The sequence below is a fragment of the uncultured Sphingomonas sp. genome (genome assembly GCF_913778135.1).
In the GTDB taxonomy this organism is placed as follows: Bacteria; Pseudomonadota; Alphaproteobacteria; order Sphingomonadales; family Sphingomonadaceae; genus Sphingomonas.
Map to the genome: position 1 here is coordinate 1 of NZ_CAJYVU010000020.1, position 57671 is coordinate 57671.

50 protein-coding genes, 1 tRNA gene and 2 riboswitches (1 of these 53 running past the window's edge) are annotated in these 57671 nt (G+C 69.1%); of the genes, 9 read left to right on the plus strand and 42 right to left on the minus strand.

Features of this window, described 5'->3' with window-relative positions; genetic code table 11:
* The 10 genes from QZ847_RS01855 to QZ847_RS01900 all read right to left on the minus strand — a co-directional run.
* Positions 1-709: ABC transporter permease (locus tag QZ847_RS01855; protein ID WP_294352566.1), on the minus strand; the 709-nt coding region annotated here is incomplete at its 3' end.
* The gene (locus QZ847_RS01860) at positions 709-1449 is read right to left on the minus strand and encodes an ABC transporter ATP-binding protein (RefSeq protein WP_294352568.1); all 741 of its coding nucleotides are present in this window, start codon (positions 1447-1449) and stop codon (positions 709-711) included. The genes QZ847_RS01860 and QZ847_RS01855, both read right to left, overlap by 1 nt.
* Positions 1439-2836, minus strand: coding sequence for an efflux RND transporter periplasmic adaptor subunit (locus QZ847_RS01865; RefSeq protein ID WP_294352570.1), 1398 nt, complete (start codon positions 2834-2836; stop codon positions 1439-1441). The genes QZ847_RS01860 and QZ847_RS01865 overlap by 11 nt, the downstream gene beginning before the upstream one ends.
* Positions 2836-4332, minus strand: coding sequence for an efflux transporter outer membrane subunit (locus QZ847_RS01870; protein ID WP_294352572.1), 1497 nt, complete (start codon positions 4330-4332; stop codon positions 2836-2838). Before QZ847_RS01870 ends, QZ847_RS01865 begins: the two co-directional genes overlap by 1 nt.
* 185 nt (positions 4333-4517) lie before the next feature.
* Positions 4518-5147: a nucleotidyltransferase family protein gene (locus QZ847_RS01875; protein ID WP_294352574.1), complete on the minus strand. Its 630-nt coding sequence runs from the start codon at positions 5145-5147 to the stop codon at positions 4518-4520.
* Positions 5144-6115 (minus strand): XdhC family protein, encoded by a 972-nt coding sequence (locus QZ847_RS01880; protein WP_294352576.1) that lies wholly within the window; start codon positions 6113-6115, stop codon positions 5144-5146. Before QZ847_RS01880 ends, QZ847_RS01875 begins: the two co-directional genes overlap by 4 nt.
* A gap of 20 nt (positions 6116-6135) precedes the next feature.
* Positions 6136-8340: a xanthine dehydrogenase family protein molybdopterin-binding subunit gene (locus QZ847_RS01885; protein ID WP_294352577.1), complete on the minus strand. Its 2205-nt coding sequence runs from the start codon at positions 8338-8340 to the stop codon at positions 6136-6138.
* An 82-nt stretch (positions 8341-8422) separates the two neighbouring features.
* On the minus strand, positions 8423-10678 hold the full coding sequence (locus QZ847_RS01890) for a xanthine dehydrogenase family protein molybdopterin-binding subunit (protein ID WP_294352579.1): 2256 nt from the start codon (positions 10676-10678) through the stop codon (positions 8423-8425).
* Positions 10675-11640, minus strand: a complete 966-nt coding sequence (locus tag QZ847_RS01895; RefSeq protein WP_294352581.1) for a xanthine dehydrogenase family protein subunit M — start codon at positions 11638-11640, stop codon at positions 10675-10677. Before QZ847_RS01895 ends, QZ847_RS01890 begins: the two co-directional genes overlap by 4 nt.
* The gene (locus tag QZ847_RS01900) at positions 11637-12200 is read right to left on the minus strand and encodes a 2Fe-2S iron-sulfur cluster-binding protein (RefSeq protein ID WP_294352583.1); all 564 of its coding nucleotides are present in this window, start codon (positions 12198-12200) and stop codon (positions 11637-11639) included. Before QZ847_RS01900 ends, QZ847_RS01895 begins: the two co-directional genes overlap by 4 nt.
* Before the next feature lie 118 nt (positions 12201-12318).
* On the opposite strand from QZ847_RS01900, the gene QZ847_RS01905 reads away from it, so the two are divergent.
* Both QZ847_RS01905 and QZ847_RS01910 read left to right on the plus strand, forming a co-directional pair.
* On the plus strand, positions 12319-13317 hold the full coding sequence (locus QZ847_RS01905; RefSeq protein WP_294352684.1) for a glycerophosphodiester phosphodiesterase: 999 nt from the start codon (positions 12319-12321) through the stop codon (positions 13315-13317).
* Complete coding sequence (locus QZ847_RS01910) at positions 13317-13601, plus strand: hypothetical protein (RefSeq protein WP_294352585.1); 285 nt, start codon at positions 13317-13319, stop codon at positions 13599-13601. Before QZ847_RS01905 ends, QZ847_RS01910 begins: the two co-directional genes overlap by 1 nt.
* Positions 13602-13651: 50 nt before the next feature.
* On the opposite strand, the gene QZ847_RS01915 is transcribed toward QZ847_RS01910, so the two are convergent.
* Positions 13652-14038 (minus strand): hypothetical protein, encoded by a 387-nt coding sequence (locus QZ847_RS01915; protein WP_294352587.1) that lies wholly within the window; start codon positions 14036-14038, stop codon positions 13652-13654.
* A gap of 22 nt (positions 14039-14060) precedes the next feature.
* The gene (locus tag QZ847_RS01920) at positions 14061-15608 is read right to left on the minus strand and encodes a L,D-transpeptidase family protein (protein ID WP_294352588.1); all 1548 of its coding nucleotides are present in this window, start codon (positions 15606-15608) and stop codon (positions 14061-14063) included.
* A gap of 284 nt (positions 15609-15892) precedes the next feature.
* Here QZ847_RS01920 and QZ847_RS01925 point away from each other — a divergent pair.
* Positions 15893-15966 (plus strand) — tRNA-Gly (locus QZ847_RS01925).
* A gap of 23 nt (positions 15967-15989) precedes the next feature.
* On the opposite strand, the gene QZ847_RS01930 is transcribed toward QZ847_RS01925, so the two are convergent.
* Entirely contained in the window at positions 15990-16367 is a 378-nt protein-coding gene (locus QZ847_RS01930) for a hypothetical protein (RefSeq protein WP_294352590.1), read from the minus strand.
* Positions 16368-16472: 105 nt separating this feature from the next.
* On the opposite strand from QZ847_RS01930, the gene QZ847_RS01935 reads away from it, so the two are divergent.
* Positions 16473-17240 (plus strand): SDR family oxidoreductase, encoded by a 768-nt coding sequence (locus QZ847_RS01935; RefSeq protein ID WP_294352593.1) that lies wholly within the window; start codon positions 16473-16475, stop codon positions 17238-17240.
* Complete coding sequence (locus QZ847_RS01940; protein ID WP_294352595.1) at positions 17237-18187, plus strand: glycosidase; 951 nt, start codon at positions 17237-17239, stop codon at positions 18185-18187. Before QZ847_RS01935 ends, QZ847_RS01940 begins: the two co-directional genes overlap by 4 nt.
* 4 nt (positions 18188-18191) lie before the next feature.
* On the opposite strand, the gene QZ847_RS01945 is transcribed toward QZ847_RS01940, so the two are convergent.
* Entirely contained in the window at positions 18192-18899 is a 708-nt protein-coding gene (locus QZ847_RS01945) for a CbtA family protein (protein ID WP_294352596.1), read from the minus strand.
* A 16-nt stretch (positions 18900-18915) separates the two neighbouring features.
* Positions 18916-19146 carry a CbtB-domain containing protein gene (locus tag QZ847_RS01950; RefSeq protein ID WP_294352598.1) on the minus strand — a complete coding sequence of 77 codons (231 nt, stop codon included), beginning with the start codon at positions 19144-19146 and terminating at the stop codon, positions 18916-18918.
* Positions 19147-19200: 54 nt separating this feature from the next.
* Positions 19201-19271: riboswitch (cobalamin riboswitch) on the minus strand.
* A gap of 65 nt (positions 19272-19336) precedes the next feature.
* Here QZ847_RS01950 and QZ847_RS01955 point away from each other — a divergent pair.
* Positions 19337-19909, plus strand: coding sequence for a histidine phosphatase family protein (locus tag QZ847_RS01955; RefSeq protein WP_294352599.1), 573 nt, complete (start codon positions 19337-19339; stop codon positions 19907-19909).
* Here the strand turns inward: QZ847_RS01955 and bluB are convergent.
* From bluB to cbiE, 7 genes are read right to left on the minus strand one after another with little or no spacing between them, the layout of a single operon-like run.
* Positions 19906-20541 (minus strand): 5,6-dimethylbenzimidazole synthase, encoded by a 636-nt coding sequence (gene bluB, locus QZ847_RS01960; protein ID WP_294352601.1) that lies wholly within the window; start codon positions 20539-20541, stop codon positions 19906-19908. The two genes, QZ847_RS01955 and bluB, sit on opposite strands and share 4 nt — an antisense overlap.
* Complete coding sequence (cobF, locus tag QZ847_RS01965; protein ID WP_294352603.1) at positions 20538-21293, minus strand: precorrin-6A synthase (deacetylating); 756 nt, start codon at positions 21291-21293, stop codon at positions 20538-20540. Before cobF ends, bluB begins: the two co-directional genes overlap by 4 nt.
* Positions 21290-22009 carry a uroporphyrinogen-III C-methyltransferase gene (cobA, locus tag QZ847_RS01970; protein ID WP_294352605.1) on the minus strand — a complete coding sequence of 240 codons (720 nt, stop codon included), beginning with the start codon at positions 22007-22009 and terminating at the stop codon, positions 21290-21292. Before cobA ends, cobF begins: the two co-directional genes overlap by 4 nt.
* Positions 22006-23316, minus strand: a complete 1311-nt coding sequence (locus QZ847_RS01975) for a cobyrinate a,c-diamide synthase (protein ID WP_294352607.1) — start codon at positions 23314-23316, stop codon at positions 22006-22008. Before QZ847_RS01975 ends, cobA begins: the two co-directional genes overlap by 4 nt.
* Positions 23313-24098, minus strand: a complete 786-nt coding sequence (gene cobM, locus QZ847_RS01980) for a precorrin-4 C(11)-methyltransferase (protein WP_294352610.1) — start codon at positions 24096-24098, stop codon at positions 23313-23315. The genes QZ847_RS01975 and cobM overlap by 4 nt, the downstream gene beginning before the upstream one ends.
* On the minus strand, positions 24095-24457 hold the full coding sequence (locus tag QZ847_RS01985) for a cobalamin biosynthesis protein (protein WP_294352686.1): 363 nt from the start codon (positions 24455-24457) through the stop codon (positions 24095-24097). The genes cobM and QZ847_RS01985 overlap by 4 nt, the downstream gene beginning before the upstream one ends.
* On the minus strand, positions 24454-25656 hold the full coding sequence (gene cbiE, locus QZ847_RS01990; protein ID WP_294352612.1) for a precorrin-6y C5,15-methyltransferase (decarboxylating) subunit CbiE: 1203 nt from the start codon (positions 25654-25656) through the stop codon (positions 24454-24456). The genes QZ847_RS01985 and cbiE overlap by 4 nt, the downstream gene beginning before the upstream one ends.
* Between cbiE and QZ847_RS01995 the strand changes: the two genes are divergently transcribed.
* On the plus strand, positions 25655-26416 hold the full coding sequence (locus tag QZ847_RS01995) for a cobalt-precorrin-6A reductase (RefSeq protein WP_294352614.1): 762 nt from the start codon (positions 25655-25657) through the stop codon (positions 26414-26416). The two genes, cbiE and QZ847_RS01995, sit on opposite strands and share 2 nt — an antisense overlap.
* Here QZ847_RS01995 and cobJ read toward each other — a convergent pair.
* From cobJ to cobW, 6 genes are read right to left on the minus strand one after another with little or no spacing between them, the layout of a single operon-like run.
* Positions 26380-27144, minus strand: a complete 765-nt coding sequence (gene cobJ / locus QZ847_RS02000) for a precorrin-3B C(17)-methyltransferase (RefSeq protein ID WP_294352616.1) — start codon at positions 27142-27144, stop codon at positions 26380-26382. The genes QZ847_RS01995 and cobJ overlap by 37 nt on opposite strands.
* On the minus strand, positions 27141-27875 hold the full coding sequence (gene cobI, locus QZ847_RS02005; protein WP_294352617.1) for a precorrin-2 C(20)-methyltransferase: 735 nt from the start codon (positions 27873-27875) through the stop codon (positions 27141-27143). Before cobI ends, cobJ begins: the two co-directional genes overlap by 4 nt.
* A complete protein-coding gene (locus QZ847_RS02010; protein ID WP_294352619.1) occupies positions 27872-28501 on the minus strand; it encodes a precorrin-8X methylmutase in 630 nt (209 codons plus the stop codon). Before QZ847_RS02010 ends, cobI begins: the two co-directional genes overlap by 4 nt.
* Positions 28491-29642, minus strand: coding sequence for a cobalamin biosynthesis protein CobG (locus tag QZ847_RS02015; RefSeq protein WP_294352621.1), 1152 nt, complete (start codon positions 29640-29642; stop codon positions 28491-28493). Before QZ847_RS02015 ends, QZ847_RS02010 begins: the two co-directional genes overlap by 11 nt.
* The gene (gene cobN, locus QZ847_RS02020) at positions 29591-32851 is read right to left on the minus strand and encodes a cobaltochelatase subunit CobN (protein WP_294352624.1); all 3261 of its coding nucleotides are present in this window, start codon (positions 32849-32851) and stop codon (positions 29591-29593) included. The genes QZ847_RS02015 and cobN overlap by 52 nt, the downstream gene beginning before the upstream one ends.
* 9 nt (positions 32852-32860) lie before the next feature.
* Positions 32861-33931 carry a cobalamin biosynthesis protein CobW gene (gene cobW / locus QZ847_RS02025; protein ID WP_294352626.1) on the minus strand — a complete coding sequence of 357 codons (1071 nt, stop codon included), beginning with the start codon at positions 33929-33931 and terminating at the stop codon, positions 32861-32863.
* A 171-nt stretch (positions 33932-34102) separates the two neighbouring features.
* Positions 34103-34334: riboswitch (cobalamin riboswitch) on the minus strand.
* A gap of 41 nt (positions 34335-34375) precedes the next feature.
* Here cobW and QZ847_RS02030 point away from each other — a divergent pair.
* Positions 34376-34987 carry a hypothetical protein gene (locus QZ847_RS02030; RefSeq protein ID WP_294352628.1) on the plus strand — a complete coding sequence of 204 codons (612 nt, stop codon included), beginning with the start codon at positions 34376-34378 and terminating at the stop codon, positions 34985-34987.
* Between the two features lie 75 nt (positions 34988-35062).
* On the opposite strand, the gene QZ847_RS02035 is transcribed toward QZ847_RS02030, so the two are convergent.
* The 7 genes from QZ847_RS02035 to QZ847_RS02065 form a co-directional block, all read right to left on the minus strand.
* Positions 35063-36670 carry an efflux transporter outer membrane subunit gene (locus QZ847_RS02035; RefSeq protein WP_294352631.1) on the minus strand — a complete coding sequence of 536 codons (1608 nt, stop codon included), beginning with the start codon at positions 36668-36670 and terminating at the stop codon, positions 35063-35065.
* Complete coding sequence (locus QZ847_RS02040; RefSeq protein WP_294352632.1) at positions 36667-38241, minus strand: DHA2 family efflux MFS transporter permease subunit; 1575 nt, start codon at positions 38239-38241, stop codon at positions 36667-36669. The genes QZ847_RS02035 and QZ847_RS02040 overlap by 4 nt, the downstream gene beginning before the upstream one ends.
* Positions 38242-38272: 31 nt before the next feature.
* Entirely contained in the window at positions 38273-39565 is a 1293-nt protein-coding gene (locus QZ847_RS02045; protein WP_294352635.1) for an HlyD family secretion protein, read from the minus strand.
* Between the two features lie 124 nt (positions 39566-39689).
* The gene (locus QZ847_RS02050; protein WP_294352636.1) at positions 39690-41180 is read right to left on the minus strand and encodes a tryptophan halogenase family protein; all 1491 of its coding nucleotides are present in this window, start codon (positions 41178-41180) and stop codon (positions 39690-39692) included.
* On the minus strand, positions 41177-42208 hold the full coding sequence (locus QZ847_RS02055; protein WP_294352639.1) for a cupin-like domain-containing protein: 1032 nt from the start codon (positions 42206-42208) through the stop codon (positions 41177-41179). Before QZ847_RS02055 ends, QZ847_RS02050 begins: the two co-directional genes overlap by 4 nt.
* On the minus strand, positions 42201-42902 hold the full coding sequence (locus tag QZ847_RS02060) for a SapC family protein (protein ID WP_294352641.1): 702 nt from the start codon (positions 42900-42902) through the stop codon (positions 42201-42203). Before QZ847_RS02060 ends, QZ847_RS02055 begins: the two co-directional genes overlap by 8 nt.
* Positions 42903-42993: 91 nt before the next feature.
* Positions 42994-46281 carry a TonB-dependent receptor gene (locus QZ847_RS02065; RefSeq protein WP_294352644.1) on the minus strand — a complete coding sequence of 1096 codons (3288 nt, stop codon included), beginning with the start codon at positions 46279-46281 and terminating at the stop codon, positions 42994-42996.
* A 347-nt stretch (positions 46282-46628) separates the two neighbouring features.
* Between QZ847_RS02065 and QZ847_RS02070 the strand changes: the two genes are divergently transcribed.
* On the plus strand, positions 46629-47648 hold the full coding sequence (locus QZ847_RS02070; RefSeq protein ID WP_294352646.1) for a LacI family DNA-binding transcriptional regulator: 1020 nt from the start codon (positions 46629-46631) through the stop codon (positions 47646-47648).
* Here the strand turns inward: QZ847_RS02070 and QZ847_RS02075 are convergent.
* The 7 genes from QZ847_RS02075 to QZ847_RS02105 all read right to left on the minus strand — a co-directional run.
* Positions 47611-48828, minus strand: a complete 1218-nt coding sequence (locus tag QZ847_RS02075; protein ID WP_294352648.1) for an MFS transporter — start codon at positions 48826-48828, stop codon at positions 47611-47613. The genes QZ847_RS02070 and QZ847_RS02075 overlap by 38 nt on opposite strands.
* The gene (locus QZ847_RS02080) at positions 48818-51163 is read right to left on the minus strand and encodes a hypothetical protein (RefSeq protein ID WP_294352650.1); all 2346 of its coding nucleotides are present in this window, start codon (positions 51161-51163) and stop codon (positions 48818-48820) included. Before QZ847_RS02080 ends, QZ847_RS02075 begins: the two co-directional genes overlap by 11 nt.
* 44 nt (positions 51164-51207) lie before the next feature.
* Complete coding sequence (locus QZ847_RS02085; RefSeq protein ID WP_294352652.1) at positions 51208-52281, minus strand: endonuclease/exonuclease/phosphatase family protein; 1074 nt, start codon at positions 52279-52281, stop codon at positions 51208-51210.
* Positions 52282-52343: 62 nt separating this feature from the next.
* Positions 52344-52970: a nicotinamidase gene (locus QZ847_RS02090; RefSeq protein WP_294352654.1), complete on the minus strand. Its 627-nt coding sequence runs from the start codon at positions 52968-52970 to the stop codon at positions 52344-52346.
* The gene (locus QZ847_RS02095) at positions 52967-53947 is read right to left on the minus strand and encodes an aldo/keto reductase (protein ID WP_294352656.1); all 981 of its coding nucleotides are present in this window, start codon (positions 53945-53947) and stop codon (positions 52967-52969) included. Before QZ847_RS02095 ends, QZ847_RS02090 begins: the two co-directional genes overlap by 4 nt.
* 23 nt (positions 53948-53970) lie before the next feature.
* Complete coding sequence (locus QZ847_RS02100) at positions 53971-55761, minus strand: thiamine pyrophosphate-requiring protein (protein ID WP_294352659.1); 1791 nt, start codon at positions 55759-55761, stop codon at positions 53971-53973.
* A gap of 141 nt (positions 55762-55902) precedes the next feature.
* On the minus strand, positions 55903-57671 hold the 3' portion of the coding sequence (locus tag QZ847_RS02105; protein WP_294352661.1) for a glycoside hydrolase family 3 protein. The gene runs 499 nt beyond the window's last position; the window shows 1769 of its 2268 coding nt (coding positions 500-2268); its start codon lies off the right edge, out of view; its stop codon occupies positions 55903-55905.

A 57671-nucleotide genomic window follows, 5' to 3' on the forward strand; every position in this document is an offset into this window, starting at 1 on the left:
CCTGCACGGTCGCGGTCGAATAGGCCTGATCGACGCCGACCAGCATCAGGCGGATGTCGCGCGTGCCGGTGAAGCGGCGCTGCACCGTCTTGATCGGCATGATGACGACATCGTCCTGATCGCCGCCGAACCCCGCCTGTCCGCGCGTCGACAGTACGCCGATCACGTCGCAGCTGACGTTGCCGATGCGAAAGCGCTGCCCGACCGCGTCGCCGGTCCTGAACAGATTTTGTTTGACGGTATTGCCGATGATGCACACCGCCTTGCCCGCGGATTCCTCCTGGCGCGTCCACATCCGGCCGGCGGCGAGCGGCCACGGCTGTACCTGGAAATAGGCCGCGGTGGTCCCGTTGATCGTCGTCGACCAGTTCGCGCCGTCGTAGATCGCAGTCGCGGTCGATTGCGCTTGCGGCGCGACCGCGGAGACGCCCGCGATCTGGTTGGCGATCGCACTCACGTCTTCGGGCTTGAAGTCGGGCGGGCGCGGACCACCGCCGCCGCGGCCGAAGCCTTGGCCCGGACGCACCTGCAGGATGTTGGTGCCGAGCGAGGAGATATTCTGCTGCACCTGCGCGGTAGTCGCCTTGCCGAGCGTCACCATCGTGACCACCGCGGCGACGCCGATAATGATGCCGAGCGTCGTCAGGAACGAGCGCAGCAGGTGCCGCCGGATCGAGCGCAGTGCGAGAACAAAGGTAGTGCCGAGCATCAGGCCTCCACCGCCTCGCCTTGGTGGTGATTGCGCTCGATGCGTTCCACCAGCCCGTCCTTGAAGTGGATCACCGTGCGCGCGAACGCCGCCATGTCGGGTTCGTGCGTCACCATCAGCACGGTGATGCCGCCGCGATTGAGGTCGGTGAGCAATTCCATGATCTCGACCGAGCGTTCGGAATCAAGGTTGCCGGTCGGCTCGTCGGCGAGCAGCACGTCTGGCTGCGTCACGATCGCGCGCGCGATCGCGACGCGCTGCTGCTGCCCGCCCGATAGTTCGGCCGGCGTGTGGTCCCACCAGCGGTCGAGTCCGACCTTTTCCAGCGCCGCCATCGACAGGTCGCGCCGCGCCTTCTTCTCGTCGCCGCGGTAAAGGAGCGGCAACTCGACATTCTCGAGCGCAGTCGTGCGGCTGAGCAGGTTGAAGCCCTGAAACACGAAACCAAGGTACCGCCGCCGGAGCAGTGCGCGCTGATCGCGGTCGAGTGTCTCGACATGGTGGCCGCGGAACAGGAAGGTGCCGCCCGATGGCACGTCGAGGCAGCCGAGGATGTTCATCGTCGTCGACTTGCCCGATCCCGACGGCCCCATGACCGCGATGAAGTCGCCGGCCGCGATGTCAAGGTCGACGCCCTTCAATGCCTGAAACGCGGTGCCGCCCTCGCCGTAGCTCTTGGTGACACCACGCAACTGGATCAGCGGCGCGGTGTCAGGTGAAGGCACGGCGTTACTGGCCACCACCGCCACCCCCGCGCCGGCCCCCACCGCCGCCGCCACGACGCGATCCGCCGCCGCTGCCCCCATCACCGCCGCCCGCGAGCTGCCCGGTGATGACCTGCATGCCGGGCTTGAGCGGACCCGACAGCACCTCGGTCATCGTGCCGTTGGTGTCACCGGTCGTGACCTGGATCGGCTTGGGTTGGCCGTTCTCGCCCTTGACGTAGAGCGTCTGCGTCGCGCCGCGGCCGACCGTCGCGGTTCGCTCCGGCCGGTCACGACTACGCCGGAAGGTGAGCGAGCCCGCGATGCCGCCGTCGTCCTTCGCACCCGCCGCCTGCGGCTTGAAGCGGAAGGCGGCGTTGGGAACGAGCAAGGCATTGCCCTTGTCCGAGGTGATGATGTCGGCGGTCGCGGTCATGCCGGGGCGCAGTTCGAGCGACGGGTTCTCCACCGTCAGATCGGCGGCATAGGAGACGACTTGTCCGGTCGCGCTGCCGGTCGAGGCGGTCGACGACGAGGACGAGGCGGACGCGTTGCTGACCGTCAGGTTGGAGCCGAGATCGACACGCGTGATCGTCGCGGGGAAGGTCTTGCCCGGGAAAGCATCGACGGTGAAGCTCGCCTTCTGCCCGACCTTGACCGAGCCGACGTCAGCCTCGTCGATCGCGACCTCCAGCTTCATCTTGCTCAGATCCTCCGCAATCACGAACAGCGTCGGCGTGTTGAACGAGGCGGCGACGGTCTGGCCGGGATCGACCTGCCGCGCGAGCACGACGCCCTTGACGGGCGAGCGGATGATCGCGCGCGCGCGCTGCGTCTGGCTCTGCGCCAGCGTCGCCTGCGCCGCGGTGACGTTCGCCTGCGCGACCTTCAGCGCCGCGACCGCGCGCTGGTAATCGGCGCGACCGGTCTGGAGTTCTGTCGCCGACGGCACGCGACCGTTCGACAGCCGGTACACTTCCTCCAGCCGCGCGCGCTGTGCCTGCGATTCCGCGACCGTCGCCTGCGCCTGACGCACCTGCGCCTGATTGGCGGCGATCTGCGCCTGCTGCTGGCGGATCTGATCCTCGATCTGCTCAGGGTCGATGAGCGCGAGCGGCTGCCCGGCGCTGACGCGATCGTTGACGTCGACCACGACCTTGGTGACCAGACCCGACAGCTGCGAGCCGACCGTCACCTGGTTGGTCGGGGCGAGCTTGCCCGTCGCTGACACGCTGACGGTCAGATTGCCGCGCTCAACCGGCGCGGTAGCGTAATCGGCTGCCTTCGCCGATCCGAAGACCAGCCGCTGGACGAGGAGAGCGAGCAGCACGACGCCGAGCGCGACCAAGCCCCATTTCAGCCACTTGCGCCATTTCGGCTGCGGCTTCTGCCCCAGGAATTCGTCGAGGTTCTGGTCGGCCATCAGCGGGTCTCTCGGGTGGTCGCGGGCTGCTGGATTGCGGGATCGGATGCGGTCGGGGTCACGTCGGGGTTCCAGCCGCCGCCGAGTGCGCCGAACAGCTGGATCAACGCGGTCGCCTGGTCGGCGCGCGCCTGCGCCTCGCTGTTGCGCGCCGACAGCAGGCTCGCCTCCTGTTGCGACAGCGTGGTGAAATCGGTCAGCCCGCTACGATATTGCGTGCGCGACAGCAGCGCGGCGTTGCTGGCGGCATCGAATTGCACGGTGAACTCGCGCGCGCGGCGCTGCGCGGTGTCGAGCGCCACAACCGCATTCTCTACATCCTCCAGCGCGACCAGCACGCTGCCCTTGTAGGCGGCGAGCGCGGCATCGGCGGCGGCCTCGTTGCTCCTAACCTGCGCGGACAGGCGCCCGCCGTTGAAGATCGCCTGCGTCAGCCCGGCGAACAACCCGCCGGTGATCGTGCCGAGCAGCCCGCCGACATTGCCCGCGTTGGTGTTGATGTTGCCGCTGATTGCGAGCGCGGGATAGAGTGCGGCCTTGGCGACGCCGATCTGCGCGGTTGCGGCGGCGAGTGTGCGCTCGGCCGCGCGCACGTCGGGACGCTGGCGCAGCACGTCGGCGGGGATGCCGGCACCGACGACGCGCGGGCCGGTCGGGATCGGACGCGGGGTGCCGAGCAGCGGCTTCACCGCGCCCGGCGCCTGCGCAGTCAGTACACCGAGGCGTGAAACGGCGGCGTTATACTGCTGCTCCAACGCCGGGATCGTCGCGGCGGTGGCTGCGCGCTGACTACGTGCCTGCTCCTGATCCAGGCTGGAGACGAGGCCGGCCTGGACGCGGAAGCCCGCGATCTCGAGATTGTCGTCCTGCAGCGCGAGGCTGGCGCGCGCGTTGGCGAGTTGCGCCTGATAGAGCCGCGCGAGCACGTAGTTGCGCGCGACCTCCTGCTGCACCGACAACAGCGTCGTCGCATAGTCGAAACCGGATGCCTCGTATTGCGCGCGCGTTGCCTCAACGGTGCGGCGCACCTCGCCGAACAGCCCGAGCTGATATTGCGCGTCGAGCCCGAGCGAGAAGTTGGAACCGCCGCCACCGCCGACGTTCTGGACGGTGCCGTCGGGCAGCGTCACCGACTGCCCGCCGCCGCGAAACGTCTCCGACCGGCTGTACCCGCCCGACCCGTTCAGCGTGGGCAGCAGATTGGCGCGGCTCTGCACCAGCGACTCGCGCGCCTGCCGCAGCCGCGCGAGGCCTTGCGCCACATCGGTGTTGGCGGCGCTCGCCTGCTCGACCAGCTGGCCGAGCACGGGATCGTCGAAGCGTGTCCACCAGTGCGTCAGGTCTTCGCGCGTCGGGGCCGCAGTGACCGAATAACGATCGGGCACGCCCAGTTCGGCGGCCGAGCGCGGGGCGTAATCGGGCCCCACCGTGCAACCGGCCAGCGCGACGGGAAGGGCAGCGAGCCCGGAGAGGAGCGAGAGGCGCAAACGCGTCATGGTGATGGAGATGGACAACACACCGCGCGGCGTCCAGCGCTTTTATGTCGCGAAGTGTCGCAGCCGGTGCGAGCGTGCCACGCTGGCGCGCGGTGCGAAGCACGCACCGGCTCGGCCGGCAGCACGCCAGTGCTGTTCGACGACGCGGAATTCACTTCCGCGTCGCGCCGCGCCGTCAGTGCGCCTCAGCCCCCGTGCAGTCGCGTGCCGGGCAGCGTCAGCGCCTCGGGCGCATGGACGAGTTCGCGCAGGCGCTCCAGTTCCTCCACCGTGTCGACGTCGATCAGTTCGGCCGCGTTGGTGACGACGTGGCGTCCGGCGCGGATCAGGTCGCGCGCGCCCTGGTCGCCGCTCAGCGCGAGCAAGGTGTCGAAGTGCGCGCGCGCGAACAGTGCGGGCGGCTTGGGCGAGACACCGTCGCTAGAGGCGACCACCGCGTCACTCGCATCCGCGGCGTCGAGCAGGCGGTGGATGTGCGCGGCGGTGACGCGCGGCATGTCGGCGAGCGCCAGCAGCACCGCGCGTGCTCCATGCTCCTGCGCGCAAGCCACGCCCAATCGCACCGACGAGGCCATGTCGCCGACCGGATCGTCGTTGCTCACCACCTGAAAACCGTGCGGTGCGAAGTCGATCGTGCAACGCGGCGAGGTGATCGCAACACGGTGCTGGAACGGCACGGCTTCGAGCGCGACCGCGACGTGGAGGCCGAGCGGGCGAGCGAGAAAGGGCTCGTTCAGCTTGCTGCCGACATCGCCGAAGCGCGCCGACTTGCCCGCGGCGAGCAGGACGAGGACGGTGTCCTCCGCCGCAATCACGCGAGCACGGCTTCGGCGGCGCGATCCGTCGCGGTGTCCGCCGCAGTAGTGGGCAGGTGGAACGCGCGCACCATCGCGGCGGCGATCGACAGCGCGATCTCCGCCGGACCGATCGCGCCGATGTCGACGCCGACAGGTCCGTCGATGCGATCGATCTGCGTTTCGTTCAGTCCTGCCGCCGCCATCCGTTCACGACGCGCGGCGTGGCTCTTGCGGCTGCCGAGCGCGCCGACATAGGCGGCGTTGGTCTTGAGCGCGGCGATCAGCGCGGGATCGTCGATCTTGGTGTCGTGGCTGAGCGTCACCACCGCGGTCGCCGGACCGGGGCGATACGCCTCGACCGCCTCGTCGGGCCAGCGATCGTCGAGCGTGACGTTCGGGAAGCGCTCCTCGGTCAGGAAACGCCCGCGCGGATCGATCACCACCACCTCGATCCCGAGTGTCGCGGCGAGCGCGGCGAGGCTCTGTGCGATCTGCACCGCGCCGACGATCAGCAACCGGCGTGGCGGCGCGTAGCGGTTGGCGAATACCTCACCCGTCTCGACCGGACGCAGGTCGCTGTGCCCGGTTGCGAGGTCGGTCGTGACGGTCACGCCCTGTCCATGATCGCGCGCCTCAGCGATACGGTCGAACAATTCGGGGTCGAACCCTTCGGCGGAGACGGGCTGGACCATGACGCTGATCTGCCCGCCGCACGGCAGTCCGACCTCCCACGCGCTGTCGTCGGCGACGCCGTAGGTCTTCACCTGGAACGGCGCGCCCGCGATCACCTGCGCCGCGGTGTCGAGAATGTCGCCCTCGACGCAGCCACCCGACACCGATCCCTCGAACCGCCCATCGGCGTGGACCAGCATGTGGCTGCCCTTCGGACGCGGTGCGGAGCCCCAGGTTGAGACCACGGTGGCGAGCGCGAGTGGCTCACCCTTCCAGGCGGCGGCGGCGGCGAGGACGGAGTCGTTATCGGCCATGTTCGGTTCTCGTATGAGGCTCAGACCGGCGGCAGGCCGGCGAGCAGGGTGTCGAGCGTCGCGGGCACGTTTCGCACGCGCACGCCGGTCGCATTGTGGATCGCGTTGATGACCGCCGCACCCGCGCCCGAGATGCCGAGCTCGCCGACACCCTTTGCGCCGACCTGGTTGGCGGCGTCGTCAATCTCTTCGATGAAATGGACGTCGATCTGCGGCACGTCGGCGTTCACCGCGACGTGATACTCGCTGAAGTCGGGATTGACGAAGCGGCCGCTGCGCGTGTCGATCACCGCCGCCTCGCCCAGCGCGTAGCTGACGCCCCACACCATGCCGCCGACGATCTGGTTCGCCGCCGTCTTGTGGTTGAGCACGCGGCCGACGTCGAACACACCGAGCATACGGCGCACTCGGACCTCGCCGGTGACTGCGTTGACCGCGACCTCGCAGAAATGCGCGCCATGGCTCGCCTGGCTGGTGCGCTTGGACTGCTCACCCGGTGACGACTTGCCGCGCCCTTCGATCGGCTCACCGCGCGCGAGGTCGGCGAGCGGTACCTCGCGCCCAGCCGCCGCAACGCAGCCGTCGCGCAGGACCAGCTCTTCGGGCGCGGCGTTCATCCTGAGCGCCAGCTCGGCGAGCACGTCCTCGCACGCCAGCACCACCGCCGCGCACGCGCTGCCCGCGCCGAACGACCCGCCCGAGCCCGCGCTTTTGGGGTAATTGGTGTCACCGATGCGTACGTCGACCTGGGAGGCATCGACGCCCAGTACCTCGCCAGCGGTCTGCGCCAGGATGGTGTAGGTGCCCGTCCCGATATCGGTCATGTCGGTCTCGACCGTGACGCGCCCGTTCGGCTCCAGCCGCACGTTGGCCGCGGCGGTGACGGTGAAATTACCGCGCAGCGCCGCCGCCATGCCGATGCCGATCAGCCACTCGCCCTCCTGCGTGGTGCCGGGATCGGGCACGCGCTTGGGCCAGCCGAAGCGGCGCGCACCCTCGGCGTAGCAGTCGAGCAGGCGGCGGGTAGAGAAGGGCTTGGACGAGGTCGGGTCGTACGCCGGCTCGTTGCGGCGGCGCAGCTCGATGGGATCGAGCCCGAGCTGTTCGGCGAGTTCGTCCATCGCGCATTCGATCGCAAAGGTGCCGATCGCCTCGCCCGGCGCGCGCACCGCGCCGGTCGGCGGCAGGTCGACCCGCGCCAGCGCCGTGCGAAACACGCGCGTGTCGCCGCTGTAGAGGGGGATCGACCCGAACGGGATCGGCTCCAGGAACGCGCTGTCGTCGTTCTGGTAGGCAACACCCTCGTGCGCGATCGCGCTGATGTGGCCCTCGTGGTCGCAGGCGATACGGATGCGCTGGCGAGTCTCGCTGCGGTGATGGACGAGATAGGCGGTGTCGCGCCGGGGCAGCGCGACCTTGACCGGACGGCCGAGCTTCTGCGCCGCGATTGCCGCCAGTACCACCTCCGCGCCGACTCCGGTCTTGCCGCCGAACCCGCCGCCGACGAACGGCGCGAGCACGCGCACATGATCCTCGGCGATCCCCAGCGCGGTCGCGATCGTGCTCTTGGCTGCGCCGATCACCTGATTGCTCGAACGAACGGTCAGTTGGTCGCCTTCCCACCAGGCGGTGGTGGCGTGCGGCTCCAGCGCGGCGGGGAAGTGCGCAGGGGTCGAGTAGGTCGCGTCGAAGGTGACGGGCGCGTCGCGCATCGCCGCGTCGAGGTCGCCCTTGGTAACGGGGGGGAGGAAGCCGATCTTGGGCGCGTCATCGACGGCTGCGACGGCGAAATCGTAGCGGCCTGCTTGCTCGTCAACCGTGACGCGCACCAGCGCGGCGGCCTCGCGCGCGATCGCCTGCGTCTCGGCAACGACCGCGGCGACGGGTTGGCCGACGTAAAAAATCCGCCGTGTTCCCTGCTGCGGCATGGCGCGCGAATTGCCTTCGCCCGCCATCATGCGCGGGTCGTCGTGGATCACTGCCAGCACGCCGGGCAGCGCTTCCGCCGCGGTGGTGTTGATTGACGCAATCTCACCTGCGCCGACAGGCGCACCGACGATCGCGAGGTAGGCGGTGCCTTCCGGCGCATCCTCGAACGCGTAGGCCGCGGTGCCGGTGACCTTCAATGGCCCTTCGATCCGCGGCAACGGGGTGCCGAGTAGCCCCTGCACCGCGCGCTTTAGCCCGCCCGGCCGCTCGGCCGTGTCGATCGCCTGTTCGGTCACCGTGGCACTCCCCGCTTGAACAGGTCCAATTTAGGAAGCGCCATGTGCCCGCGCCAGCCGCGGCTGGCGCGGTACGACCAGTTTACGCGTCGAACGGCAGTTGCTCGATGATCTTGTCGCAGGTGATCGGGAAATCGCGCACGCGCACGCCCGTTGCGTTGAAGATCGCGTTGGCCACCGCCGCGCCCGCGCCAGAGATGCCGAGCTCGCCGATCCCCTTGGCGTGGATCGGATTGACGTGCACATCGCGCTCTTCGAGGAAGTGTACCTCCAGGTGCGGCACGTCGGCGTGCGAGGGCACGTGATATTCCGCCATGTCGCGGTTGACGACCTTGCCGTTGCGCTCGTCGTGGATCATCTCCTCGGTCATCGCCGAGCCGATGCCGAAGGTCATGCCGCCCAGACACTGCGACCGTGCCGTCTTCTCGTTCAAAATGCGTCCGGCCGCGAACACGCCCAGCATCCGCTCGACACGCACTTCGCCGGTCACGACATTGACCTTCACCGCGCAGAAATGCGCGCCGTAGCCGGCCTGGTGAAACTTCTTCTCCTGCTTGCCCGGCTCGATCTGCCCGATCACGCCCATATTCTCGTCGATCAGGTCGGTGATCGCGACCGAGCGGTTGTCGCCGATCGCGCGCCCGTCCTTGAGTGTCATGTCGGCGACCGAGACACCCATCGCCTTGGCGAGCTTCTCGCGGATCTTCTCGCAGGCGAGATAGACCGACGATCCGGCTGAGCCCGCGCCCCACGATCCGCCCGACCCTGAAGAGGGTGGTGCCTTGCCGTCGCCCAAGTGGACAACGACCTTGTCGATCGGCAGGCCCAGCGTCTCGGCGGTGATCTGCGCCAGGATGGTGTAGGTGCCAGTGCCGATGTCGGTCATGTCGGTGTCGACGATCGCGCGACCATCGGTGGTGAGCGTCACTTTTGCCGCCGACTTCATCAGCTGGTTTGAGCGTACCGCGGAGGACACGCCCATGCCGTGCAGCCATTCGCCGCGGCGATCGGTGCCCGCCTTCTTGCGCTGCGACCAGCCGAACAGCTGCGCGCCCTTTTCCAGCGCCGGGATCAGGTTGCGGCTGGAGAAGGGAATCTGCTTTTCCGGCTCCTGCGCGGGTTCGTTGCGGCGGCGCAGCTCTATCGGATCGATCCCGAGCTCCTCGGCGAGCTCGTCGATCGCGCATTCGAGCCCCATCATGCCGACCGCCTCGCCCGGCGCGCGCATCGAACCAGCGGCGTTCAGGTTGAGCGGGACGAGGTCATGATTGATCTCACGGTTTTCGCCGCCGTAAAGGAAGTGCGTGCCGACCGCGACCGGCTCCCAATATCGCTCGTACGGCGTGTTGGTGACGAGCGAATTGTGGCTCAGCGCGTCGATCTTTCCGTTTGCGTCGGTGCCGAGCCGGATACGCTGCTCGGTATTCGAACGACGCACCGTCGCGTCATAGACCTGCTGCCGCGCGAGCACGATCTTGACCGGACGCCCGAGCTTCTTCGCCGCGACTGCCGCCGCGACGCTCTCGGGTGCGATGCCCAGCTTGGAGCCGAAACCGCCGCCGACGAAGCGCGCGATGATTCGCACCTTGTCCGCCGAGACGCCGAGTGCCTTGGCGAGCTGCTGCTGGTCGCTCGCCACCATCTGATACGCGCCGTGGAGGATCAGCGTGCCGTCGCGCCATTCCGCGATCGAAGCATGCGGCTCCATCGCGGTCGAGTTCTGGCTCGGCGTCGTATAGGTGACGTCGATCTGGACCGGCGCGGCGTTGAACGCCTTGTCGAAATTGCCTTGGCTACTGTGGCCGGGGATCTGGTCTTCTTTCGGCTCCTTGCCCTGATCCTTGTGCGCGGCGAAGACGTAATTGGCTTCCTTGGCCTCATGCTCAATGCGGACCGCGGCGGCGCCGTCACGCGCGGCCTCGAACGTTTCCGCGACGACGACCGCGACCGGCTCGCCGAAATAATGCACCTCCTGCACACCTTGCGGCGGCGCATCGGTCGCACCGCCCTGTCCGGGGCTGCGGATGAAGGTGTCGTAGTCGGTGATGACGTCGATCACGCCGGGCAGCGCGCGCGCGGCGCTGTCGTCGATCCTGGTGATCTTGCCCGCGCCGAAGGTCGCCCGCACCAGTACGCCGTAGCTCAGCCGCTCGGCCGGATATTCCGCCGCATAGGGCGCGCGGCCGGTTACCTTCAACGGCCCCTCGACACGGTTGATCGGCTTACCGATCACATCCTGCGCGCCGTGGTCGAGGAAGCTGTCGGGACGTGGCTCGTCCATCACCAGCGCGTTGGTTTCCGCGTCGTCGGAGCCGAACAATTTGCCGAGAATGCTCATGCGGTCAAATCCCTGAGGGTCGCGATCAGCGTGCGCCGTGCGAGCGGTATCTTGAAATCGTTGGAGCCGTAGCCTTTGGCATCGGTGAGCAGCGCGTCGGCCGCGGCCTCGAACGCCTCGGTCGACGGCGCCTTGCCGACGATCGCGGCCTCGACCGCGGGGTTGCGCCACGGCATCGGCCCGAGCCCGCCGAACGCGAGCGCGGCGGAGGTGACGACGCCGTCCTTCACCTCGACCACCCCGGCGACCGAGACGAGCGCGAAGGCGTAGGAGGCGCGATCGCGCACCTTGCGATACACCTGCTTACCCGCGGGCGGGGCGGGCAGTTCGACGTGGGTGATGAGTTCACCTGCCTCCAGCACGGTCTCGATCTGCGGCGTGTCACCGGGCAGGCGGTAGAAGTCGTGGATCGAGATGCGGCGCTTATCGCCGTCAGCCTTTTGCGTGACGATCGTCGCGTCGAGCGCGCGCATCGCCACCGCCATATCGCTCGGATGCGTCGCGATGCACTGCTCGCTGGTGCCGAGCACGGCGAGGATGCGGTTGAACCCGCCGATCGCGTCGCAGCCAGAACCGGGCGTGCGCTTGTTGCAGCGCGAGGCGGTGTCGTAGAAATAATAGCAGCGCGTCCGCTGGAGCAGATTGCCCCCGGTTGACGCCTTGTTGCGCAATTGCCCCGACGCGCCCGCCAGCAGCGCGCGACTGAGCACCTCGTACTTCTCGACCACGCGGCGGTCGGCGGCGAGATCGCTGTTCGGGACGAGGGCACCGATCGTCAGCCCGCCGTCATCGCGCTCCTCGATCGCGTTCAGGTCGAGCCGGCTGATATCGACCAGCCGCTCGGGCGTCTCCACCTGCAGCTTCATTAGGTCAAGCAGGTTGGTTCCACCCGCGATGAAGCGGCCGTTCGCGTGCGTCGCCGCCTCGATCGTGTCGGCGCGCTGGTAATCGAAGGTCTTCATGCCGACACCTTCTCTTGTGCGGGTTGCTCGGCGGCCGGGCGCGGCGCGGGCTTGATCGCCTGCTCACCCGACTGGCCCGCGACCTCGCGGATCGCATCGACGATGTTCGGATAAGCGGCGCAGCGGCAGATGTTGCCGCTCATCCGCTCGCTGATCTCCGCATCGGTGAGCGAGACCTGATCGAGGTCACCGGTGACGTGGCTGGCCCAGCCCTTCTTCACCTCGTCGAGCATGCCGACTGCGGAGCAGATTTGCCCGGGCGTGCAATACCCACACTGATAGCCGTCGTGCGACACGAACGCCGCCTGCATTGGGTGGAGGTCCTCGACTGTGCCCAGACCCTCGATGGTCACGATCTCGTCATTCTGATGCATTACCGCGAGCGAGAGGCAGGCGTTGATCCGGCGACCGTTGACCAGCATCGTGCACGCGCCGCACTGACCGTGGTCGCAGCCCTTCTTGCTGCCGGTCAGTCCCAGATGCTCGCGACACAGGTCGAGGAGCGAGGTGCGGACGTCAACATCCGCTTCGTAGGTTTTCTGATTAATGGTGAAGCGCATGGTCCGCCTTTTCGCTGTTCGCTCCATAACGAGCGTTATGCACTTCATATCCCTGCGAATCATTCTCACCGCCGCGGCGCTGCTGGCGCCCACGTTCGCGAACGGGCAGGATGGGCGTATGCCTGCGACTCCTGCCAGCCCGCGCCTGTCCTCGCCGCCGCTCGTCATCGCGCACCGCGGTGCCAGCGGCGAGCGGCCCGAGCACACGCTGGCGAGCTATAAGCTGGCAATCGAGCAAGGCGCCGACGTGATCGAACCCGATCTGGTGCCGACCAAGGACGACGTGCTGGTTGCCCGGCACGAGAACGAGATCTCCGAGACGACCGACGTCGCCGACCATCCCGAGTTCGCCGCGCGACGCGCGACCAAAACGATCGACGGCCAGACGCTGACCGGCTGGTTCACCGAGGATTTCACGCTCGCCGAATTAAAGACGCTGCGCGCGAGGGAGCGATTGCCAAAGCTGCGCCCCGGCAACATCGCGTGGAACGAGCAGGAGACGATCCCGACGCTCGCCGAGATCATCGCGCTAGCGAAGGCCCACGATGTCGCGATCTATCCCGAGACCAAGCACCCGAGCTATTTCGCGCGGATCGACCATCCGACCGACAAACTGCTGGTCGACCATTTACATGCCGCGGGGTGGGACAGCGCTCAGGCGCCCGTGTTCATCCAGTCGTTCGAGGTCGACAATCTGAAGCGGCTGGCGAAAATGACGCGTATCCGCCTGATCCAGCTCGTCGCCGCGAGCGGCGCGCCCGCCGACGCTGCCGGGCCCAGCTACGCCGCGATGATGACGCCGGCGGGGCTGCGCGAGGTCTCGCAATACGCCTGGGGGATCGGGCCCGACAAGGCGATGTTGTGGCAGGGCGATGCGCCGACCCCGCTCGTCGCCGACGCCCACGCCGCGGGCTTGCGCGTTCACCCGTGGACCTATCGCGCCGAGAACGCCTTCGTCCGTGCGCGCTTTCTTGTCGGTGACGCCCCGTCCGCGCACGGCGACCTGTCGGGTGAGATCGCGGCCGCGCTGGGGCAGGGCGTTGACGGGTTCTTCACCGACTTTCCTGCTATCGGGGTCGCGACGCGCGACGCGTACGTCGCCGGGGAGAAGAAGTGATGCGTGCAATCGTGCTGGCACTCGCGGCGGTGCCGCTGCTCGCGACCGGCGGGTGCGTGAAGACGGCGTGGAACGTCGCGACGCTGCCGGTGCGTGCGGTCGGCAAGGGCGTCGACCTCGCCACCACCAGCCCGCGTGAGCGCGACGAGAAATACGTCCGCCAACAGCGCAAGCAGGCCGAGCGCGAGGAGCGCGAGCGGCGCGACCATGAGCGCGACTGCCGCAAGAAGCGCGGCGATTGCCCGCCCTACAACGGTTACGTCGCGGGGCAGCGCGACCGTTAACGCAGGCAGTCGCCGACCGCGCCTGTTTGGGCGTGGTCGGCGGACCAGCTTTACTCGCCGGTGTAGTTGCCGTCGGTCGCGGGCTCGTCCGCGCTCGGCTGGTCGCGCGTCGGCGCGGCCGCGGTATCGCGCGACTGCCCGCGCGTGCTGCGCGCCGTCATCCCGGTCGCGAAGGCGTCGTCGTTCATCTGCTCGTCGACGCTCCGCTCGGCAGGTGGCGGCAATGCCTCAGCGGTCGCGTTCAGGTCGGTCGCGGGCAGTGCCTCGGGCGTCGCGCTCTCCGTCGGCACGGGAACCGGCTCCGGCTCGGACTGGTAATTGTCCGAAATCTCATTGTCGGGCAGCGGCGCCTGCTCGTCCGCCGAGCGCGAGCAGCCGGCGAGCGAGAGCATCAGGACGCCGGCGAGCGCGGCGGCGGTTTTCGTCTTCTTCAACATTCTGTCCGTTCCCTTTTGCCGGTTACAGCGACGCGAGCGTCTGCTTCGCCTGCCGCGCCTCGACCTTGCTCGCCAGATCGCTGTCCCAATTGTACGGATCGTCGCGGAAACCGACCTGACCCGACGGACTGGCGAAGGCGGTCCAGTAGAGCAGGTAGACCGCGACCGGCTGCGCCATCTGTGCGCGCACCGTCTTGCCGGCGGCGACCGTGGCATCGATCGCCTCGGGCTGCCACTGCGGCGTGGTCTTCATCAGCAGCTTGGCGAGCGCCTCAGGCTTCTCCAGCCGGACACAGCCGTGACTGGCGAGCCGGTCGAAGCGCGAGAAGCCGGCCTGCGCGGGCGTGTCGTGCAGGTAGACCGCGAAGTCATTGGGGAAGTCGAACTTGTAGCGGCCGAGCGCGCTCTTCTCCGACGATTGCTGCAACCGCTTGCCGCCGCCGCCGGTGTCGATCACGCGGAAACCGTTGCGCTTCAGGTAACCCGGATTGGCGCGCTCCTTCGGCCACAATTCCTTGTCAGCGATCGATGACGGCACGTTCCACGGCGGGTTGATCACGACCGAGTGGATCGAGGAAACAAGCATCGGCGTCTCGTTGCCCGGCCGCCCGGTCACCGCCTTCATCGACATGACCGGCGCGTCGCCGTCGAACACGGTCAGCACCGCCGCGGCGACGTTCACCTGAACGCGGTTCTGCTCCAATTGCGCGGGCAGCCAGCGCCAGCGCTCCATGTTCGCCGAAATCTGCCGCATCCGCGCCGCGACCGGGACGTTCAGCGCCGCCAGCGTCTGCGCGCCGACGTCGCCCGCGGGGTTGAGGCCGTAGCGACGCTGCGCGCGGCGCACGGCGGCGAGCAGGTCGGCGTCGAACTTGTCGCCGCTCGCCGAGACCTGAGGATCCTCCGCCGCGAGCCGCTTGCGCAGTGTGGCGACCGCGGGCCCCGAGCGCCCGTACTTCAACTCGGCCGCGGCCGGGACAATGCCCCAACCGCCATCGGCCGCGATCTGGCGATAGCGCGTCAGCCCGGCGACCAGTGCATCGTAGCCGGCATAAGGCGGCGGCAGCGAGGCGACCCAGGCGGCGAGCCGATCGCGCTCCACCGCATCGACGAAGCCGGGCAGCGGATCATAGGCCTGCGGGCGGATGCCCCAGTCGCGCTCGAAGTCGCTCGCGTCGAGCCGTCCGGCGTGCACCGCGCGCGCGTGGTCGAGCGCGGCGCGGACCAGCGCGTCACCGGTCTTGTCGCTCAGGTCGCGCGGGCTGCCCTGGCGCAGGCCCTGGCGCACCTCGTCCTGCGCGATCAGCTTGGCCAACTCGCGCGTCTGGGTATCGGACAGGCGCGGCAGCGGCTGCGCGATCATGCGTGCGGCGGGCGACGTTGCCGCAGGAGCCGGCGTTGCGGTTGCGGGCGGCGCGGCCGGCGGGATGATCTGCGCCGAGGCATGGCTCGCCACCAGCGCCAGCACCGCGCTGCTCGCGCCACCGACCACGCGCAGCAGCGCCGCGCCTCGCCCGGCACGTGCGCGCTTGCTGCCCATCTCACCTTCGAACGCGTTCAGCGTCTGCATCACCTTCTATCCTCAACTCGCGGCCGTGCCGCGCCATAGCGTGCGCATCATGCGCCACGATGAACGCCGACGAAATACGCGAACACCGCATTGGATGCACGGACGCAAACAACGCTTCGTCGCAGCCGTGCACTCAGTTCAACGATGGCCGATCAGCTAAGTGTCTATTCCGACCTGAAATTCTGTGCGTAAGCTGATGATGCGTCGTAAGCAACGTCCTGCTTGCACGCGCGCGGGTTCTCGAATAATCCGCATGCCGCAAGACCGCGCAGGAAATGCGCCGGGCGGGTATAGCACAATGGTAGTGCAGCAGCCTTCCAAGCTGAATACACGGGTTCGATTCCCGTTACCCGCTCCACTCCCATCGTCGTATGACGCGCGCTACGGCGCGGATTTCGAGGTCGCTTGCGGCTTGGGCAGCGCCTTGGGCGCGGCGTCGGCCAGGTCCGATACGCTCGATTTCGCCTCCAGCGCCTGAACACGCTGCGTCAGCAGGTCGAGGTCAATCTTCTCCGGCGTGACTTCCAGCGCGCCGACCCTTTTCTCCAGATCCTCGACGCGGCGCGTCAGCGTGTCGCGCGTCACGCGGTCCTCGACCGCCGCGATGTCGTTCTTCATCGCCGCGACATCGTTCGCCGCCGGATTGCTCGGCACCTCCTGCGTCGCGGTGCCCGGCTGCCCGCACGAGGCGAGCAGCAGCGAGAGGACGAGGGCACTTGCCGGGTGCTGCGTTCGTGAAGGCGGCGAGGGGTTGGTCATGGCGTACCGATAAGGCAGCCGCAATCGTTGCGCCACCGTCGTCCGCACGCGTGCAGCCGATCGGGGTTGCCGTGAGTTAAGCGGGCAACATCAGCGGAGGATAATATGGCGGCGCGGACGATTGTCGTGACGGGAGCGGAATCAGGTATCGGCGCCGCCTGTGCCGAGGCGTTCGGCGCTGGCGGCGACCGCGTCTGCGTGATCTATCATTCGGATGCGGCCGCGGCGGAGAAGACGGTCGCGGCGGTCACCGCACGCGGTGGCGAGGCGATCGCGGTGCAGGCCGATGTCGCGGACGAACAATCGATCGAGGCCGCCTTTGCCGCGGTGGAGGCGAAATGGGGCGCGGCCGACGTGCTGGTCAACTCCGCCGGGCTAAATATGAGTGGCGTCACCGTGCGCGACATGACGCTGGCGCAGTGGCAGCGCTTGCTGAACACTGACCTGACCGGCGCGTTCATCGTCTCGCGCCGCTTCCTGTCGGGGCGTGGTGAGGCGAAGGCGGATGCCTCGATCATCCACATCTCCTCGATCCACGCCTACGCCGTGCGCGCGGGTGGGGCGGATTATTGCTCGGCGAAGGGCGGGCTCTCGAACCTGGTCGAGACGCTGGCGATCGAGGAAGCGCCGCGCGGCATCCGCGTCAACGCGATCGAGCCGGGCATGATCCTGACGCCGATGAATGCGCGGGCGCAGGCCGATCCGGTCTATCGCCGCACGCTGGAGCAGAACATTCCGATGGGACGCGCGGGCGATCCGGCGGAGGTCGCCGACCTCGCGGTGTTCCTTGCCTCTGACAAGGCGCGCTACATCACCGGCGCGCGAATCGTCATCGATGGCGGGCTGTCGCTGATGCAGGCGCTGGGCGCATGAGCGATGCGTCTGTCGCTGATCCGCACCGCAAGGACGCGGTCGCGCCCGCCGACATCGCGCTCGACTTCAACGTGAAACGGATCGAAGTCGTGCAGGTCGACGGCCCGCCCGCGTTGATGGCGCGTGACCTGATGAGCCCGTACGTCTGGCAGGAGCCGGACGGCCGCTTCGGCATGATGGTGCGCGCGGTCTGCCGCCCGGGCGAGGTGATGACCGACACGGGCCAGATCTGGAGCGGGTGGAGCGACGACGGCGTCCGCTTCACAATGCTGCCCGAACCGTCGATCGTGCCCGGTCCCGACGCGCACGACGCGGGCGGGGTCGAGGACCCTACGGTCGTTCGCACCGACGACGGCTATCTGGTTTACTACTCGGGCGTGCTCGCCGACCACGCGCACGGCGAATTATCCTACGCCAGCGGGCCGTCGCTCGACCGGCTGACCAAGAGCGGCGTCGCGCTCGCCTCGTCGAAGTCGGAAGGGAACACCAAGGAAGCCACCGTCAACCGGACCAAGGACGGGCGCTGGCGGCTGTTCTACGAATATGCCGCGGACGAGGCATCGCGGGTCGGGCTGGCGGTCGGCACCGATGCAGCGGGGCCGTGGGACGAGCAGCCGACCCCGTTCATGCCGCGCGAGAACAGCTGGGATGACTGGCATCTGTCGACCGGCCCGCTGCTGATCGACGATCCCGATGTGCCGGTGATGTTCTACAACGGCGCTACACGCGACGCGCGCTGGCGGATCGGCTGGATCGCGTTCGACGCCGACCTGACCCGCATCGTCGCGCGCGGGATCGAGCCGCTCATCACCCCGCCGCCGGTCGACGATCGCACGGCGACCGACATCGCTTTTGCGGCCTCGGTCGTGGTCGATGGCGATGCGATCTGGCTCTATTACTCGCTCGAGGATCGCCGGCTGTCGCGCGCGCTGATCCGCCGCAGCTGATCGCTCAGGCGGAGGATGCCAACTCGCGCTCCGCCGCGCGGCCGAACAGGTCGGCGGTGGCGAGCCAGAACACCGCTTGCGTGCCGATCGAGGCGAGGCGGAACTGCCACAACAGGCTGGCGGGGAAGTCCGCCGGCACCTCGTCGATCACCGGCAGCAGCATCTGCCCGATCGCGACGACCCCGACGAACACGCCAGCTGCGATCAGCAGGCGATCGACGCCGGCGAACTTGTGTGCACGCCGGGCCGTCCACCCCGCCGCGACCGCCGCCAGTACCGACAGCGCCAGCATCGCGAAATAGGCCGCGGTACGGATGCGCACGGTCTCGTGCAGCCCGACAGCGGGCGGCGTCGGCGGATATTTGATCGCGGGCACCAGTACCACGACGACGAAGGCGGCGAGTGCCAGCAGCAGCGACAGCGCGCGCGGGCTCAGGCGTGATACGCGGCCGTGAAGCGCGGCGAACAGGATCGCGAACAATCCGCCCAGCGCCGTGCCGTACAGGCCCATCGCAGTGAACAGCCCCCACGTCTTCTGCGTCGCGCGCGACACGAGCTCGGGCTCCGCCGCCATGCCGGGCATGACATGGCGCGCCTCGAGCGCGATCGCGGCGTCGATCTGCGGCTCGGCGAATAGTAGCGCAAAGGTGGCGGCGATGAACGCACCGACGAGTCCGGCGAGCAACCCTCGCCAGAGCAACGACCTGGTCATGACGGCGTCCGCCGGATCAGTGGCAGGGGAAGCCGAGCAGGTGACGCCCGTCATGGACGTATTCATGGACGTACATGCCGTCGAACAGCGCGAAGGCGCCCTGTTCGGTGCTGACGAAGTACAACAGGATCAGTGCGACGACGAATGCGAATACCGCCCAGGGCGCGATGTCGGCGAGCGGGATCGGCCGCACGACGGGAGCAGCAGCGGCGAAGGGGCCGGGATGGGTGGCGGTGCGGGTCGTCATCGTGTCGCTCCTGTCCGGGTGAACGCGCCCGGCGTGGGTGAAGGTGCCGGGCGGGGTCTGGCTTCCGGTCGGGCAAGCCCGCCGATCACAGTGGCGCGACCGCGCCGGTTTCGCACCGGCTTCCCGCCCGGCTCCGGTCCGATCGGTGTGGCGGCTGGACGCCCGCGCGTCAACCGGCCAGAGCAGCCGCGTGACTGCCCGCCTCCCGACCACTCGCCTGACCCTGCTATGTGCCGGGGCGACGCGCGGCGTGCGCGATGGGCGCTTTCCCGATCCGGCCGAGCCGCTCGACGACGGCGGCCGCGCCAAGGTGCGCGCGTCGGGGTTAGACCGGGCAGGCGTCGATCACTGCTTCGTCAGCCCGGCTGCCTCTGCGATCGAGACTGCTGCGCTTCTCGGCATTGACGCGGCACAGCAACCGGCCCTCCGCGACGTCGATGCTGGTGACTGGGCGGGGTGCAGCATGGCCGAGATCGGTGAGGAGGCGTTCGCGCGGTGGCTCGCCGCGCCCGAGCAGGGCGCTCCGGGTGGTGAGCCGATGACGGCGGTGCGCGAACGAGTCGGTGGATGGCTCGACGAGCTGGAAGAGGGGCGCGTGCTCGCGGTGACGCACGCGGCAGTGATCCGCGCCGCGCTGGCGCATGCGCTGGCGCTGGCCGACGCGAGCGTGCTGGCGATCGACGTCGCGCCGCTCACCCGCGTGATCCTGTCGCGACACGGCCGCTGGCGCTTGCAGGCGCTCGTCCCGCCGCGCGAGGGCTAGCGCGTCAGGATGGTCAGCGGCTGGCGCGCTTGCCAGCCGCGGCGCTCCAGTTCCGGCAGATCGGTTTCCTGCTCGGGATAGCCGAGGCACAGCAATGCGACGAGCGACCAGCCCGCCGGTACGTCGAGCAACGCGGTGACGTAGGCAGGATCGAGGATCGACACCCAACCGACCGCCACGCCGCGCACGCGTGCGACGAGCCACAGATGATCGATCGCGAGCACGGTGGAATAACGCAACGTTTCCGGCATCGTCGCACGCCCAAGGCCGTGTCCGGCGGGGGGATCGTCGTCGGTGAACACCGCGACGATCTCGGGTGCCTCGCGCAGGCCATGCAGCTTCAATCGTGCGTAGGATGCCGCGCGATCTTGATCGGAGATCGCGGCCGCTGCGGCGGTGCTCTGTTGGTCGACGTGTGCCGCCAGTTGCTCGCGCAGATCGTCCGAGCGGCATCGCACGAACCGCCACGGCTGGCTGTTGCCGACCGACGGGGCGAGGCGTGCGGCGTCGAGGATCGTGTCGAGCTCGCCTGCGGGCAGCGCATCGCGCCGGAAATGGCGCACGTCGCGGCGCCAGCGCAGCAGCGCGTCGAACTGCTCGCGGAATGTGGCGTCGAACACCGGAGCCGTCACGATCGTGCGCGACGCAGCAGATAGATGTCCATGATCCAGCCGTGTTCTTCGCGAAGCGCCGCGCGGCGCATGCGAACCTCGGCGGCAATCTCGCCGAGCGGACCTGCGGCGAGCGCCTGCTGCGGCATGCCGAGATACGCGCCCCACCACATCGTCACGCCCGCCGGGTCGACCGTCTCGAACGCACATTGCCCGTCGAGCATCACCGCCAGCGTGTCTGTGTCCGCCGGCCATCCGCCATCCGCCAAGCGTCGCCCGGTGGTGATCGTCACCGAACTGCCAAGCGTGTTGAGCGGGATCGCATGCGCCGCGGTCAGCGCCTGCAGGCTGGTGATGCCGGGCGTGACCGTCACGCTCAGCGCCATCCCGCGCGCGCGCAGCCGGTCGGTGATGCGCAGGGTCGAGTCGTAGAGCGACGGATCGCCCCAGACGAGCAGCGCGAGCCGCCCGCCTGACGGCAGGTGCGTGGCGATCGCCTGCGCCCAGGCATCCGCGATCGCGTCGTGCCACGTCTCGACTGCCTTCAGATACGACGCATCGGCGTCGCGCGTGGGCAGATCGAAGATCGCGACGCGCGTCCGTTCACCCAGCACCGCGTCGCACAGCGTCAGCCGCACGTCGAGCAGGTCGGCAGTGTCGGCGCGCTTGCGTGGCAGCAGGATCACGTCGGCCGCGCGCATCGCCGCCTCGCCCGCGCGGGTCAGGTGATCGGGGCTGCCGCTGCCGATGCCGATCAGGTGCAGGTCGATCATGCCTCCGCCGCCAGCGGACCGTATAGGATCAGCGCGGTCGCGTCCGACACGCCCGCGCGCAGTTGCTCGGCCAGTGCCGCGATCGTGGTGCGCGTCAGCCGCTGCTCGGGATGGCCGATCGCCTCGGCGAGCAGCGCCGGCGTGGTGCCGGAAAGCCCATGCGCGGCGAGATCGTCGGCGAGCGCGGGAAAGGTACGCTTGGGCATGAACACGACGGTGGTCGCGTTCGGGTCGGCGAGCGCCGCCATGTTGCGCTGCTCGGGCAGGCCGCCGGTCGCGTCGTGGCCGGTGACGAACTGAACGCGGCGCGCCTCGGCCCGGCGTGTCAGGGGGATGGCGGCGGCGGCAGCAGCGGCTTGCGCGGCGCTGATGCCGGGCACGATCTCGAACGCGACGCCGGCGGTGCGCAGCGCGGTGATCTCTTCTTCCAGCCGGCCGAAGATGCCGGGATCGCCCGCCTTCAACCGCACCACGCGCGCGCCGCTCAGCGCATGTTCGACCAGCAGCGCGGAGACGTGCGACTGGCTGGGCGAGGGGCGCCCGGCGCGCTTGCCGACCGCGACCAGATCAGCGCCCGCCCGCACGTGACGCAGCACCGGACCGGCGGACAGATCGTCGAACAGCACCACGTCGGCGCGCGCCAGCCGGTCGACCGCCTTGAGCGTCAACAGTTCGGGATCACCCGGCCCTGCGCCAACGAAGCTGACCCGTGTCACGCAGCACTTTCCGCGATCAGGTGAAAGAAGGTGCCCGACACGCGCCCGCGGTATGATCCGGTGTCGGCGACCGCGTTGCTGTCGGCGTCGCTAACCCGCGCCAGCGCGGCATCGGGCTGCTCGAGAATGGTCGAATAATGGAATTCGTGCCCGGCGAGCGCACTACCCGTCGCGATCGCACCGATCGGCGCCTCCAGCACGGCGCGTCGGTAACCCAGGTGCATCCGCCGCTGTGCATAGCTGGTGACGAGGCCGAGCAGCCCCGCCATGCGGTGACTGATTCCGTCCGCATCAATCAACGCCTCGCCTAAGGCCATATAGCCGCCGCACTCGCCGTGGACGGGGCGCGTCGCGGCGTGCGCGTGCAATCCGGCGCGGAAGCGATCGGCGGCGGCGAGGCGTCCGGCGTGCAGTTCGGGATAGCCGCCCGGCAGCCAGATGAGGTCGGCGGACGGATCGGGCGCTTCGTCGGCGAGCGGGGAGAAGGGGATGATCTCCGCCCCCGCCGCGTGCCATGCGTCGAGAATGTGCGGGTAGGTGAACGAGAAGGCGGCATCGCGCGCGAGCGCGATCCGCTGCGCCGGTGGCGTGACCGGCTGCGCCTGTGCCGGGGCGAGCGGACCGGCGCTGGCCGCGGCGCGCAACGCGTCGAGGTCGACGTGCTCGGCGAGGAACGCGGCATAGGCGGCGACCGCGGCGTCGAGGTCGGGGTGCTCGACCGCCTGCACCAGCCCCAGGTGCCGCTCGGGCAGCCTCAGGTCGCCGCGCCGGGGCAGGCTGCCGAATACGGGCAGGCCGACCGCCGCCATGCCTGCGCGTGCCAGCCGGTCGTGGCGCGGGCTGGCGACGCGGTTGAGGATCACGCCGGCGACGCGGACGTCCGGATCGTAGCGCGCGAAGCCGAGCGCGGTCGCCGCGGCGGACTGCGCCTGTCCCGACACATCGATGACGAGCACCACCGGCCAACCGCGACGGGCAGCGATGTCGGCGCTGGCACCGTTGCCGGTCGCCCCCGCTTTCGCCACGCCGTCGAACAAGCCCATCGACCCTTCCGCCAGGATCAGGTCGGCGTCGTGGCCGTGCGCAGAAAGCGAGTCGAGCAGCGCCGGCGGCATCGACCAGCTGTCGAGATTGAACGACGCGCGCCCGCTCGCCGCGCGGTGAAAGGCGGGGTCGATATAATCGGGGCCGCACTTGAACGGCTGCACTGCGACACCGCGATCTGCGAGAGCGCGAAGCAGGCCGAGCATGACGGTGGTCTTGCCGGTGCCCGACGCGGGCGCGGCGATCATCAGCCCGGCGGTCATTCGCTCTCTCCGGCGAAGCGCGAAGTCGCGGATTGCGGACGGAAGCGGCGATCGTAGCCGGGCGCGTAGAGACTGCTCTCGGCGAAGTCTTCGCTGGCGAGCACGCGTCCGACGAGGATCAGCGCGGTGCGCTCTGGCCCGCCCGCGGCGGCCGCCTCGATCGTTGCAAGCGTACCGCGCACGATGCGCTGGTCGGGCCAGCTCGCGCGCCACACGATCGCGACCGGGCAATCGGCGCCGTGGCTCGGTGTCAGCGCGGCGACGATCTCGGGCAAGCGGTGGATCGACAAATGAATTGCGAGCGTCGCGCCGGTGGCGGCGAACGCCTCCAGCGTCTCGGCCGCGGGCATCGCGCTGGCGCGGCCCGGCGTGCGCGTCAGGACGAGCGACTGCGCGATGCCCGGCAGCGTCAGCTCGGCCTCCAGCGCGGCGGCGGCAGCAGCGAAGGCGGGCACGCCCGGCGTCACCTCGAACGGAATGCCGAGCGCGCGCAGCCGACGCAGCTGCTCGCCCATCGCCGACCAGATCGACAGGTCGCCCGAATGCAACCGCGCGACATCGTGGCCAGCCGCGTGTGCCTGCACGATCTCGTCGATGATCTCGTCGAGCGACAGCGGTGCGGTGTTGATGATCCGCGCGCCGGGCGGGCAATGGTCGAGCAGCGCGGCGGGGACGAGCGATCCGGCGTAGAGGCACACCGGCGCGGCGGCGATCAGGTCGCGCGCGCGCAGCGTGATCAGGTCGGCGGCACCGGGGCCTGCGCCGATGAAGTGGACGGTCATGCGTGGCTTCCTGAAACGGCGATCGCGCAGGTGACGCTGCGATCGGGCGAGATGCGCCGCGTTACGGTGACGCGCGCGCCTGCGCCGGCGGCGACCAGCGCGGTTGCCTCCGCGACGCTGCCGGTGCCGCGCGCGGCGAGGCTGGTGGGGGATTGTGTCGGCGTGGCGATGCCGCTCAGCTTGTCGGGTGAGATCACCATGAGTGGCACGCCGTATTCGTGCGCGAAGGCATCGAGCAACGCTGCCCGGTCTACCGGCACGGCTAAGCGATCGACGTAGGATACGCCGGTCGCCGCCAGCGCCGCGGCAAAGGCGTCGGTCGTCGCACCCGCACGACAGCCGAATCCCGCGACGATCACCACGTCACACTCCACTGCACCAGCGGATAGGCACTGCGCCACCCACGTCGCGAACCGATCGGCGCGGCCTCGGCAAGGTCGATGCGCAGGAGCGAGCCGCCGCGTCGCGCGTGCCATTGGCCGAGCAAAGCCTCTGACTCCAGCGTGACCGCATTGGCGACGACGCGCGTGCCCGCGGGCAGATGCGTGGCGAACCAGTCGAGCAGCGCGCTCGACAACCCGCCACCGACGAAGACCGCTGCCGGTGCGGGCTGGTCGGCGAGGATTGTGGGTGCGGCGCCCTCGACGACCGCGAGCCGATCGACGCCGAGTGCGGCGGCGTTGGCGCGCGCGCGCGCGGCGCGGGTCGGATCGCGCTCGAACGCGAACGCGCGGGTCGATGGGTGCGCGAGTAGCCACTCGATCGCGATCGAGCCCGAGCCCGCGCCAATGTCCCACAACAACTCGCCCGCGCGCGGGGCGAGCGCGGACAGCGTCAACGCGCGCGCCGGTCGCTTGGTGATCTGCCCGTCATGGTCGAACCACGTGTCGGGGCGTCCGGTGGCGAGCGGCAGCGTCTCGCCGCTGCCTGCAACCTCGATTGCGACCGCGACAGGGTGTGCGATATCGTTGAACGGCGCGGCGTGGGCAGTGGTCGCGCGCACGCGTTCGCGCGGACCACCTAGCGCCTCCAGCACCGTCACCGACGACGCGCCGAAGCCCTGCTCAGCGACATAGTCGATCAACGCGCGCGCGCCCGCGCCGTCACGCACCAGTGCGATGATGCGTACGCCGGGCGCGAGGTGCGGGCGCAGGCGCGTGACCGGCGCGGCATGGAGGCCAAGGCAGGCCATCTCCTCGACCCGCCAGCCGAGCCGTGCCGCCGCGAGCGCGAAGGTGGAAGGTGCAGGGTGAGCGATCCACTCGGCAGGCGACAGGTGGCGCGACAGCGTCGCGCCCGCGCCGAACCAGAACGGATCGCCCGAAGCGAGCATCACCACGCGGCGCCCCCGCTCGACGAGCAGGTCGGCGATGCCGGCGTCGAACGGCACCGGCCAGGTGCGCAGTTCCGCGGTAAGATCGGGCAGCAGCGACAGGTGACGCGCTGCACCGAACACCAGTTCGGCTCGATCTAGCGCGGCGCGGCTTGCCGCCGACAGCCCGTCCGGTCCATCCTCGCCGATCCCGACAATCGTCAGCCAAGGCCCGCGCTCATCCATGACCAAGCTCCTGATCCTGGGCGGCACGACCGAGGCGAGCGCACTCGCCGGCGCGTGTGCGGTGCGCGGGGTGGAGGCGGTGCTGAGCTATGCCGGGCGCACCGCGGCGCCGGCGAAGCAGGCGGTGCCGGTCCGCGTCGGCGGGTTCGGCGGGGTGGCGGGTCTCGCCGCATACTTGCGGGGCGAGCGCATCACGCAGCTGGTCGACGCGACGCATCCTTTCGCCGCACAGATGAGCGCGCACGCGGTCGCTGCCGCCGAGCGCGCGAGTGTGCCGCTGATCGCGCTGACGCGTCCCGCGTGGACGCCGGTTGCGGGCGATCGCTGGATGCACGTTCCGGATGTAGTCGCGGCGGTGGCGGCGCTCGCCGGTCCGGCGCGCCGCGTCATGCTCGCGCTCGGGCGAATGCACGTCGCGGCCTTCGCCGCGCAGCCGCAACATCATTACCTGCTGCGCTTCGTCGACCGACCGGATACGGTTCCGCCGCTGCCCGACCACGATCTTGTGATCGACCGCGGACCGTTCGACGTCGACAGCGACCGACGGCTGATGGCCGATCACCGCATCGACCTGGTCGTCGCGAAGAACGCCGGCGGCAGCGGCGCATCGGCGAAGATCGCGGCGGCACGCGCGCTCGGTCTGGCCGTGCTGATGATCGACCGGCCCGCGCTGCCGCCGCGCGCAGAGGTGCACGACGTGGCGGCGGTATTCGACTGGATCGCTCACGACGTCCCCTCAGGCATCCAGCGCGGCGTGTAGAGGATCGGCGCGCCCGCCCGCTCGATCACGCGGGTGCGGCTCGATCCGACGATCACCATCGTGCGCATGTCCGCCATCTCGCCGCGCGCGTCGGGCAGCGGCACGATGCGCAGGGTCTCGTCAGCCGTCGTAACCGCGCGCGCGAACAGTACTGGTCGCTCGTCGCCGCACGCCGCACGCAGTACCGCGAAGGCGCGGTCGAGCCCATCCGGCCGCGCGCGTGATCGCGGATTGTAGAAAGCAATCGCGAAATCCGCCTCGGCCGCCAGCGCGACGCGACGCTCGACCACGCTCCAGGGTTTGAGATTGTCCGACAGGTTGATCGCGCAGAAATCGTGTCCCAGCGGCGCGCCGGCACGTGCCGCCGCTGCCAGCATCGCGGTGATGCCGGGCAGCACGCGGATGTCGAGGTCGCGCCACGCCGCCTCGCCCGTCTCCAGCGCCTCGAACACCGCCGCCGCCATCGCGAACACGCCGGGATCGCCCGACGACACGACGACGACGCGGCGCCCGCGTGCCGCCAGCTCGAGCGCCAGCGTCGCGCGGTCGAGCTCGACGCGGTTGTCCGACGCGTGCAGCACCAGACCATCGCGCGGCGCCACGCGTGCGACATAGGGGATGTAGCCGATCACGTCGGTCGCCTGCGCCAGCGCGTCGCTGACCTCGGGCGTGACCAGCGCCTCATCACCCGGCCCCAGTCCCGCGATCGCGAGCCAGCCCGCGCTCACGGCCGACGCCCCTGGCCGTGAATCAGCAGGATCGAAAAGTAAGGTGCTTCGTCGCCGACCTCCGCCAACCGACGCACGCGCTGCTCGGGCATGGCGGCGTACTCGACCAGCCAAGCGTCCGTGAGCCGGCCGGCGACCTCAACCGCGCGGCGCAGCTTCGGCAGGTGACGCCCGATCTTCATCACGACTAGTGCGTCGGTGTCGACGATGCGGCGGGTCAGCTCTTCCTCGGGCAGCGTCGCGGTTGCGACCGTCAGCACGTCCTCGCCCCAGGTGATCGGCACGCCGCTCGCGGTCCACGCACCCGACATGCCGGTAATGCCGGGCACGACCGCGACGGGCACCTGCCCCAGCAGTCGCGCGTGCAGATGCATGAACGAGCCGTAAAAGAACGGGTCGCCCTCGCACAACACCACCACGTCCTCGCCCGCCAGCGCCAGCCGCGCGAGGTGGTCGGTGCAGCGAGCGTAGAAGCGCGACAGGCAATCGTTATAGGCCGGCCCGACCGGGATCTCGGTGGTAACCGGATAGTCCATCGCGAACTCGACCGCGTCGGCGTGCAGCATACCGTCGACCAGCCGGCGTGCGCGTCCCGCGCGTCCCGCCTTGCGGAAGTAGGCGACGTGGCGTGCCGCGCGCACCAGCCGATCGGCGCGCACGCTCATCAGGTCGGCGGCGCCGGGTCCCAGGCCGACGCCGTGGATCGTCCCGGCGGGGAGCGGCAGGCTCACTCGGCGCGGCTCGCCAGCGCGTTGATCGCGGCGACGGTGATCGCGCTGCCGCCCAGCCGCCCCTCGACGATCGCGCACGGCACCGGCTGCGCGGCCCACAGCGCTGCCTTCGACTCCATCGCGCCGACGAAGCCGACCGGGCAGCCGATGATCGCGGCCGGGCGCGGGCAGGCGGGGTCCTCCAGCATGTCGAGCAGGTGGAACAAGGCAGTCGGCGCGTTGCCGATCGCGACCAGCGCGCCGGCCAGGTGCGGCCGCCACAACTCCAGCGCCGCGGCCGAGCGCGTCGTGCCCATCCGCGTGGCGAGCGCGGGGACGCTCGCGTCGTGCAAGGGGCAGATCACCTGATTATCGGCCGGTAGCCGCGCGCGCGTGATCCCCTCGCTGACCATCCGCGCGTCGCACAGGATCGGCGCGCCTGCCGCCAGCGCGGCGCGCGCGACCTGCGCGAAGGTGGCTGAGAAGCGGATAAACGGCGCGAGTTCCACCAGCCCGGCGGCGTGGATCATCCGCACCGCGACCGGCTCCTCCTCGGCGGAGAAGCGCTGGAGTTCGGCCTCGGCGCGGATGATCGCGAACGATTGCCGGTAAATCGCGGCGCCGTCGGTTTCGTAGCTATGCGGCACGAGGAAGGCCTTTGAAATGAGCGAGCACCTGCTCGTAAGTGAGGCCGCGCAAGGCAGGCATCGTGTCGGCGCGCGCGTCCAGCGCGAGGTCGAACCGGCCGTCGCGGCCGGTCAGCACGACATCGGACTGGGTACGGCGCGCGCAGCCCTTGTCGCAGCCCGACACGTGAAGCGTGCCCGCGATCAGCGGCGCCAGTTCGGTGGCGAGCGGGCGCGTCGCGACGCTCGCCTGCGGGCAGGCGGGTGCGCCGACGCAGGCGTCGACGTGGCGCAGGTCGCCTACGTCGGACTTCGGCGCGCGCACTCCTTCGAGGAGCAGCGCGCGCCACGGTGTCAGCCGCAGCGCGGTAAGTCCGTCTCGGTCGGTGAGCGCCGCCAATGCCTCGGCATCGATCCGGCCGAACGGAAGCGGGTAGCTGCGAGGGTCGTCCACGAGCGCGCCTGTCGACCGGCGTGGGCGCAGTCCGCCCGTTGCCCAAGCGGGCAGGGCGGCATCGTGACGCGCCATCCGCCCAGCCGCCGTACCGCCGCTGGCGACAAACCAGTCCGCCAGCGCGCGGATCAAGTCGACTTCTTCGCCGGCCGAGATCGCCACTCCGGTCGGACGCCCGTCCGCGCGCAGCATCAGCGCGCCGGTGTCCGCACGCTCGACCCGCAGGTCGGCCGAAGCATTGCCTAGGACGCAGCCTGCGCCGGCATCGAGCGCGATCCCGAACTTGGCCGGAAGCGGCGGCAACTCAGCCAGCCGCGCCGACAATGCGGTCGCGATCCGGTGCGTGTCGTCGCCGTCGCGCCAATCGGGCGCGACCAATAGCGGCAGCGTCTCACGCGCAGGATCGGCGTCGACCAGTTCGGCGGCGACGAGCGTGTCGAGTGCAGCACGCCACCCCGCCTCGTCCAGCCCGCGCAATTGCAGCGCAGCGCGGTTGGTAAGGTCGATCGCGCCGTTGCCGTGGCGCGCAGCGACACGGGCGATCAGCCGCGCCTGTTCCGCCGTGATCCGCCCCATCGACGGGCGTACGCGCAGCAGCAGACCGTCGCCTGCCGCCATCGGCCGCCACGCGGTCGGGCACCAGCCGCGCCGCACGCTCACGCGCCCGACCTCAACGTTGCCAGGATCGAATTGCGCCTGGTCGGCCACAGCCCCGACCGATGCAGCGCCGCGAAGCGCGCCTCCATCGCGGCGAGCGCGGCCGGGTTGGCGGTGCCCATGAACGCGCGCACCTCGTCGCGCCCGATCGTGGCGTCATGGTACAGGTCGATCAGCTCAGGCGTCACCACGTTCGCCAGATGCGCGAAGCTGCCGAGATGGTCCAGCGTCGCTGCGATCTCCGCTGCACCGCGGTAGCCGTGGCGCATCATGCCGGCGATCCATTTCGGGTCGGCAGCACGCCCGCGCACGACGCGCGCTACCTCTTCGCGCAAGGGTCGCGCGCGCGGACGATCGGGATCGCGCGCGTCGAGGTGGTAGAGCGCCGCGCGCCCGCCGACCACGCCCTGCGCCGCGGCAAAGCCCGCCTCGTGCCCGGCGTAATCGGCGGCGATCAGCAGGTCGGTATCGGGCAAATCCTGTACGTGGACGAAGGCATCGGCGGCGGCGACGCGCGCGGCGATGCCGGCGGGATCGGCAACGTCGCCGGCATCGAAACTGTACGACGACGCGGCGAGCCACGCCTCGCCAGCCGCGGCGCGTGCTGCGTCGGTGTAGGTGTCGGCCGCGTCGCCGATGCCCAAGCCGTAACTGCCGGGTGCCGGACCGTAGACGCGCGCGCCCGCCCTTTCAGCGCCGCTCTGACCGACGAACGGGTTCCACTCGGGCGACTCGTCGCGCGTGGCGAGCGCGCGCACCGCCTGCCCGAACAGCACGCACAACTGCGCGAACGTGTCGCGGAACAGGCCCGAGACGCGCAACGTCACATCGACGCGCGGACGGTCGAGCATGGCGAGCGGCAGGATCTCGACGCCGGTCACGCGGTCCGATCCGGTATCCCACACCGGCTGCGCGCCGAGCAGGTGGAGCGCCATTGCGAACTCCTCGCCCGCGGTGCGCATCGTCGCCGATCCCCATAGGTCGACCACCAAGGCGCGTGGGTAATCGCCTTCGTCCTGCAGATGGCGGCGGACCAGTTCGTCGGCGAGCCGCTTGCCCTGCGCGTGCGCCGAGCGCGAGGGCACGCCGCGCGGATCGACCGCGTAGAGGTTGCGCCCGGTCGGCAGCACGTCCTTGCGTCCACGATAGGGCGAGCCGGCGGGGCCGGGCGCCACGCGCCGTCCCGACAACGCGGCGTGCAGCCCCTCGACCTCCGCCGCGCCGCATGCGCCTTCCCCGAAGACGTGGAGACCGTCACCGAAGCGTGTATCCTTCACATCGCACACGAAGGTGTCGATCCGCGTGATCGCCTCTGCCGCATTGGCCGCGTCGGCGAGCCCTAGTTCGGCCGACAGCCCGATCGCGTCGGCCTCTTCGGCGATGTCGCGCTGCAACCGGTCGCGGCGTGCGGGATCAAGCCCGTCGGCGTTGGAGAATTCGTCGAGCAGCGCTTCAAGCCGCCCCAGGTGCGCACCGACGCCATCCCCCGAAACAAGCGGCGGCGGCAAGTGGCCGAGCGTCACCGCGCCCAGCCGGCGTTTCGCCTGCGCCGCCTCGCCGGGATCGTTGACGATGAACGGGTAGATGACCGGCAGCGCGCCGGTCAGCGCCTCGGGCCAGCAATCGTCCGACAGCGCGACCGCCTTGCCCGGCAGCCACTCGAGCGTGCCGTGCGCGCCGACGTGGACGAGCGCGTCGATCGCCTGTTCGCGCAGCCACAGGTAGAAGGCGACATAGCCGTGCCGCGGCACGCGCGAGAGGTCGTGATACTCGCCCGTGCGATCGCGCGACTCGCCGCGTTCGGGCTGCAACGCCACCAGCGTGTTGCCGCGGTGGACGGCGGGGAAGGCGAAGTCGCCATCCTTCACTGCCGGATCGTCACCCGCGTCCCCCCACGCGGCGGACAGATCGTCGCGCAGGCGCTGCGGCAGGTGTGCAAGTGCGGCATGGTACGCAGCGATCGGCCAACGCAGTGTCTCGCTATCCAGCGCATCGGCGAGCGGCCGGCCCGCCGGTGCATGCAATTTATCGAGGATCACTTCGGCCGAGGCGAGTGCGTCGAGCCCAACCGCGTGCGCCATTTGGTGCATCTTGCCGGGGTAGGTCGACAGCACCAGCGCGACGCAGCGATCGCGCGGGGGCGTGTGGCGCAAGCGGACCCATGCCGCGACGCGGTCGGCGATCGCCTTGATGCGCTCGGGCGCGGCGCGGTGCGCGCGGCGCGCGTGCTGCAACGCGGGGTCGCGCACCGCTGCTTCCTTGAAGCTTGCCACCCCGGCGAAGACGCGACCGTCGACCTCGGGCAACACGACGTGCATGGCTAGGTCGGCAGGCGAGAGGCCGCGTGTCGCCTCCGCCCACGCGCGCTGCCCGGAGGTGGCGAGTGCGACCTGGAACACCGGCGCGTCGCTGGCGTCGAGCGGCGAGCTGTCTTCATCGCCGCCGCGCGCGGAGAAGGCAGTCGCGTTGACGATGGCGACGGGCGCGAGTGCCGCCACCCAGCGCGCCAGCCAGCCGCGCGCGTCGCCGTCCTTCAGCGAGGGCACGAACAGCGGCACCACGTCGAACCCGCGTGCCGACAGCGCGGCATGGAGCGAAGCGACGGGATCGAGATCAGCGGCGGCGAGGTAGGAGCGGTAAAAGGTCAGCAGCAGGCGCGGCCGTGGGTCGGGCGAAAACAGCATTGCAGCCGGGCAGGTCGGAGAGCTCGCCGGCAACCACGCGCCGACCTGTCCCAGCGCCGCCGCCCCTCGCACCGGTGCCGCGCGCAAACCCGCGGCGAGCGCCAGTTGCGCGAGTGCCGCCTGCGCCGCCACCGCACCGCCGCTGTCGCACAACGCCGCGAGCCGATCGAGCGTCGAGGCCGGCAGCGTCGAGGCCGCGCGCAGCCGATCGTCCTCGCGTCCGTCGGCGGCGAGTACGGCGAGCGCGATCCCGTTCGCGCGCGCCAAGCTCTCGACCTGGGCGAGGCCGTAGCTCCAGTACGACCGTCCGCCGATCAACCGGATCAGGATGCCGCGCGCGCCCGACAAGGTGCGCTCGAGATAGGTGTCGACCGACAGCGGGTGCGTCAGGTCGGCGAGGTTGGCGAGCCTGAGCGTCGGCAGCGCACCGGGCGCGGCTGCATGCCACCCGGCCGCGAATGCGCCCAGGTCGCTGTCGGAGAACGACAGCACCACCAGATCGGCCGGGTCCTGCGCGAGGTCACGCGGGGCGTCGGCTTCCTCCAGCCCGTGCTGCTCGCGAAAGACGACGTGCATTCGCGCGCCTCAGCCGTTCAATGCGGCCTCGATGCGCGCCTGGTCGATGCGGTCATGCTCGGCGATGACGACCAGTCGCGTCTGGCGCTGCTCGTCCGCGCCCCACGGGCGATCATATTGCGTCCGCACGCGCGCGCCGACCGCCTGGACCAGCAAGCGCATCGGCTTGCCCTTCACTGCGGCATAACCCTTGACGCGTAGCACGTCCTGCTCGCGCGCTAGCGCCTCGATCCGCGCCACCAGCGTTGCGGGGTCGTCGACCTCCGCGCCGTCGAACACCATGCTGTCGAAATCGTCGTGCTCGTGGTCGTCCTCGCCGTCATGGTGCGACGGCCGCGCGGCGAGGTCGTCCTCCGCCTTCGCGTCCAGCCCCAGGATCACCGCAGGGTCGATTACGCCGTCGACCAGCTCGACCACCGGTGTGGGCCGCGGCGCCTCGGTCGCGATCACCGCGCGCGCGGCGGCGACGCCGTCCGCGCCCGCCAGATCGGCCTTGGTCAGCAGCACAATGTCAGCGCAGGCGAGCTGGTCCTCGAACACCTCGGACAAGGGCGTCTCGTGGTCGATGCCGGGATCGGCAGCGCGCTGCGCGTCGAGCGCGGCGACGTCGGGGGCGAAGCGGCCGGCGGCGACCGCCTCCGCGTCGGCGAGCGCCACGACGCCGTCGACCGTGATGCGCGAGCGGATCGCAGGCCAGTCGAACGCCTTCAACAGCGGCTTGGGAAGGGCAAGCCCCGAGGTCTCGATCAGGATGTGGTCGGGGCGCGGGTCGAGCGACAGCAATTGCTCGACCGTGGGGATGAAATCGTCGGCGACGGTGCAGCAGATGCAGCCGTTGGCGAGCTCCACAACGTTCTCCGCCGGGCAGTCGGGGATGGCGCAGCTCTTCAGAATGTCCCCATCGACACCCAGCGTGCCGAATTCGTTGACCACGACCGCCAGCCGGCGGCCGTTCGCGTTGCGGATCAGATGGCTGATCAGCGTCGTCTTGCCCGCACCCAGAAAGCCGGTGACGATGGTCACGGGCACCTTGGCGAGATCGCGCGTGGCGGTGTTGGTGGGCGAGGCAAGGGTGGTCACGGGCAGTTCCTTCGCGAGCGCAAACGGCGACGACGCGGGTGGGGGCGGGTCGATACCGATGCGCGTGACGGACGGCTCGCGTGTCCGTGGCGCATCGGTGCGGCCCCACGCCGCGCATTGCTTCGTCGCTCAGACGGAACACCGTGCCCCGGCCATCCCCTGGACCAAAGCAAGAGCGACCAGAACGCTGGCAGGTTTCCTGGCTCGCGGGTCGTCGCTTCGGATCACAGCCTTCCCGGCGCGGTGCATGAACCCGCCTCCAGTGGCCGCCTTTCATCAAAGAAAGGCCCGTGCCCGTCGCTCGCCGCTCACAGTTGCAGGGACAGCCGCGGATTGGAGCCTAAGCCCTTCACCGCATTCCCGTTTACGCCCCTTTCGAGGCACCAGCGCGATCTGCGAACCGCACCGCGATCCGCCGCGCCGCTGTAGCGTGACGCGGGCTTGTTGCCAACGTTCGTGTGGGCGGCAGGAACCGGTGCGTGGGCAGGCGCCTTTACGCTGAAAGATGGCAGCAGGCAGTGCGGTAATGATCGGCTCGACAATGGTGCTGGCGTGATTGCGGCGGTGGTGATCGCCCTGATGTTGCAGGCGGGTGCGTCGGCCGGAGCCTCGGGTGCGTCCGGTGGGGCGAGCGCGTCGAGCAGTGCGAGCGCCGGCGGCTCGGGTGCAAGCGGGCGCGTGTCGCAGCCGCCGATGAATTCCGCGATGCGTCGCGCAATGGGCACGAGCAGCCGCGGCGGCATGACGCGGCCCTCGTCGAGCGGCGTCACCACCCCGACGAACGCCATGACGCTTACCAGCGGCCAGCGTGGCGGTGCGAGCGGAACAAGCGGATCGATGGCGGGCATGCAGCAGTCGGGCATGGGCGGACGGGATGGCATGATCGGGCAGGGTGGTGCGACGACGGGGAACATGAACGGCGCCGGCGTGATGGGCAGCGGCATGGGGGCTGCAAGCACGAACGGCAGCCCCGGCTCCGGCACCGGGACGTCGTCGGGATCGCGCACCAGCTACGACGCGACCGGGATCAGGCAGCAGGGTAGCGGCCCACGTTAATCGGTACGCGATTCAATCGCTGGTCTAACCCAGCCCGGTCCGCGATCATCGAACCGGCAGCGGGCGAGAAGACTCCTATTCCTTCGACTTCGCCCGCGTGTAGGCCGACGCTGCATTGCCCGGTGTGGGCACAGTCAGCGGCAGGTCTTCCCACCCGCCACCCAGCGCCTTGTAGAGCGACAGCAGGTCGCGGCGCAGGTTGCCGTTGCTCTCCGCCACCTGATCCTCCGCCGACAGCACCGACTGCCGCGCGGCGAGCACGTCACCGAAATCGGTCAAGCCGCTGCGCCAGCGCGCCTCGACCGAACCGACCGCGCGCCGCGCATCGGTCAGCCCGGCAACCAACACGGTGCGCCGGTCCTGTTCGGTGCGGATGCGGATCAGCGCGTCCTCGGTATCGCGCAGCGCCATCAACACCGTGCGGCGATATTGCGCATAGGCCTCGTCGGCAGCGGCCTGCCGGATCGCGACCTGTCCCTTGCGCCGCCCGAAATCCAGCACGGGGAAGGTCGCATTCGCCGCGCCGGTCAGCTGCAAACTGTCCCCAGTGAACAGGTTGGACAGCGCGGTGGAGATGAGCTGCGCCATCCCGGTCAGGCTGAACTTCGGGTATAGATCGGCGACCGCGACGCCGATGTCGGCGGTCGCGGCGGCCAGGTTGCGCTCGGCCGCGCGAACGTCGGGGCGGCGGCGCAGCAGCTCGCTCGGCAACCCCGGCGGTACCGCGGGCGGCACCGATAGTGCCGGGCGGGGACGCGACAGCTCGACGATCAGTGCGTCGGGCGTCTGCCCGGTCAGCACCGCGATCGCGTGCATCTGCGCCTTGCCCTCCGCGACGATCGGGCCGATCGCAGCCTGCGCGCTGGCGAGCTCGGCGCGCTGTCGCACATAGTCTCCTTGCGCGATCAACCCGGCGCGGCTTGTGTCGGCGGCGATCTTCAGATTGCCTTCCTGCCGCGCGACCTCGTTCCGCGCAATCGCCTCGCGCTCCTGCAGGCTGCGCAGTTGCAGGTACGCGTCCGCGGTTTCGGCGACGAGCGACAGTTGCGCGTCGCGTGCGTTCCACACCGCGGCTTCCGTGCGCGCGCGCGACCCCTCGACCTGACGCGTCACGCCGCCGAACAGGTCGAGTTCCCAGCTGGCGTCGAAGCCGGCCGAATAGGTCTGGATCGAGCTGCCGGGTGAGCTGATCCCGCCACCTGACCCGCCGCTGCCGGAACCACCACCGCCAGCACCACCGCCAGAACCGCCACCACTCGCACCGCCGCCGCCGGCACCGCCGCCCGAGCCACCGCCGAACAGGCTGGCGAGCGAAGCCAATCCTGCGTTCTTGCTGAACCGCTGATAGGTGGTGCCTGCCTGCGCGTTGACCTGCGGCAGATAGGCGGCGCGGGCGACGCGTTCCTGCGCGCGCGCCTGCTGGATGCGCGCTACCGCGACCGCGATATCGGGGCTCTGCGCCAGCGCGGTGTCGATCAGCCGGTCGAGTTCGGGATCGCGGTACTGGTGCCACCATCCCGACAGAACCGGCGCGGGCTGCGTGTCGGTCACCGCCTCGCCGAAGCGGGCAGGGGCGCTCGCTTCGGGCGGGCGATAGTTCGGGCCGACGGTACATCCGGCCAGCGTAATCCCGGCCATCGCCGCCAACAGCGCCAGCGATCTCATCCTCGTTGCGCGCGTCACGCGGCGCCCTCCTTTGCCTTGCCCTGCCGCAGGAAGATGGCGAGCGGCGTCACCAGCAGCACGAAGATCATGAAGCCGTGGAACACGTCGATGTACGACAGCACCTGCGCCTGCTCGCGCACCTGTTGCATCAATGCCGACAGCGTCGTCATGCTCTGGTCCCCACCCGTTCCCCCCACGGTGCGCGACAGCTGGTTGACGCCCTCGACATAACTGGGGTTGAGCGGGTTCAGCCCCTCGACGATGCGATCCTGGTGGTATTGCCCGCGCGAGATCAGGATCGCCTGCGCGACGCCGATTCCGATGCTGCCGCCCAGATTGCGCGCGACATTGAGCAGCGCGGAGGCGTCGCTGGTCTGGTCGGGCTTCAAGCCCACATAGGCGGCGGTGTTGATCGGTACGAACAGGAACGGCAGCCCGACCGCGGAAATCAGCCGCGCGGTCGATGCTTGTCCGAACGTCAGCTCGCTGTTCCAGCCCGACATGTACCAGAGCGATGCCGCTTGGAGCAGCAATGCGGGCATCAGCAGGAACCGCGTATCGACCTTGCCCGTCAGCGTGCCGACGACCGGCATCGCGACCAGCGTCGCGATCCCGCCGACCGTCAGCGCGAGCCCGGCGCTGGTCGCGTTATAGTTGAAGACCTCCTGCAGCATTTGCGGGATCAGCGTGGTGGTGCCGAACAGCACCGCGCCCGTCGTCGTCATGAAGAGCAAGGTGATCGAGAAGTTACGATTGGCGAGCAGCTTCAGATTGACGATCGGATCCTTGCGCGCGAGCTCCCACCAGACGAGGAACGCGAGCGAGACGGCGACCGTGACTGCCAGGCCAAGGATGAAGGTGCTCTCCAGCCACGCATCGCGCTCACCGCGATCGAGGATCAGCTCGAGCCCGCCCAGCCCCAGCACCACAAGGGCGAAGCCGATATAATCGACCCGCAGGCCGCGCCGCAGCCGCTGGCGCCGCTCCTTCTGCAGAATTTCGGGCTCGATCACGAACGTGTTGACGAGCAGCAGCGAGATGATGCCGATCGGCACGTTGATCAGGAAGATCCAGTGCCATGAAATGTTGTCGGTGATGAAACCGCCCAGCGTCGGACCGAGCACGGGTCCGCAGACGACCACGACGCCGTAGGCGGCGAACGCGGCGCCGCGCTTCTCCGGCGGGAAGCTGTCGGCGAGGAAGCTCTGCTCCGACGGCGCAAGCCCGCCGCCGCCGATCCCTTGCAGAATGCGCGCGAAGATTAGGAACGGAAGGTTGGGCGCGAACCCGCACATCAGCGACGACAGCGTGAACAACGCCACCGAGATCATGTAATAACGCTTGCGACCAATCACGTCGGACAGCCAGCCCGAGATCGGAATTACGATCGCGTTTGACACGAGATAGCTCGTCAGCACCCAAGTCGCCTCGTCGCGGCTGGCGGCGAGCCCGCCCGCGATATGATCGAGGCTGACGTTCGCGATCGAGGTATCGAGCACCTCCATGAACGTCGCCAGGCTGATGACGCCGACGATCAGCCACGGGTTGCGATCACCCGCCGCCGAGCGTTCGTTGGTCCACCCGCTCACGCCGCGCCCGCGCCGCTTGGCCGAGGTGCGATCACGGCCGCACGGTGACGCGCGGCACGACCGACATGCCCGGCCCGATCGCGTAATGCTGCCAATCGTTGTTGTTGAAGCGGATACGCACCGGCACGCGCTGCACGACCTTGACGTAATTGCCCGTCGCATTTTGCGGCGGCAGCAGTGCGAAGGCCTGTCCCGCGCCACGCTGGATCGATTCAACATGGCCGGCGAAATCGCGCCCCGGGAATGCGTCGATCTCGATCCGCACGGGCAATCCGGCGCGCATCAGCGTCAGCTGCGTTTCCTTGAAATTGGCGGTGATCCACAGATCGTCGGGGACGATCGCCATCAACTGCTGCCCCGGCGCGACATAGCTGCCGAGATTGACCGAGCGGTTGACGACCTGTCCACTGATCGGCGCGCGAATGACGAGGTGGCGCACGGTGACGTCACTCTGCGCGACGCGCGCTTCGGCCGCACGGCGTTGCGCGCGCGCCGCCTCGACCCGCTTGCGCGCGGTCAGCACGTCGGCTTGCGCAGAGCCGATCTGCTGCCGCGCGGCGCTGACCTGTGCCTGCGCACTCTGTGCCTGCGCGCGCGCCTGGTCGATCTGCGTCGGCGCGGCGGCAAGCGGGTCGAGCTGGCGCAGGGTCGCGTAGCGCCGATAATCGTCGGTTGCGCGGCGTGCCTCGGCGAGCGGTACCGCCGCCTGAGCGCGTGCCTGACGTACGCTGGCGAGCGCAGCGAGCACGCCGGCCTCGGCCTGCCTGATCTGCGCGTCGGCCTCGGAGATGCCCGCGACGGCCTCTGCTCGGGTCGCCTGCGCGGTGCCGGGTTCGATCACTGCGAGCAACTGACCGGCACGAACATGGCTGTTGTCGCCGCGGTAGACCTGCGTCAGCTGCCCGCTTTCCTGCGCCGCGATCCGCACGATATGCGCGTCGATAAAGGCGTCGTCAGTTGATTCGAACCGGCGCGCGTGGAGCCAGTAGAGCACCCCGCCGATGATGAGCACTGCGGCGACGATCGCAACGACAATCCAGAAGATCGGACGCTTGTAGAGCGGCGGCTTGCCGTCATCCTCGTCTTCGTCGTCGCTGTCGTCATCGTCGTCGGATGAGTCATCATCGTCCGACTGCTCGTCGTCCTGCTTCTTTTTGCTGTCCTCGTCGGCGTCCGGATCGCGCTTTTTCTGATCGCCGTCGTCACCGCCGTCGTTCTTGGACGCTTTGTCCGACTGGTCGTCGTGCGTCTGCCCGCCGCGCTGTTCGTCCTTGCCCTCGTTCGTCGCGCCACCGTTGGCCGCGTCGTTGTCGTCCCCGCTCAAGCAAGCCCCCTGGATGCGCACCAACAAGCCTGCGCGACGGGATGACGGGCAGAACCTGATCTGTGTTGGTCGCTGAACGTCCGTATGTCGCGGACGTTCCTCCCCTGTAACAATCCGTTGCGGGTCAGGCGGGGCAGTAATGTTGCAGGAACTGCTGATGCGGCGGCAGCGTCTGCACGGTCGCCGCGATCGAGCGGGTGAGGTCACCGAGCGACCCCTTCAACGCCTCCGCGCCGAGCAGGCTGGCGACGCGGTGGTGCGCGCGCGGACTGATGCCTTGACCCAGCATCACCGCGGCCCAGGAATCGATCCGGAACAGGTCGTCCTGCCCCTGCCACGCACCCGCACTCTCAGCGAACAGCGCGATCCGTTCCGCCAGCGTGTCGGGGATCGGCATCGCGCGCCGCTCGCGCCAGAACGGCGTGTCGTCACGCTCGGTCACGACATAGTGGAGGATGATGAAGTCGCGCACATGCTCCCACTCGTGTCGCGACTGCGCGTTGAAGCGCGTGGCGAGCGCGTCCCGGTCGTCACCGCGGAAAGGGAACAGCTGGATCAGCCGGATCGCCGCGTTCATGATCAGGTGGATGCTGGTCGATTCCAGCGGCTCGATGAACCCGCCGGCGAGGCCCAGCGCGACGCAGTTGCGGTTCCAGCTGCGGCGCCGCATGCCCGCGGTGAAGCGCAGTGGGCGCGGCTCGAACAAGGGCGCACCGTCCAGCCCGGCGAGCAGCGTCGCACGCGCCTCGTCGTCGCTCATGTGCGCGCTTGAATAAACGATGCCGTTGCCGACGCGCGATTGCAGCGGGATCTGCCAGCGCCAGCCCGCGCCGTGCGCGATCGCGCGGGTGTAGGGAACGGGCGCACTCACCGTCTCGGTCTGCACCGCCAGCGCGCGATCGGTGGCGAGCCATTCGCTCCAGTCGTCGTAGCCGGTCTTGAGCGCGCCTTCGATCAACAAAGCCCGAAAGCCGGTGCAGTCAATGAACAGGTCGCCCGCGATCCGCGCGCCGGATGCCAGCACCAGCGCGGCGATGTCGCCGTTCTCACCAAGTTCGACGTGCTCGATTCGACCCTCGACGCGGGTCGCGCCCGCGCCCTCCGCCACCCCGCGCAGGAAGCGCGCATAGTCGGTCGCGTTCAGGTGATAGGCGTAGGCGAGCGATCCTTGCGCATCGAGCCCGAAGCGGCCCGCGGCGGCGGCCTGCTGTTCGAGCGAATAGTCGCCGTACGCGCCAGCGACGCCGTGCGCGCGCGCCTGGAGCCAGAAATGCTGAAAATCGGCGATCGCGACCGAACGGCCGACCTGCCCGAACGGGTGGAAATAGGCGTCACCTTGCCGGCACCAGTTCTCAAACGAGATGCCGAGTTTGAACGTCGCCTGCGTTTGGCGCATGAACGCGGCCTCGTCCACGCCGATAAAGGCATGGAAACCGCGCGCGGTCGGGATCGTCGACTCGCCGACGCCGACGGTGCCGATCTCGTCCGATTCGACCAGCGTCACCTCGATCAGCTTGCCCAGTTGCCGGGTGAGGGCGGCAGCGGCGATCCACCCCGCGGTGCCGCCGCCGGCGATGACGACGCGGGTGGGCTGCGGCAGGTCGGTGTGGGTCATCGGTTCAAGCGTCCAAGCAGATAGGCGCGCAGCTGTCGCGCCATGCCTTCGTCGATCGGCGCGAGCGGCCCGCGTGCGCCCGCGGGCAGGTGCGCCGCGACGCTTTCCGCATCACCGAAGACGTAATGGTCGAACATCGCGCGCCACGCCGCCTTTTCCTGCGCCGGCCGTTCGCGCAGCGAGAGAAAGGCGTGGAGCATCGTGTCCATCGGCGTGTCCATGAATGCAGGCGCGGCGTTCCACCAATAGTTCACCAGCACGTTGAACGCGTCGAGCGCCTCGACATGGTGCCACCAGAGCGCCGGGTAGACGAGCACGTCGCCCGGGTTCAGCTCCGCCACCTGACCCGCCGAGATTGCATCGGCGAAGCGCGGATAACGCGTCAGGTCGGGGGCGGCGAAATCGACCATGCTGACGACCTGACCGCCCGGCGTCGGAGCGAGCGGGCCGGGGTAGAGGTTGGCGACCTGCTCGGGCGGGAACAGGGTGAAGCGCCGGTGTCCGACCGCACAGACGGCGGCGTTGTTCGACTGATCGTAATGCGCCGAGGCGATCGTGCGATTGCCGATCCAGATGCTGGCGAGCGGGGGATGGTGCGCGAAGGTGTCGCCTTCGGTCGCCAGCTCATTCTCACGTCGGAAGCCGGGTAGATAAGTGTCGAGGTCGGTCGAGCCGAGATACAGCGATGACGCGTCCGTGCCAGCATCGGCGAGCACGCGATCTAGGAACGCGCCGAGCGTCATCTGCTCGGCCGCGAAGTTCATCGCGGTGGCGGTGTCGTCGTAATGAAACCGACCGCGGATCGCAGGGGAGCCAACATAGCCGGTCACGCGGTGCCCGGCGTCGAAGCGTCGCAGATAGTCGGCCGCTTGTTCCGCCGACGCGAGCCCCGCCCGTACGAGTGGCCAGTCGGCGGCGTACCCGCGTAGGATCACAGGTTCGTTCAGCGCGATCAGCGCACCCGGATCGACGCGATCGCGCACCGCGACCTCACGCACGGCACGCGTCACGCGCGGCGTGTCAGCCATGCAGCTCCGCCTTGAGCTTGCGGTCGATCAGATGCCGCACGTTGCCGAGCGACGAGGCGATCCAGATCGCGGCACGCAGGTGGTCGGCGCGGTGCAGTCGCGCCAGCATGTCGCCGCCGAGCGCCGCGAGCCGCTCTGCATCGACCGTCCAGTGGTCGGGCAGATTGTAGCGGCGTCCCTCCGCCAGTTCGAGTTGCAGCGTCGCGGGGGTGAGCAGTCCGGCATCGGACAGCGCGGCGTAGAGCGCCTGCTCGTCCTGCAGCCCGGTGTAGATCCGCTGCAGCATCGCGGACACGTGATCGAGCAGCGGGGCGTTGCCACCATGTTCGCGAAACACTGGCGCGCCATCTGAGTCGATGCGAAGGTGATCGTCCTCTACGTGGATCATCGGTTCGCCGTCGGCGTCGACACCGATTGAGAAGGGGCCGCGCGCGCGCGTCGCGGGCACGTAGCGCGCATCCCACTGTTCGCCCGATAGAAACACGTTCTCGTCCGGGTCGAGCCCGAGCAGCACGACGGCCAGGAATTGTCCGGCATCATCGCGGCGCAGCAGGATTGCGTATTCGCGCTGCGCTTCCTCGAACTCGGCGGGGAAGATGCGGGTTTGGTTGATCGCGTCGCCGTAGCGCGCGTGATGACCGACCGCGACGCGCAGGTCGCGGTGGTCGACGTTGTTGAGCAGGACGGCAGGCATGTGCGCTTCCTACCCCAACGCGATTTGGGTGAACAACGTGATTTGAGAGAACGAGGCCGCCGGTGTCGGCGGCCTCGTCGGTTTCGTCAGGTCAGAAGCGGTAGCGCGCGCCGACCAGGTACCGCGCGGAGCCTTCCGCCAGATACCAGACGTTGCTCTTGTCGCGCCCGTAGGTGCGGACACCCTCCTCGGTCAGGTTGATCGCCTCGAAACCGAGCGAGAAGCGCGGCGTCAGGTCGAAGTTCATCGACAGGTCGAGCTGGCCGTACGGTGCCACGAACACCGGGTTGCGATCGTTGCCGCCGCGGTTGATGTCGGCGAGGAACTTCGCGCGCCAGTTGTACGACAGGCGGATCGAGGTTCCGTTCTTGTCGTAGATCAGCGTTCCGTTCGCGGTGTCGGACAGGCCGACCAGCGCGAAGGTGTTCGCCGTCGGTGCTGCCGCCACGTCGATCCCGACGTTGCCGCGCACCAAAGTGTAGCTCGCCGCGATGCCGAAGCCGGTGTTGCCCAGGAAGTACTGGCCTGCGAACTCACCGCCGTAGATGTGCGCATCGCGGTTGTTGATCGGCGTGTTGACCGCAAAGTTGAACAGCGGATCCTGCGCATTCGCGGTGATGTCGTACTGGCCCAGGATCTGGTCAACGAAGCCCTGGTTCAGCGACCGCGAGGCGGCATTGTAGTTCGCCGCGAACTGCGCGTTGGCAGCGGCGATGTTGCCGTTATTCGCCTGCAGCAGCGCGGTGTAGGTGAACAGGTTCACGTCGGTGATGTCGGCGCGGAACGTGTTCGCCAGCTGGTCGCGCGCGGTGCCCGAACGCGTCCCTGCCGCACCCGAGGTTGGGTCGCGCAGGCCGAACAGGTTGCGGTTGACCACCGTGTTGCCGATGAAGTCGTGGACGCGCTTGTCGAAGAAGCCCGCTGACAGGAACACGTCCTTGCGCGGATACCATTCGAGCGACACGTCGATGTTGTCCGACGACAGCGGCAGCAGGTTGGTGTTGTTGGCGCTGCCGGTCGCGACGCCGCCGATCGCGGTCGGACGACCCGGCGCGCCGACATTCGTCGTAGCGAACAGGTTGCCGTAAGGCGCACGGGCGATCGTCTTGCTGTACGATGCGCGGGCGACGAGGTTGTCGATCACCTCGATCTTCGCATCCACCGCGGGCAGCCAATTGTCGTAGCTGCCGCGATCGGAGATCGCCTGCTGGTCGGTCGAGTAGCTGATGCGGAAGTCGTTGTCCGAGGTCCAGATGATCGCCTGCGGCACGGCCTGCAGCGAGGTCGCGCGCACCTTGGTGTTCTCGTAACGCACGCCCGCAACGACGTTGGCGTTGCGCCCGAACACCTGGCCGCTCCACGAACCCTGGACGTAACCTGCCCAGATGCTCTCGCGGACGCGATTGTCGCTGTTCGCCTCGATGTTGTTGGTGTGGTTCACCCCGTCGTTGGTGATCCCGCTGTAATAGTTGAACAGCGAATTGTAGAGCTTGGTCGCGTCCTCGGTGCGGAAGGCGACGAGCGAGCTGCCCGTCACGCCGGGGTTGTTGTTCTCGAACTTGCACACGGCGCAGAACTGGAACACCTGACCCGGCGCCAGGCGCTGGATGTCGGGCGGCAGCGAGTTGCCCCAGTCGCCGAGCGTCTGGTTGGTGTTGAACTGCGTCTGGCGCGTCTTGGTCTGGCGATAGTCGCCGCCCGCGTCGAAGCGGAACTGATCGTTCAGCTCCCACCCGGCATCGGCGCGCAACTCCTTGATCCGCTGCGTCTGCGCGGACCGGAACTGGCGCTGCACCGCGCTCGACAGGTCGCCAACGTCGATCACGCCATTGCCGTTACCCTTGATGAAGGGAACGTTAAGCGGCGTCCTGCTCGGATAGGCGTCGTTGATCGTGATCGACTGGGTCGGGAAACCCTTGTCGCTGAGCGTCAGCGACTGCGCGGCGACGACCGGTGCGTTGAACGCGACGGTGGTCGAGGTCTGGCCGTTGGGATTGTCCGGAAGGCTGTCGGCCTTGCCGATGTGACCGTCGATTGCGAACGAGAAGCGGTCGCTCGGCTTCCACTCGATGTTGCCGCCGAAATCGTACAGCTTGTTCTTCTGCGCACGGTACGCCTGCTCGAACGCGGCGTCCTTCACGCCGTTGATCGTCTCTGCCAGGAAGGTCGTGGTGGCGACGCCGTTGCTGGCGTCGTCGAACGTCACTTCGCTGAACGGGCGGTTGAACCAGTTCGACTGGGTCGAGCGGCGCTCGGACTGCTTCAGCTGCGCGTACAGGCCGTCGGCGGTGAAGGTCAGCGTGTCGGTCGGGCGGAATTGCAGGATCGCCTGACCGTTGATGCGCTCACGGCTCGCCTCGGAGAAGTGGTAGCGCGAGTCGTTCGGCACCGACACCAGCGGGTTGCCGGTCGGACGGTTGTTGATCTTGGTCGCCGAATTGATGAAGCCATTCGACGGATTGAGGAAGTCGCTCAGCGAGCGGATGTTCCAATTGTCGGGCGCGACGCTGGGGAAGCTGAAGTTGCGCTTCTGGTAGCTGCCGAACAGCGATACGCCGAAGCGCTGGTTGGGGTCGGACCACGATGCGGTGCCCGACACTTCGGGGGTCACGCGCGCGCCGCAGTCGAGGCAGTCGGACGAGCTGTTGTCGTAGCTGCCCTTGGCGCCGATCGAGCCGAGGAAGCCCGCGTCGTTGGCGTCGAGCGGACGGCGGCTGACGACGTTGATCGTGGCGCCGATGCCGCCCGAGGGAATTGCGGCGCGGCCGGTCTTGTAGACCTCCAGCGTCTTCACACCTTCGGACGCCAGGTTGGAGAAGTCGAACGAGCGTCCGAAGCCGCCCGCGCCATCGCCGCCCTGGTCGCCGCCGACCGCGACGATGTTCGAGGTCGCGAGCTGGCGGCCGTTCAGCGTGACGAGGTTGTACTGCGCGCCGAAGCCGCGAACCGTGACGGTCGAGCCTTCGCCGTTGCGGCGGTCGATCGACACGCCGGTGATGCGCTGAAGCGATTCGGCGAGGTTGGTGTTGGCGAACTTGCCGATATCCTCGGCGCTGATCGCGTCGACGACGCCGTTCGAATCGCGCTTGATCGCGATCGAGCGCTCGAGCGAGGCGCGCACGCCCGTGACGACGATGTCGCCGTCGGCCGACGTGTCGGGGACTGCGTTGGTCGGGCTCGTTTCACCCGGGGTCGCTGCCTGACTGGTGGTGTCGGCCTGCGGCGTGCCCTGCTGCGGGTCGGCGGGAGCGGCGGGGTTCGTCGCCTGCGCGTCCGTCGGCGCCTGAGCGTTCGCGGCGCTGGCCATCATCAGGCCGGCGGCGAGGCCGATCATCGAGGTTGAGCGCACCAGTGCGCACGACAACTTCATCGCTTTCATCATCCTTCCCCTTTGAACCCGGCGGCCATCCCTCAGCCGTCAACCCGGGCGCAATCTTCTGTTACGTACTGTGTCGCCTCGTATCGAAGCCGACATCGATGTCAACATACGACCATGCGCCAGCTTGTTTTGTGTGCGAATGTGGCAAGAATACACCGCGGAGCTTTCTTCAACAGCGTCTTTATACAGGATTGATGCCGCGCCAGACCGCCGCGGTAATGGCTTGACCTGATCCGAGCTTTGTTCGACATCGATGTCAACGAACGTAGGGCAGCTGATGCGCGACCGGATAGGACGCGGCGCAGGCGATAAGCAACGGCGTTCGTTCCGTCGTTGAGCTGCCAGTCATGAAGCCGATCACGATCAAGGATGTCGCCGAACGCGCGGGTGTGTCGCCCAAGACGGTGTCGCGCGTCATCAATGGCGAGGCGCACGTCCGCCCGGAAATACGCGAGAGCGTCGCGCGCGTCGTCGCGGAGATGAACTATCGCCCGAACGCCTTCGCGCGCGGGTTGTCGAGCTCGCGCTCGTTCCTGGTCGGGCTGTTCTTCGACGATCCGGCATCGGGCTACGCCGCGACGATCCAGCGCGGCGCGATCGAGCAGGCGCGCGCGCTCGGCCAGCATATCGTCATCGAAGCGATTACCTTTAAACGCTCCGACTGGCGTGAGCGGCTGGTCGACAGCCTTCACGCGCTGCGGCTCGGCGGGGCGATCCTCACCTCGCCGATCTGCGACCGCGCCGCCCTGCTCGACATCTTCGAGCAGCACGACGTGCCGGTCGTGCGGATCGCGCCGGGTGCCGAGCTCGATCGCACGCCGCAGGTCAGGATGGACGACCGCGACGCGGCGCGCGTCGTGACCGAGCATCTGTTGGCGCTCGGCCACCGCGACATCGCCTTCGTGCGCGGCAATCCCACGCATAGCGCAACCGAGCGGCGCTGGCAGGGGTTTGCCGACGCGATGAGCGCGGCCGGGCTGACGCCCCCGCCGGAGCGGATCGTGCAGGGAGACTTTCGCTTCCGCTCCGGGTTCGACGTGGCGGAGGCGTTGTTCGATCGCGGCTCGCGGCCGAGCGCGGTGTTCGCCAGCAACGACGAGATGGCGCTGGGCGTCATGGTCGCGGCGATGAGCCGGCAGATCGCGGTGCCGCGCGCGGTGTCGATCGTCGGGTTCGACGACGCCGAGATCGCGCGCATGGCGTGGCCGCAACTAACCACGATCCGCCAGCCCAATCACGCGATGGGTGCGCAGGCGGTCGACCTCGTCAATCAGCAGCAGGCGGCGGGCGGCGCGGGCGATCCTTGCCGCATTCTTCCCTACGAACTCGTCATCCGCGGCAGCTCGGCACCCTACGCCGCCGCGTGATTGCGCCCAATAATGTCGGCAGCAAGGCGGCAGCGAGGGGCAGGGTAGCGAACAGCGCGAACAGCGTGGTGAAATCGTCCGTGGTGACCGACAGTGCCAGCAAGGGTGCAACCACCTGCGGCAGCGTGTTGGCGAGATTGAGCACGCCCAGATTGCGCCCCGGCCCCGCGCCAGGCGGCAGCAGCAGCATCGCGTGGCCCGTGTTGAGCGCCTGAAAGACCGAAACGCCGCTCGCGAACACGACGTAGCACAGCCCTGCCGCCTGCCATCCACCGGACAGCAGCATGCCAAATAGACCGGCGCAGGCGATCAGCGCGCTGGTGGCGAGGAAGCGCTCACGTTGTCCGACCCGGTCCGACCATCGGCCGAGCACAAGGGCGAGCGGCACCGGCACCAGCGTCGCGACGACGAGCAATTGCGCGACGATCGCGGCCGCGTCGCCGCTTGGCCCGATCGTACGGGCCAGGAAGAAGAACAGGTACAGGCTGACCCCGCTATTCGCGATCTGCACCAGCAGCCGGGTCGTCCACGCAACCGCGAGCGCGCGGCGCACGGGCAACGGCTCCGCCTCCGCCGACGTGACGGGTGCGCCGATTGGCGCAGCGTGCAGCAACAGCGGCGCGACGCAGACCGCCATCATGGCGGCAACGAGGGAGAGCCGCGCGCCCTCGTGGCTCGCGAGCGCAACCACCAGCGCCGATGCTGCCGCGGCGAGCGGAGCGCCGATCGTCAGCAGCGCGGCGGCAGTGTTCTTCTGCGCGGCAGGGACTTCCTCAGCGATCAGCGCCGACACCTGCGCGAGCAGCGCGTTGACCGCGACCTGGAACGCGACCATCGCAACAACGATCGCCACGCCGCTCCGCGCACTCGCGATCCCCACGAAAGACGCTGCGGTTGCGAGCAGCCCGGCGAGCATCCACCCCCGCCGCCGGCTGCCGCGCGCGACCGAACGGTCGCCGAGCCAGCCGAACGCGATGTTGGCGAACCCCGCCGCCAATGCACCCGCGACGCTGCACCAGACCAATAGCGCATAGCGATCGGTGGCTGCGAATGCCTGCAGCTTGATCGGCAGCAACAGCGTGAGCAGTGGCGTGTAGCCGATGATGCCGCCGGTCGATGCCGCGGCGTAGCGCAGCAGCGCGGGGGTGCCGAGCCGTGGACCGCTCGGCTCAGCGTGCATTGGCGAGGTCGATCGACGCATTCGCATCCGGCGCGTCGCGCAGCACCAGCGTGGCGCTCGGCGCGCGCGGCACGGTGATCGATGCGCCGGTAAAGCCGTCGGGTACGTTGGTGCCGCCGACCGACTGTAACAGGAACAGCTCGTTGCCCGCGATCGTGCAGGTCGCGCCCGCACCCGGACCGGCGCACGACACGCCGGCCAGCGTCGGCAACCGCACCAGCGTGCCGAGCGGCCGCCAGTCGCCCGCTACCTCGCCCTGAACGATGCGGTAGCGAAGTGGCCCATGCGCGCCGGCACCAAGTGCGGCGGGGTCGAGCGATGCGACGGCGACGTGGTTGTCCTGCAATTGCGCCGGCAGCCGGGTCGCGCCGCCGTCCGCCGCGACTTCGATCACGTCGCCGCTACGAAAGCTCGTGCCCGCGTCGGCGCGGAGCGAAAAGGTGAGGCGGCTGTCCGACGCGATCACCGCGTCGTCGGAGAGGCGGATCGGCACCGTGCGCGGCCGTAGGGGGCTGCTTGATCGGCTGAGCAATGTCGCGCCCGGCCGCGGCGGCAGGACCTTGACGGCGACTACGACGCTTCGCCCATCGCTCAGTGTCGCGCGTGCCGATGGCGTCTGTCCGGCGGTGAACGCCGCCGCGGGTGCCGCCAGCTCCAGTCGGTCGCTCGTCCCCGATCGGGTCAGTGCACCAGGCAGGAACACCGCGTTCCCGACCGCCAGGCTCGCGATCTGGTCGAGCCGGGCTCCCGTCATCACGCCCGCTGCGTCGCCGGCGTGCAGCGTGAATCCGTCGATCCGGCTCGCCTCGGCATAGCCGCGCAGCCGCAGTCGCTGCGGCTCGGTGCTACCGTAACGCTCGATCTCTAGCGTCAGCATGCCGGGCCTCACGTCCCCAAGCGGTACCTTCAGCCGCAGTGCGTCGTTCGCCACCTCGAACGGCACCGAACGGTCCAGCCCTTCGCGTGTCACGCGGATCGCCGACACGCACGCGGCGGCACCGCCGGTCAGCGTCAGCGGCGCGTCGCGCCCGACCACCAGCGTCGCGTCACCCGCGCTCCACGCCGCGGCGGTGGGTGACACCAGCTTGAACGTAGGACCCTCGAACGGGGCGAAGCCCCAGGCGCCGTGCAGCTGCGCGGTCATTGCCGCGTCGGGCACCAGCGCGCTGCGGTTTCCGACCACGAAGCCGCCGCGGGCGGCGTTGGCGGTAACCGGCACGTCGACGCTGCCCGCGCGGGTCGCCACGCGCATCCGCATGTCGTGCGCGTAATCGGTCGAGAAGACGAGCGGCGCTCCGCTGACCGGCAGCACGAGGTCGGGGCGGGCGAGGCACAGGGCATCGCTCGCACCCGCCGCCAGCGGCGGACGCGCGGGTGGCGCCACCGTCGGTAGCGCGGCGACGAGCACCGACTGCGGCTTGCGGAACGACGGCACCGTGTTGAGCAGCAGGTTGGTGCGCGCACCCTGCTGCACGTTCAGCGCCGGGATGAATTGCAGCTGCGCCGACTGAAACGCGCCCAGCATCCGCGCCAGATCGCGGAAGACGCCGATATAGGCGCTGTAGTAACCGTAACCCGCCTGCGGCGTGGCGGCGAGCTGCAGCGCGATGTTGGCGGGCGCGCCCGCGAGCGTCTGCGCGATCGAGCTGGTCTGCCCGTCGGCCAGCACCGCCGCGCTCTGTCCCGGCGTCAGGCAGGCAGCACGCGGGTCCTCGCCCGGTTGCAGGCACGCGGGGTCGAGCTTCACCGCCAGGCTCTTCGCTAAAACGGGCGACAGCCCCGCAACCTCGTCGGCTGACTTTCCGCGCAGGTGCGCAACGAAGCTCTCGAGTCGGGTACGGTCGAGCATCGCCTGATTGAGGTCCTGCGACGCGCGCACGAAGGCGCCGGGACGCTGGCGCACCGCTGAGCGGACCGCGGCGAACGCACCGCCGGTGTCGGGGACGAGGAAGACCAGGACCTGCTGCGCGCCCGCGGGCACGCGCGCGTCGATCACCGCGTCCTTCGGCTTCCACGTCCGCGCTTCGCTGAGCCATTCCTCGGGCGGCGGATTGGTTGCGCCGCGCAGAAAGGCGAGCACCATCCGGTAATGCGCGCCCTGGTCGCTCGGCAGCACCGCCGCGATCCGCAGCCGGTCGCCCGCACTCAGGTTGGGCACTTGCGACAGCGGCAGCGTGCGCTCGCCCGCGTCGCCGCGGTGCGTCACGCTGACCTGCAATGCCGGGCCGGTCAGGTCGAAGGCGTTACCCTGCGCGCGGGCGGAGATTGTGCCGAAGAGCAGCGCGAGCGCAGCGGCGGCAGTTGCGACACGAAAGCGGGAGGGGAAGGGCGCCACCCGCCCGCTTTACCGCGCCGCGCCGCCCGCGCAATCGCGCACGGTCACCGGACAGCGCCCCAATCCAGCCGGTAAGTGACGCGAAAGCCGTCGTGATCGGACAGGTGCGGCGAGGCTTCCGCGCCGTCGAACATCGCCTCGACCCGAGTTGGCGTGATCCTGATCGCGCGGCCGCTGGCGAAGAGTTGCAGGTCTTCGGTGTCCATCCACGGTTCGTCGCCGTCCCACGACACGCGCACGTCGCATCCGTTGCGCGCGACAACGCAGTAGCGCTGCACCAGCGTCAGTTGCCCAAGGGCCGCGTCGAAGCGCGCCAGCCGCCCCGCGTCACCGCGCATGTTGAAGTCGCCGCCGAGGATCACCGGGCCTACGGAAGCGGCAGAACCGATCAACGCTGCCACGTCGCCGACCTGCATCGCGTGCGCGGCGGCGCTGCGCTCTGCCGGCACGCGCGCGGCCGAGCGGGAGTTCAGGTGCGCGTTGAAGATCTCGACCGGTTCGGGCACGCCGGGCACGCGGATGCGGACGTGCTGCACGCCCTTGTTGCTCAAACAGTCGAGCCCGGCGCAGTGTCGACTGCCGAACGGTTCCGACCCTGCCGCGACGATCGGATAGCGGCTCAGCACCGCCAGCCCCGATCCGACCAGATGCATGCCGATCTCGCCCTTCTTCCAGCGGAACGGACCCGGCATCCGCGTTTCGGACCGCCGCCGTCGCCGTTGCGTGCGCGACGGCCCCCATGCGCGGTAGCGATAGCCCGCGGCATCGATCGCGCGCACCGCGGCGGGACTGAACATCTCCTGCACCAGCACCACGTCGGGCGCCTGTCCTCGCGCGTTCAGCGCAGCGAGTGTCGCGCCGATCTGCTGCAACTGCGCCGCACGGCCCTTTCGCGCAGGCCAGCCGAGCCCCTCGATGTTGAAGGTCAGCACGTCGATCGTCGCACTACCGGCATCGCGCGCAATCACGGCGCTAGCAGGCTGGGTTCGTTCCGTTTCCAGCCGCATCGGGGGCAGGCGGGTGCAGCCACCGAGCACCAGCAGGGCGAACATGGCGGCGGCCGTAATGCGCGGGAGAAATGGGAAGGAAGCGGACGTGCAGGTCATTCGATCGATCATGAACCTGCGCGATTAGCCGTTCGCATGCCGGCCAAACAACCAGCGCGGTCGCGGAAGCAGCGTCAGAGCGTGTCGCTTACCCCCGCTGCGGCAAAGCGCGCTTCCGCCGCGTCGACGCTGGTTCCGTGCGCCAGTGGCATCGCGATCGCGCGGGTGAGTTCGCGCGGCACCACCGCCTCGAACCCCTCCGCCCGCGCGTCGAGCGCGGACCAGGCGACGCAGAAATCATAGGCGAGGCCGACGAACACGCAGCGCTTCACCCCGCGGTCGCGCAGTGCGCCGGCAAGTCCGGTGCGGGTGGCGTGATCGTTGTCGAAGAAGGCGGAATAGCTGTCGACCGCCGGGTTGCTGCCCTTGCGCACGATCAGGTCGGCACGCGCCACCGCCGGTTGGATGGCGGGGTGAAAGTCTGCGCCGGGTGTGCCCTGGATGCAATGATCTGGCCACAGCACCTGCTCGCCGTAGGGCATCGCGATCACGTCGAAGGGCTGTGCGCCGGGATGACTGCTCGCGAACGAGGAATGGCCCGCCGGGTGCCAGTCCTGCGTGACGACGACGTGCGCGAACTGATCGACCAGCGCGGCGATCGGCGCCATCACCGCGTCGCCGTCCGCGACCGCCAGCCGCCCGCCCGGGCAGAAGTCGATCTGCGGATCGACGATCACCAGCGCGTCGGTGGCCGCGATCACTTGAAGCCGACCACCGCGTGCGGCACGTACGGCGCTTCCAGTCGGGCGATCTCTCCCTCCGTCAGCCCCAGCTCCAATGCGGCGATCGCATCGTCGAGATGCGCGGCCTTCGATGCGCCGACGATCGGGGCGGACACCTCGGGCTTGGCGAGCACCCAGGCGAGCGCGACCTGCGCACGCGGCACGCCGCGCTCGGTCGCGATCGTCGCGACTTCCTCCACCACGCGCCGGTCGGCGTCGGCGGTGTGCGCGTAGAGCGTCTTGCCGAATTCGTCGGTCTGCGACCGCTCGGTCGCCTCATCCCAGTCGCGCGTCAGCCGCCCGCGCGCCAGCGGACTCCACGGGATCACGCCCACGCCCTCCGCCTCGCACAAGGGCAGCATCTCGCGCTCCTCTTCGCGGTAGAGCAGGTTGAGGTAGTTCTGCATCGTCGAAAAGCGCGTCCAGCCGTTCGCTTCCGCCACATGGAGCATCGTCGCGAATTGCCACGCGTACATCGACGACGCGCCGATGTACCGCGCCTTGCCTACCTTCACGACATCGTGCAGCGCCTCCAGCGTCTCCTCGATCGGCACGTCGTAGTCGAAGCGGTGGATCTGGTAGAGGTCGACGTAATCGGTGCCGAGCCGCGACAAGCTCGCGTCGATCTCGGTCATGATCGCCTTGCGACTGAGCCCGGCGCCGTTCGGACCCGGCCGCATCCGCCCGTGGACCTTGGTCGCGATCACCACCTCCTCGCGCCGCGTGAACTCCTTCAGGGCGCGCCCGACGATTTCTTCCGAGGTCCCGTCGGAATAAACGTTGGCGGTGTCGAAGAAGTTGATTCCGGCCTCGACCGCCTGGCGCAGGATCGGGCGGCTCGCCTCCTCATCCAGCGTCCACGCGTGGTTGCCGCGATCGGAGACACCGAAGGTCATGCAGCCGAGGCACAGCCGCGACACGTCGAGGCCGGTGGTGCCGAGCTTGGTATATTCCATAATTCTTCTCGCTTGGTGAAAGTTCAGAGCCGCTCGCGCACGCCGCCGATGATCTGGCGCGCGGTTTCCATGACGACGCTGGCGCCGCCGCGATCACCGCCCGCGAGCGAGGACAGGAAGCCTTTCGCCTGCTCGAGCGTCACGTGCGGCGGCAAAGGTGCCACGTCGGGATCGGTCTTGACCTCGAGCACCACTGGCCGATCGGCGGCGAGCGCCCGGTCCCACGCGTCGCCCAGCTGTGCCGGGTCATCGACGTAGATGCCGGTCAGCCCCAGCAGCTCGGCGAAGCGCGCGTAGGGAACGTTGGGCAGCGACTGCGACGCGTCAAAGCGCGGATTGCCCTCGTTGATCCGCTGTTCCCAGGTGACCTCGTTCAGATCCTCGTTGTTGAAGACGCACACGACCAGCCGCGGGTCGGCCCAGCGCTGCCAGTATTTCTGGATCGTGATCAGCTCCGCCATGTTGTTCATCTGCATCGCGCCGTCACCGACCAGCGCCACGACCGGACGGGCGGAATGCGCGAACTTCGCCGCGATGGCGTAGGGCACTGCCGCCCCCATCGAGGCGAGCCCGCCCGACAGCGACCCGCGCTGCCCGCGCTTCACCTGCCAGTCGCGCGCGTACCAGTTGCAGCACGAACCCGAGTCGGAGGTGACGATCGCGTCCTCGGGCAGCCGCGGCGACATCTCGTACACGACGCGCTGCGGGTTGACCGTCTTGGCATCCGCCAGCGCGCGGCCTTTCAGCGTTTCACGCCATTTGTCGATGTTCGACACGATGCCGTGCTGCCAATCGCGATCGCTCTTATGCTCGACCAGCGGCAGGAGCGCGCGCAGTGTCTCGGCCGCGTCGCCGTGCAGGTTGACGTCGACGGGATAGCGCAGCCCCAGCATCTCGGGCGCGAGATCGATCTGCACCGCGCGCGCCTTGCCGTCGGCGGGCAGGAACTCGGCCCAGGGAAAGCCGGTGCCGATCATCAGCAGCGTGTCGCACCCCTGGATCATGTCGGACGACGGCTGCGTTCCCAGCAGCCCGATCGCTCCGGTGACGAAGCGCAGATCGTCGGGCAGTACGTCCTTGCCCAGCAGCGCCTTGGCGACGCCCGCGCCCAGTTTCTCGGCGATCTGCTCGACCTGGGCCGCGGCACCGCGCGCGCCCGCGCCGATCAGGATCGCGACCTTCTCGCCGTCGTTCAGGATCGCGGCGGCGCGAGCGAGGTCGGCGTCGTGCGGCACGACGCGCGGGGCCGAGTAGCCGGGACCGGAGCGGGTGAAGCCGTGCGCCTGTTTCGGCTCCTCATACGGCATGTCCTGCACGTCCTTGGGCAGGATCACCACGCCGACGCCGCGATTGGCGGTGGCGACGCGGATCGCGCGGTCGGTGACGTGGCGGACCTGCGCGGGCGCGCCTACCTCCTGCACGTAATCCGCCACGTCGGCGAACATGCGGTCGAGGTTCAGTTCCTGCTGATAGCTGGCACCACGCACCGTCACCTCGGCCTGACCCGCGATCGCGAGCACGGGGACGTGGTCGCTCTTCGCGTCGTACAGCCCCGTGATCAGGTGCGTCGCACCGGGACCGCCGGTTGATAGGCACACGCCTAGTTCGCCGGTGAACTTCGCGTGCGCGGCGGCCATGAACGCCGCCATCTCCTCGTGGCGGACCTGGACGAACTCGATCGCGTCGGCGCTGCCCTCGTCACGCTGCAGCGCGCCGAGCACGCCGTTGATGCCGTCGCCCGAATAGCCGTAGATGCGCTTGACGCCCCACGCCTTGAGCCGTTCGACGAAGAAGTCGCTGGTCTGCCGCGCCATTACCGTTGGTCCGCTACGTTGTTGAGCAGCCCCAACGTGCGGCAGGCTGACTGGTTCGCCGGTGCGGCCGATTGGCGAACGTCCCGGCCGATCGCGGCACCGGCTCACCGGCGGGCGGCGCGCAAGCCGCCCACCATCACATCACGGCTTCATCGTCGCGGCGTCGAGGGTCGCGGTCGACACCAGCGTCCGGTCGCTCGCATCGCGCGCCAGCGCCACGCGGTAGGTACCCGCACGCACGCGCCAGCCCGGCAGCTTGGTGTCGTAATCGGCGATGATCCGCGGCTCCGCGGTAAGCGTGACACGACGCGTCTCGCCGGGTTTCAGCATCACGCGGGTGAAGCCCGCCAAGCGCATCGGCTGGTTCGCGCCGTCTCGTGCCACATACATCTGCGGCACGTCCGCGCCCGCGGTACGACCGGTGTTGACCACGTCGAACGTGATCGACAGCCGCTTGCCCCCGCTCACCACCGGATTGCGATACGCGAAGTTGGTGTAGCTCAGCCCGTGGCCGAACGCGAACATGGGCTTCATGCCCTTCTTCTCGTACCAGCGGTAACCGACGTCCGATCCTTCGACGTAGTCGATCGGGAAGCTCGGCAGCACGGCGTTGCTGGCGGTGCCCGGATCGGCCGCGGCCTGCGCCTCGATCGAGGTCAGCCGGTCGAGCCCGACCGGGGCGGGGCGCGGCGGCTGCGCGGCGGAGGCGGGGAAGGTGATCGGCAGACGCCCCGACGGATTGACGCGGCCGGTCAACACGTTCGCGATCGCCTCGCCGCCGCGCTGCCCGGGGTACCACGCCTGTACGATGGCGGGCACCTGATCCAGCCACGGCATCAGCACCGGGCCACCCGTCTCCATCACCGCCACCGTCTTGGGCTGCACCGCGGCGACGCGCGCGATCAGCGCGTCTTGGTTGTCGGGCAGGCGAAGGTCGGCGACGTCCTGCGCCTCGGTCGTCCACTGCGTCGCGAAGAAGATCGCCATGTCGGCATTCTTCGCGGCCTCCAGTGTCGCATTCAGGTTGCGTCCGTCGACGTAGCTGATCTGCGCGCCCGGCAGCGCCTTGCGCAGCGCGAGCAAGGGCGAGGACGCGTGATAGGTGATGCGCGCGAACGACGACGCGCCGCCGCTCGACAGCGGGATCTCGATCGGCGCGCCGCCGACCGAGCGGACCTGGCTCGACCCGCCGCCCGACAGGACGCCGACATCGGCCGACCCACCGATCAGCACGATCCGCTTCGCGGTGCGCGCCAGCGGCAGTAGATTGCCGTCGTTCTTCAGCAGCACGATACCCGCTTCCGCCGCGCGCTGCGCGACCTCGGCGTGCTGCGCGTAGGGTGGGGTCTGCGCGGCGGACGGCACGGGCGTGTCATAGGCGCCGGTCTCGATCAGCCCGGTCAGGTAGCGCACCACCATGTCGTCGAGCCGCTGCATCGACACCTGGCCCGCCTCGACCGCCTGCTTGAGCGCGGGCCCGAAGAAAATCGCCTTGTCGAGTTCCTGCCCCGATTGCTGGTCGAGCCCCGCGTTCGCCGCCTTGACGGTCGAGTGCACCGCGCCCCAGTCGCTCATCACCCAGCCCGGATAGCCCCAGTCGCGCTTCAGCACGCGGTTGAGCAGGAAGTCGTTCTCGCACGCCCAGTCGCCGTTGACCTTGTTGTAGGCGCACATGACCGAGCCGGGATTGCCGCGCTCGATTGCCAGCTCGAACGCCAGCAGGTCGCTTTCGCGCAGGGCCTGCTCGCCGATCCGCGCGTCGGCGACGGTGCGGCCGGTTTCCTGCGAATTGAGTGCGAAATGCTTGATCGTCGACACGATCCGGTTCGACTGCACGCCGTTGATGTGCGCGCCCGCCAGCTCGCCCGCGAGCAGCGGATCCTCGCCCAGATACTCGAAGTTGCGCCCGT

What these genes read in the sequence shown, in the direction of transcription:
- QZ847_RS01865 (WP_294352570.1), bottom strand. Translation starts at nt 2,836, where the DNA reads ATGGCCGACCAGAACCTCGACGAATTCCTGGGGCAGAAGCCGCAGCCG.
- QZ847_RS01870 (WP_294352572.1), bottom strand. Translation starts at nt 4,332, where the DNA reads ATGACGCGTTTGCGCCTCTCGCTCCTCTCCGGGCTCGCTGCCCTTCCC.
- QZ847_RS01880 (WP_294352576.1), bottom strand. Translation starts at nt 6,115, where the DNA reads ATGGCCGATAACGACTCCGTCCTCGCCGCCGCCGCCGCCTGGAAGGGT.
- QZ847_RS01890 (WP_294352579.1), bottom strand. Translation starts at nt 10,678, where the DNA reads ATGAGCATTCTCGGCAAATTGTTCGGCTCCGACGACGCGGAAACCAAC.
- QZ847_RS01895 (WP_294352581.1), bottom strand. Translation starts at nt 11,640, where the DNA reads ATGAAGACCTTCGATTACCAGCGCGCCGACACGATCGAGGCGGCGACG.
- QZ847_RS01900 (WP_294352583.1), bottom strand. Translation starts at nt 12,200, where the DNA reads ATGCGCTTCACCATTAATCAGAAAACCTACGAAGCGGATGTTGACGTC.
- QZ847_RS01905 (WP_294352684.1), top strand. Translation starts at nt 12,319, where the DNA reads ATGCCTGCGACTCCTGCCAGCCCGCGCCTGTCCTCGCCGCCGCTCGTC.
- QZ847_RS01910 (WP_294352585.1), top strand. Translation starts at nt 13,317, where the DNA reads ATGCGTGCAATCGTGCTGGCACTCGCGGCGGTGCCGCTGCTCGCGACC.
- QZ847_RS01915 (WP_294352587.1), bottom strand. Translation starts at nt 14,038, where the DNA reads ATGTTGAAGAAGACGAAAACCGCCGCCGCGCTCGCCGGCGTCCTGATG.
- QZ847_RS01920 (WP_294352588.1), bottom strand. Translation starts at nt 15,608, where the DNA reads ATGCAGACGCTGAACGCGTTCGAAGGTGAGATGGGCAGCAAGCGCGCA.
- QZ847_RS01930 (WP_294352590.1), bottom strand. Translation starts at nt 16,367, where the DNA reads ATGACCAACCCCTCGCCGCCTTCACGAACGCAGCACCCGGCAAGTGCC.
- QZ847_RS01935 (WP_294352593.1), top strand. Translation starts at nt 16,473, where the DNA reads ATGGCGGCGCGGACGATTGTCGTGACGGGAGCGGAATCAGGTATCGGC.
- QZ847_RS01940 (WP_294352595.1), top strand. Translation starts at nt 17,237, where the DNA reads ATGAGCGATGCGTCTGTCGCTGATCCGCACCGCAAGGACGCGGTCGCG.
- QZ847_RS01945 (WP_294352596.1), bottom strand. Translation starts at nt 18,899, where the DNA reads ATGACCAGGTCGTTGCTCTGGCGAGGGTTGCTCGCCGGACTCGTCGGT.
- QZ847_RS01950 (WP_294352598.1), bottom strand. Translation starts at nt 19,146, where the DNA reads ATGACGACCCGCACCGCCACCCATCCCGGCCCCTTCGCCGCTGCTGCT.
- cobF (WP_294352603.1), bottom strand. Translation starts at nt 21,293, where the DNA reads ATGATCGACCTGCACCTGATCGGCATCGGCAGCGGCAGCCCCGATCAC.
- QZ847_RS01975 (WP_294352607.1), bottom strand. Translation starts at nt 23,316, where the DNA reads ATGACCGCCGGGCTGATGATCGCCGCGCCCGCGTCGGGCACCGGCAAG.
- cobM (WP_294352610.1), bottom strand. Translation starts at nt 24,098, where the DNA reads ATGACCGTCCACTTCATCGGCGCAGGCCCCGGTGCCGCCGACCTGATC.
- QZ847_RS01995 (WP_294352614.1), top strand. Translation starts at nt 25,655, where the DNA reads ATGACCAAGCTCCTGATCCTGGGCGGCACGACCGAGGCGAGCGCACTC.
- cbiE (WP_294352612.1), bottom strand. Translation starts at nt 25,656, where the DNA reads ATGGATGAGCGCGGGCCTTGGCTGACGATTGTCGGGATCGGCGAGGAT.
- cobN (WP_294352624.1), bottom strand. Translation starts at nt 32,851, where the DNA reads ATGCACGTCGTCTTTCGCGAGCAGCACGGGCTGGAGGAAGCCGACGCC.
- QZ847_RS02050 (WP_294352636.1), bottom strand. Translation starts at nt 41,180, where the DNA reads ATGACCCACACCGACCTGCCGCAGCCCACCCGCGTCGTCATCGCCGGC.
- QZ847_RS02055 (WP_294352639.1), bottom strand. Translation starts at nt 42,208, where the DNA reads ATGGCTGACACGCCGCGCGTGACGCGTGCCGTGCGTGAGGTCGCGGTG.
- QZ847_RS02060 (WP_294352641.1), bottom strand. Translation starts at nt 42,902, where the DNA reads ATGCCTGCCGTCCTGCTCAACAACGTCGACCACCGCGACCTGCGCGTC.
- QZ847_RS02065 (WP_294352644.1), bottom strand. Translation starts at nt 46,281, where the DNA reads ATGAAAGCGATGAAGTTGTCGTGCGCACTGGTGCGCTCAACCTCGATG.
- QZ847_RS02070 (WP_294352646.1), top strand. Translation starts at nt 46,629, where the DNA reads ATGAAGCCGATCACGATCAAGGATGTCGCCGAACGCGCGGGTGTGTCG.
- QZ847_RS02075 (WP_294352648.1), bottom strand. Translation starts at nt 48,828, where the DNA reads ATGCACGCTGAGCCGAGCGGTCCACGGCTCGGCACCCCCGCGCTGCTG.
- QZ847_RS02085 (WP_294352652.1), bottom strand. Translation starts at nt 52,281, where the DNA reads ATGATCGATCGAATGACCTGCACGTCCGCTTCCTTCCCATTTCTCCCG.
- QZ847_RS02095 (WP_294352656.1), bottom strand. Translation starts at nt 53,947, where the DNA reads ATGGAATATACCAAGCTCGGCACCACCGGCCTCGACGTGTCGCGGCTG.
- QZ847_RS02100 (WP_294352659.1), bottom strand. Translation starts at nt 55,761, where the DNA reads ATGGCGCGGCAGACCAGCGACTTCTTCGTCGAACGGCTCAAGGCGTGG.